Source organism: Arthrobacter sp. E3 (assembly GCF_017353415.1).
In the GTDB taxonomy this organism is placed as follows: domain Bacteria; phylum Actinomycetota; class Actinomycetes; order Actinomycetales; family Micrococcaceae; genus Specibacter.
Genome location: NZ_JAFMPX010000006.1, coordinates 57,672 through 115,342 on the forward strand (window position 1 = coordinate 57,672; position 57,671 = coordinate 115,342).

Annotated in this window: 52 protein-coding genes and 1 tRNA gene; 41 read left to right on the plus strand and 12 right to left on the minus strand. The window is 61.5% G+C overall.

The features are described 5' to 3' along the window. Positions 1-3 precede the first annotated feature (3 nt). Together JMA46_RS17085 and JMA46_RS04465 are read left to right on the plus strand one after the other, a co-directional pair. The gene (locus JMA46_RS17085) at positions 4-273 is read left to right on the plus strand and encodes a hypothetical protein (RefSeq protein ID WP_247647042.1); all 270 of its coding nucleotides are present in this window, start codon (positions 4-6) and stop codon (positions 271-273) included. A 181-nt stretch (positions 274-454) separates the two neighbouring features. Then, positions 455-2,419 (plus strand): HNH endonuclease signature motif containing protein, encoded by a 1,965-nt coding sequence (locus JMA46_RS04465; protein WP_207344090.1) that lies wholly within the window; start codon positions 455-457, stop codon positions 2,417-2,419. Positions 2,420-2,448: 29 nt separating this feature from the next. Here the strand turns inward: JMA46_RS04465 and JMA46_RS04470 are convergent, their stop codons facing one another. The 4 genes from JMA46_RS04470 to JMA46_RS04485 all read right to left on the minus strand — a co-directional run bounded on the left by JMA46_RS04470 (position 2,449) and on the right by JMA46_RS04485 (position 5,827). Next, positions 2,449-3,093 carry a class I SAM-dependent methyltransferase gene (locus JMA46_RS04470; protein ID WP_207344091.1) on the minus strand — a complete coding sequence of 215 codons (645 nt, stop codon included), beginning with the start codon at positions 3,091-3,093 and terminating at the stop codon, positions 2,449-2,451. A gap of 218 nt (positions 3,094-3,311) precedes the next feature. After that, positions 3,312-3,767: a carboxymuconolactone decarboxylase family protein gene (locus tag JMA46_RS04475; protein WP_207344092.1), complete on the minus strand. Its 456-nt coding sequence runs from the start codon at positions 3,765-3,767 to the stop codon at positions 3,312-3,314. A 131-nt stretch (positions 3,768-3,898) separates the two neighbouring features. Then, a complete protein-coding gene (locus JMA46_RS04480; protein WP_348770058.1) occupies positions 3,899-5,344 on the minus strand; it encodes a GH1 family beta-glucosidase in 1,446 nt (481 codons plus the stop codon). A 410-nt stretch (positions 5,345-5,754) separates the two neighbouring features. After that, positions 5,755-5,827, minus strand: a tRNA-Arg gene (locus JMA46_RS04485). A gap of 180 nt (positions 5,828-6,007) precedes the next feature. Between JMA46_RS04485 and JMA46_RS04490 the strand changes: the two genes are divergently transcribed. The 10 genes from JMA46_RS04490 (at position 6,008) to JMA46_RS04535 (ending at position 19,747) form a co-directional block, all read left to right on the plus strand. Continuing rightward, positions 6,008-7,324 carry an MFS transporter gene (locus tag JMA46_RS04490; RefSeq protein ID WP_207344093.1) on the plus strand — a complete coding sequence of 439 codons (1,317 nt, stop codon included), beginning with the start codon at positions 6,008-6,010 and terminating at the stop codon, positions 7,322-7,324. An 85-nt stretch (positions 7,325-7,409) separates the two neighbouring features. Continuing rightward, positions 7,410-9,062 carry an arginine--tRNA ligase gene (argS, locus tag JMA46_RS04495; RefSeq protein WP_207344094.1) on the plus strand — a complete coding sequence of 551 codons (1,653 nt, stop codon included), beginning with the start codon at positions 7,410-7,412 and terminating at the stop codon, positions 9,060-9,062. Positions 9,063-9,064: 2 nt separating this feature from the next. Continuing rightward, positions 9,065-10,522, plus strand: a complete 1,458-nt coding sequence (gene lysA / locus JMA46_RS04500; protein WP_207344095.1) for a diaminopimelate decarboxylase — start codon at positions 9,065-9,067, stop codon at positions 10,520-10,522. A gap of 47 nt (positions 10,523-10,569) precedes the next feature. Then, positions 10,570-11,913 carry a homoserine dehydrogenase gene (locus JMA46_RS04505; RefSeq protein WP_207344161.1) on the plus strand — a complete coding sequence of 448 codons (1,344 nt, stop codon included), beginning with the start codon at positions 10,570-10,572 and terminating at the stop codon, positions 11,911-11,913. Then, complete coding sequence (gene thrC, locus JMA46_RS04510; RefSeq protein WP_207344096.1) at positions 11,913-13,016, plus strand: threonine synthase; 1,104 nt, start codon at positions 11,913-11,915, stop codon at positions 13,014-13,016. Before JMA46_RS04505 ends, thrC begins: the two co-directional genes overlap by 1 nt. Before the next feature lie 27 nt (positions 13,017-13,043). Then, positions 13,044-14,036 carry a homoserine kinase gene (gene thrB, locus JMA46_RS04515; RefSeq protein WP_247647044.1) on the plus strand — a complete coding sequence of 331 codons (993 nt, stop codon included), beginning with the start codon at positions 13,044-13,046 and terminating at the stop codon, positions 14,034-14,036. Positions 14,037-14,375: 339 nt separating this feature from the next. Next, positions 14,376-16,772 carry a transcription termination factor Rho gene (gene rho, locus JMA46_RS04520; RefSeq protein ID WP_207344098.1) on the plus strand — a complete coding sequence of 799 codons (2,397 nt, stop codon included), beginning with the start codon at positions 14,376-14,378 and terminating at the stop codon, positions 16,770-16,772. Positions 16,773-16,938: 166 nt separating this feature from the next. Next, positions 16,939-18,012: a peptide chain release factor 1 gene (prfA, locus tag JMA46_RS04525; RefSeq protein WP_207344099.1), complete on the plus strand. Its 1,074-nt coding sequence runs from the start codon at positions 16,939-16,941 to the stop codon at positions 18,010-18,012. Then, the gene (gene prmC, locus JMA46_RS04530) at positions 17,978-18,871 is read left to right on the plus strand and encodes a peptide chain release factor N(5)-glutamine methyltransferase (RefSeq protein WP_247647045.1); all 894 of its coding nucleotides are present in this window, start codon (positions 17,978-17,980) and stop codon (positions 18,869-18,871) included. Before prfA ends, prmC begins: the two co-directional genes overlap by 35 nt. 75 nt (positions 18,872-18,946) lie before the next feature. Further along, on the plus strand, positions 18,947-19,747 hold the full coding sequence (locus JMA46_RS04535) for an L-threonylcarbamoyladenylate synthase (protein WP_207344100.1): 801 nt from the start codon (positions 18,947-18,949) through the stop codon (positions 19,745-19,747). Positions 19,748-19,839: 92 nt separating this feature from the next. Here JMA46_RS04535 and JMA46_RS04540 read toward each other — a convergent pair whose 3' ends face one another. From JMA46_RS04540 to JMA46_RS04550, 3 genes are read right to left on the minus strand one after another with little or no spacing between them, the layout of a single operon-like run. After that, complete coding sequence (locus tag JMA46_RS04540; RefSeq protein WP_207344101.1) at positions 19,840-20,826, minus strand: NAD-dependent epimerase/dehydratase family protein; 987 nt, start codon at positions 20,824-20,826, stop codon at positions 19,840-19,842. Next, the gene (locus tag JMA46_RS04545) at positions 20,816-21,814 is read right to left on the minus strand and encodes a glycosyltransferase (protein ID WP_207344102.1); all 999 of its coding nucleotides are present in this window, start codon (positions 21,812-21,814) and stop codon (positions 20,816-20,818) included. Before JMA46_RS04545 ends, JMA46_RS04540 begins: the two co-directional genes overlap by 11 nt. Then, positions 21,811-22,710 carry a glycosyltransferase family 2 protein gene (locus JMA46_RS04550; RefSeq protein WP_207344103.1) on the minus strand — a complete coding sequence of 300 codons (900 nt, stop codon included), beginning with the start codon at positions 22,708-22,710 and terminating at the stop codon, positions 21,811-21,813. Before JMA46_RS04550 ends, JMA46_RS04545 begins: the two co-directional genes overlap by 4 nt. 320 nt (positions 22,711-23,030) lie before the next feature. Here JMA46_RS04550 and JMA46_RS04555 point away from each other — a divergent pair, with 320 nt between their 5' ends. The 15 genes from JMA46_RS04555 (at position 23,031) to JMA46_RS17590 (ending at position 38,354) form a co-directional block, all read left to right on the plus strand. Then, a complete protein-coding gene (locus JMA46_RS04555) occupies positions 23,031-24,800 on the plus strand; it encodes a nucleoside-diphosphate sugar epimerase/dehydratase (protein WP_348770057.1) in 1,770 nt (589 codons plus the stop codon). Beyond that, positions 24,800-25,879, plus strand: a complete 1,080-nt coding sequence (locus tag JMA46_RS04560) for a glycosyltransferase family 4 protein (RefSeq protein ID WP_207344105.1) — start codon at positions 24,800-24,802, stop codon at positions 25,877-25,879. Before JMA46_RS04555 ends, JMA46_RS04560 begins: the two co-directional genes overlap by 1 nt. Positions 25,880-25,998: 119 nt before the next feature. Next, positions 25,999-26,496, plus strand: coding sequence for an ATP synthase subunit I (locus tag JMA46_RS04565; RefSeq protein ID WP_207344106.1), 498 nt, complete (start codon positions 25,999-26,001; stop codon positions 26,494-26,496). Next, positions 26,493-26,744: a hypothetical protein gene (locus JMA46_RS04570; protein ID WP_207344107.1), complete on the plus strand. Its 252-nt coding sequence runs from the start codon at positions 26,493-26,495 to the stop codon at positions 26,742-26,744. Before JMA46_RS04565 ends, JMA46_RS04570 begins: the two co-directional genes overlap by 4 nt. 94 nt (positions 26,745-26,838) lie before the next feature. Then, positions 26,839-27,651 carry a F0F1 ATP synthase subunit A gene (atpB, locus tag JMA46_RS04575; RefSeq protein ID WP_247647046.1) on the plus strand — a complete coding sequence of 271 codons (813 nt, stop codon included), beginning with the start codon at positions 26,839-26,841 and terminating at the stop codon, positions 27,649-27,651. Positions 27,652-27,746: 95 nt separating this feature from the next. Beyond that, positions 27,747-27,956 carry a F0F1 ATP synthase subunit C gene (locus JMA46_RS04580; protein WP_207344108.1) on the plus strand — a complete coding sequence of 70 codons (210 nt, stop codon included), beginning with the start codon at positions 27,747-27,749 and terminating at the stop codon, positions 27,954-27,956. A 76-nt stretch (positions 27,957-28,032) separates the two neighbouring features. Next, the gene (locus JMA46_RS04585; protein WP_207344109.1) at positions 28,033-28,587 is read left to right on the plus strand and encodes a F0F1 ATP synthase subunit B; all 555 of its coding nucleotides are present in this window, start codon (positions 28,033-28,035) and stop codon (positions 28,585-28,587) included. After that, positions 28,587-29,402, plus strand: a complete 816-nt coding sequence (locus JMA46_RS04590; protein ID WP_207344110.1) for a F0F1 ATP synthase subunit delta — start codon at positions 28,587-28,589, stop codon at positions 29,400-29,402. Before JMA46_RS04585 ends, JMA46_RS04590 begins: the two co-directional genes overlap by 1 nt. 115 nt (positions 29,403-29,517) lie before the next feature. Next, positions 29,518-31,155, plus strand: a complete 1,638-nt coding sequence (gene atpA, locus JMA46_RS04595; RefSeq protein WP_207344111.1) for a F0F1 ATP synthase subunit alpha — start codon at positions 29,518-29,520, stop codon at positions 31,153-31,155. A 71-nt stretch (positions 31,156-31,226) separates the two neighbouring features. Then, positions 31,227-32,120: a F0F1 ATP synthase subunit gamma gene (locus JMA46_RS04600; RefSeq protein WP_207344112.1), complete on the plus strand. Its 894-nt coding sequence runs from the start codon at positions 31,227-31,229 to the stop codon at positions 32,118-32,120. Positions 32,121-32,171: 51 nt separating this feature from the next. After that, positions 32,172-33,629, plus strand: coding sequence for a F0F1 ATP synthase subunit beta (gene atpD, locus JMA46_RS04605; RefSeq protein WP_207344113.1), 1,458 nt, complete (start codon positions 32,172-32,174; stop codon positions 33,627-33,629). Between the two features lie 2 nt (positions 33,630-33,631). Then, positions 33,632-33,922, plus strand: coding sequence for a F0F1 ATP synthase subunit epsilon (locus JMA46_RS04610; protein ID WP_207344114.1), 291 nt, complete (start codon positions 33,632-33,634; stop codon positions 33,920-33,922). A gap of 11 nt (positions 33,923-33,933) precedes the next feature. Further along, entirely contained in the window at positions 33,934-34,365 is a 432-nt protein-coding gene (locus JMA46_RS04615) for a DUF2550 domain-containing protein (protein ID WP_207344115.1), read from the plus strand. Between the two features lie 123 nt (positions 34,366-34,488). Next, positions 34,489-35,856, plus strand: coding sequence for an alpha/beta hydrolase-fold protein (locus tag JMA46_RS17585; RefSeq protein ID WP_207344116.1), 1,368 nt, complete (start codon positions 34,489-34,491; stop codon positions 35,854-35,856). A gap of 14 nt (positions 35,857-35,870) precedes the next feature. Continuing rightward, the gene (locus JMA46_RS17590) at positions 35,871-38,354 is read left to right on the plus strand and encodes a DUF2156 domain-containing protein (RefSeq protein WP_207344117.1); all 2,484 of its coding nucleotides are present in this window, start codon (positions 35,871-35,873) and stop codon (positions 38,352-38,354) included. Positions 38,355-38,448: 94 nt separating this feature from the next. Here JMA46_RS17590 and JMA46_RS04630 read toward each other — a convergent pair whose 3' ends face one another. Together JMA46_RS04630 and nucS are read right to left on the minus strand one after the other, a co-directional pair. Continuing rightward, on the minus strand, positions 38,449-39,693 hold the full coding sequence (locus JMA46_RS04630; protein WP_207344118.1) for an amidohydrolase family protein: 1,245 nt from the start codon (positions 39,691-39,693) through the stop codon (positions 38,449-38,451). Positions 39,694-39,740: 47 nt separating this feature from the next. Beyond that, positions 39,741-40,436: an endonuclease NucS gene (gene nucS, locus JMA46_RS04635; protein ID WP_207344119.1), complete on the minus strand. Its 696-nt coding sequence runs from the start codon at positions 40,434-40,436 to the stop codon at positions 39,741-39,743. Between the two features lie 70 nt (positions 40,437-40,506). On the opposite strand from nucS, the gene JMA46_RS04640 reads away from it, so the two are divergent. Together JMA46_RS04640 and JMA46_RS04645 are read left to right on the plus strand one after the other, a co-directional pair. After that, complete coding sequence (locus tag JMA46_RS04640) at positions 40,507-40,851, plus strand: ATP/GTP-binding protein (RefSeq protein ID WP_207344120.1); 345 nt, start codon at positions 40,507-40,509, stop codon at positions 40,849-40,851. A 34-nt stretch (positions 40,852-40,885) separates the two neighbouring features. After that, positions 40,886-41,677 (plus strand): alpha/beta hydrolase, encoded by a 792-nt coding sequence (locus JMA46_RS04645; RefSeq protein ID WP_207344121.1) that lies wholly within the window; start codon positions 40,886-40,888, stop codon positions 41,675-41,677. 36 nt (positions 41,678-41,713) lie between these two features. Here JMA46_RS04645 and JMA46_RS04650 read toward each other — a convergent pair whose 3' ends face one another. Then, complete coding sequence (locus tag JMA46_RS04650; protein ID WP_247647057.1) at positions 41,714-42,865, minus strand: AI-2E family transporter; 1,152 nt, start codon at positions 42,863-42,865, stop codon at positions 41,714-41,716. Positions 42,866-43,321: 456 nt separating this feature from the next. Here JMA46_RS04650 and JMA46_RS04655 point away from each other — a divergent pair, with 456 nt between their 5' ends. From JMA46_RS04655 to JMA46_RS04685, 7 genes are all read left to right on the plus strand, one after another. Next, a complete protein-coding gene (locus tag JMA46_RS04655) occupies positions 43,322-45,247 on the plus strand; it encodes a hypothetical protein (protein WP_207344123.1) in 1,926 nt (641 codons plus the stop codon). Between the two features lie 142 nt (positions 45,248-45,389). Then, entirely contained in the window at positions 45,390-46,334 is a 945-nt protein-coding gene (locus JMA46_RS04660) for a tetratricopeptide repeat protein (RefSeq protein ID WP_207344124.1), read from the plus strand. A gap of 140 nt (positions 46,335-46,474) precedes the next feature. Next, positions 46,475-47,269: an ABC transporter ATP-binding protein gene (locus tag JMA46_RS04665; RefSeq protein ID WP_207344125.1), complete on the plus strand. Its 795-nt coding sequence runs from the start codon at positions 46,475-46,477 to the stop codon at positions 47,267-47,269. After that, positions 47,251-48,834: a transporter gene (locus JMA46_RS04670; RefSeq protein ID WP_207344126.1), complete on the plus strand. Its 1,584-nt coding sequence runs from the start codon at positions 47,251-47,253 to the stop codon at positions 48,832-48,834. The genes JMA46_RS04665 and JMA46_RS04670 overlap by 19 nt, the downstream gene beginning before the upstream one ends. A 100-nt stretch (positions 48,835-48,934) precedes the next feature. Continuing rightward, positions 48,935-49,717 carry a glucosamine-6-phosphate deaminase gene (gene nagB, locus JMA46_RS04675; protein ID WP_207344127.1) on the plus strand — a complete coding sequence of 261 codons (783 nt, stop codon included), beginning with the start codon at positions 48,935-48,937 and terminating at the stop codon, positions 49,715-49,717. A gap of 113 nt (positions 49,718-49,830) precedes the next feature. Continuing rightward, positions 49,831-50,154: a DUF3039 domain-containing protein gene (locus JMA46_RS04680; protein ID WP_207344128.1), complete on the plus strand. Its 324-nt coding sequence runs from the start codon at positions 49,831-49,833 to the stop codon at positions 50,152-50,154. A 110-nt stretch (positions 50,155-50,264) separates the two neighbouring features. After that, complete coding sequence (locus tag JMA46_RS04685) at positions 50,265-52,037, plus strand: DEAD/DEAH box helicase family protein (protein ID WP_207344129.1); 1,773 nt, start codon at positions 50,265-50,267, stop codon at positions 52,035-52,037. A gap of 101 nt (positions 52,038-52,138) precedes the next feature. Here JMA46_RS04685 and JMA46_RS04690 read toward each other — a convergent pair whose 3' ends face one another. Both JMA46_RS04690 and JMA46_RS04695 read right to left on the minus strand, forming a co-directional pair. Further along, complete coding sequence (locus JMA46_RS04690) at positions 52,139-52,756, minus strand: isochorismatase family protein (protein WP_207344130.1); 618 nt, start codon at positions 52,754-52,756, stop codon at positions 52,139-52,141. 15 nt (positions 52,757-52,771) lie between these two features. Continuing rightward, positions 52,772-54,112: a nicotinate phosphoribosyltransferase gene (locus JMA46_RS04695; protein WP_207344131.1), complete on the minus strand. Its 1,341-nt coding sequence runs from the start codon at positions 54,110-54,112 to the stop codon at positions 52,772-52,774. Between the two features lie 37 nt (positions 54,113-54,149). Here JMA46_RS04695 and clpS point away from each other — a divergent pair, with 37 nt between their 5' ends. The 5 genes from clpS (at position 54,150) to JMA46_RS04720 (ending at position 57,586) form a co-directional block, all read left to right on the plus strand. Continuing rightward, positions 54,150-54,455, plus strand: a complete 306-nt coding sequence (clpS, locus tag JMA46_RS04700; RefSeq protein ID WP_207344132.1) for an ATP-dependent Clp protease adapter ClpS — start codon at positions 54,150-54,152, stop codon at positions 54,453-54,455. Then, entirely contained in the window at positions 54,448-55,014 is a 567-nt protein-coding gene (locus JMA46_RS04705) for a DUF2017 family protein (RefSeq protein ID WP_207344164.1), read from the plus strand. Before clpS ends, JMA46_RS04705 begins: the two co-directional genes overlap by 8 nt. A gap of 124 nt (positions 55,015-55,138) precedes the next feature. After that, positions 55,139-56,113, plus strand: coding sequence for a glutamate racemase (gene murI / locus JMA46_RS04710; RefSeq protein WP_247647058.1), 975 nt, complete (start codon positions 55,139-55,141; stop codon positions 56,111-56,113). Continuing rightward, on the plus strand, positions 56,110-56,907 hold the full coding sequence (locus JMA46_RS04715) for an MBL fold metallo-hydrolase (protein ID WP_207344134.1): 798 nt from the start codon (positions 56,110-56,112) through the stop codon (positions 56,905-56,907). The genes murI and JMA46_RS04715 overlap by 4 nt, the downstream gene beginning before the upstream one ends. A 139-nt stretch (positions 56,908-57,046) precedes the next feature. Beyond that, positions 57,047-57,586: a hypothetical protein gene (locus tag JMA46_RS04720; protein ID WP_207344135.1), complete on the plus strand. Its 540-nt coding sequence runs from the start codon at positions 57,047-57,049 to the stop codon at positions 57,584-57,586. The last annotated feature ends 85 nt before the right edge of the window (positions 57,587-57,671 follow it).

Sequence of the window (57,671 nt, forward strand, 5' to 3'; positions counted from 1 at the left end):
ACATTGGAAACCTTCGCGCTCGCAGGCCGGAAATTTCAGCTCTGGAAAGCGGTTGAGTCCAGTGCCCTCGAAGACCGGCCCCCTTACGACGCGGCGCATCGGGCTATTGACGTGGATCCTGCACATTTGCTGTGTGTGGTGGACGATCCTGACGGTGCCGTGGTGGCAACAATGCAGCTCACGAGCGACAACTCACGCACCGACGCAAACAGCTTCTACGAATGCCTCGGGTTTAGCCGCTCTCACGCCGGATTCAAGCTGCAACTGGGGTAGAGCTTGGCGCATGTGGATGCGGAAAATAGTTATCCACAATTTGGCTGCGGGGCCTGTTTTCCAGGTTGAATGTCCGTGGTGTTTCATAGAATGGGAGTATCAAAGGATGTTGGAGTAACCGTACAAAGTTTCTCTTTTGGTTACCGGGAACTCTCGCTGGATGGACAGGGAGGTGGGAGGCATGGCAGCACGGGAATGGTTCTTTACCAGCTCCAGTGATGCGTCCGGTGCCAACGGAGCGCCCCGAGGGGAGACTGCTGTGCAAGCGAACGGCGGTGCTGCTGTGGTTCCGTGTGAGTCTTTGTTGGTGGCGGGTGCCAGCGCACTGGAACAGTGCCAGAACTTTTTCAACCCAGTGGTCTTGGCGCAGCTTGATGCGGCCCTGGCGAGTGAACTTGCCCAACAAGCCCGGAACCAGGCGGAAGAATCCGCCGGTGCGGTGGAGCAGGCAATCCGAGAGGGGCGCAGCACCGCAGGATTGATCCATTTTGCCCGGAAGTCGTCTAGAGATAAGTCGGCCGCCACGAAGGCAGATGCACGGGCATCCCTTGCCGCAACCGTCGTCACGTCCTTGGGCGGAACTGTCGCGGAAAGTGGATTCGACCCTTCTGTGGTGGACCAGGTCAACGGCGCCGCCCCGATTGATGTGATCGAGCGCCTTGAACAAGTGAAAAACGCCATGTCGGCTGTGCAGGCGTACGCCCAAACAATGTTCGTCGCCCAGCAGCGTCTTTCCCAGGCCAGGCTGGGGGTGCCCAAGGAAAAGCTGGGCACCGGGGTTGCTGCACAAGTGGCGCTGGCTCGGCACGAATCCGCACACCGCGGACGGCAGCTGTGTGAACTTGCCGAAGTCCTGGTGCGGGAGATGCCCTGCAGCATGCACGCCTTCGCGACTGGAAAGATCAACGAGTACCGGGCGTCACTGGTAGCCAGGGAAACCGTGTTTCTGTCCTTGGCGGACCGTGCGCGCGTTGACCAGGTTGTCTGCGGCGACCCGGACGCCGCTGCGCTCCTGGGCAGCCGTGAATTGGCTGCGGCCAGTAGGAATACCGCCTATGGGCTTGATCCGGAGGCGTTCGTGAAGCGTCATGAAAAGGCGGTTGGCGACCGTTATGTCTCACTTCGTCCGGCGGCAGGCGGCATGACGTTTTTGACGGCATTGATCCCGCTGAAACAGGGGGTGCGGATTCTCGCCACACTGACGCGGGTTGCGGACAGCGCCAAAGCCTCGGGCGACCAGCGCGGGAAGGGCCAACTCATGGCCGATGCACTCATGCATCGACTCATCCAGCACGCCCCCTGTGATGAAGGGGCGGGAACGCTCAGCGGTCACCGAGGCATGCCAGTGGGAACCGGGAATGGAGCGGGGGCAGGGAATAGAGCGGGTGGAGAGCGCGCGGATGGATCGCGTGCGGGCGGTGGAGAGAGTAGCGGCGAAGCCTCAGACACCTCCAAGACTGCGGCCGCTGCAGCGGCCGCAGAAGGTCACCGAGAGCCGGTTCAGGATGGCCGCACCGGGGCTTCGCGGGAGCCGTGGTGCACCACGGTGAACGAGCCGGACATTGCCCTTGAGTTGGTCATGACCGACCGTTCCCTGTTCGGCAGCGAAAACGATCCGGCAGTGCTTGTGGGATATGAAGCCATCCCGGCGCCGTTGGCCCGCGAGATGATTCTTGGCGGCGGCGGCGGCAATGGCAGTGGGCATGGCAGCGCTGATTGTCGTGGAGACGCCAACAAATCTCGAGTATGGCTGAAAAGATTGTTCACTCATCCGGAGAGTAATTCGCTTCTGGCCATGGACTCGAGAGGAAGACTCTTCCCGGAGGGAATGAAGGAATTCCTTCGGGTACGGGACCAGCGCTGCCAAACTCCCTACTGCGACGCTCCCATCAGGGAGTATGACCACATCAAGGCCTATGCGGCGGGCGGACCCACGATGACTGACAATGGGCAAGGGCTGTGCACTGCCTGCAACCAGGCGAAGGAAGCTCCCGGCTGGTCTTCGCAACGGGACAGCCACCCCAGCACGGGCTTGCCGAGCACTGACGTGGGCACACCAACAGGTCATCGCTACATTTCCACCGCACCGCCCCTGCCTGGACACTCCGGCCGTAAACCCAGTCGCAGGGCCAACAGGCGGTGCTGAAGTGTAATTCATTCATGTGCAATTCTCGGCTATGCCAAGCGGACTGCCCGCATGACCTCGTCATGGACGGTGATGGAGGCGCCGTCGTGTCCCTTGTCCAGTCTGGGCCGGGATTCGGCAACTTCAACCCTCCACCGGGCGGGTTCCAGCTTGGCGGCGGCTTCACTGGCCGTGAAGAAGAGCTCTGGATTGTCGGGGCGGTGGGCTCCAGCCAGGGCGTCCGATGCCGAGTGCCCCACAATCAGCAGGGTGCCGTCGAGCGCAACAGCTGCCGCAAGGTGGTGGTACACGCGCTCGCGGTCGTTCCAGGGTAGGTGCATGAATTGGGCGTTGACGAGGTCAAAGGAAGATGCCTGGGGAGTCCACAGCAAAAGGTCATGGTGCTCCCAAGCAATGGAACCGGCCAGCGGCAGTGTAGCGGCATGGTCGCGGGCCCGACGCAGGGCAACACTCGAAATGTCGACGCCGGTCACCTGCCATCCCTGCTCAGCCAGCCACACGGAGTCGGCACCTTCTCCGCAGCCAACGTCAAGCGCGCTCTTTCGCGCAGCGGTGGAGGTTATGTTCAGCCTTGCGATCTCGGCCACCAGCTGCGGGTTGGGGTTCCCGCTCCATACGGAGCCCTTGCCGCCGTAGCGTTCATCCCAAAACTCTTCATCAAAAGCCCGTGTCATGAGTACAGGCTATACCGGCGCAATATTTCCATAGGGCTGCCACAGGCGGGGTCCGTTGCTGAATTTCAGCCCAGTACTCCATGATTTCCCGCAGTCCGAGCCTGGCCAATACCCGGGTGACTGCGTTTTGGCCTTAGTCTCACTCAAATAGAGTTCGGCACCTATCTTCGGGGTGCTGCCGGTGACCGGGCTGCTGCCGCAACGAATTTGGGTTGCCGTCACGCGGGCATATCCGGCAGGGCCTGGTGCGTGGCAACGGCGAGCCGGTTCCACACGTTGATGGCCGCAATGGCCATCAAGAGCATCGGCATTTCCTTCTCTTGGAAGTGTGCGATGGCGGCCTTCCAGACATCGTCCGGGACGCCGTCGGCACTGATCAGTGTGACGGCTTCGGTGAGGGCAATGGCAGCCTGTTCACGTTCGGTATACAGGGCGGTGGCTTCACGCCAGCCAGCCAAGACGTCCAACTTGCGCTGGTCGACGTTGGCAGCCCGCGCTTCCTTGGCGTGCATGTCAAGACAGTAGGCGCAGCCGTTGATTTGGGAGGCCCGAATCTTCACCAATGCCAGCAAGTCTTCCCCGAGGGGGCCGCCGTGGATGTACTTTTCCATGGCGAACATGGGCTGGTATGCGTGGGGGTCGACCTGTTGGATGTTCATGCGCTCGGTGGTCATGATGCTGCCTCTTCTATATTCCTGGCGAACCCTGTCGAATTTCCTGTGAAATGTTTCCCATAGGTTCCATTTCAGCTTCTCGCTCTTGGGATATTTGCGCAAGGTGTGGGCATTGAGGACTGCCGATCAGGTCACTGGTCCTTCGTGTGCTTGATCAGTTCCTTGTACCAGTAGTAGGAATCCTTGGGTGTGCGCTTTTGGGTTTCGTAATTCACATGTACCAGCCCGAAGCGTTGGGAGAAGCCTGCGGCCCACTCAAAGTTGTCCATGAGTGACCAGTGGAAGTAGCCGCGAACGTCCACGCCGGCATCCATGGCGGCCTTGAGTGCGCGGAGATGGGAATCGGTGTAGTCGACCCTGCGCTGGTCCCGCACCCGTCCGTCGTTGTCCGGGCCGTCATTGAAGGCGGCTCCGTTCTCAGTGATGTAGATAGGCGGAAGTTTGTCCCCGTAGCGTTCCTTGAAGCCCACGAGCAGTTCCGTGAACGCTTCGGGAACCACAGGCCAGTCAAAGTCCGTGCGCGGGTACCCAACAAGTTCCCGCAGTGAGAACGGCAGGGAGGCATCGAGTTCGTGGCCGTCGACGAGCGCGGCCTCCACGGAGGTAGGAGCGCCAACGAGCGTGGGATTGTAGGAATTGATCCCGTACCAGTCGAGGGGTGTGGAGATGGTGACCATGTCCGACTCCGGCACGGTCGGCAGGAAAGGTGCCAGCTCCGGGGGATAGGCTCCTGTAAGGATGGGGTCGGCGAAGATCCAGTTGGTGATGTTGTCGTATAGGCCTGCAGCTTGCAGGTCTTCCATGCTGTTGCTCGCCGGCCACGTCACGGCATGGTTGTTGGCGATGCCTATATTGGAGGCCCCACTGGAGCGCAGGGCCTGGACGCCGAGTCCGTGGGCGAGCAGCAGGTTGTGGGCCGCAGGAAGAGCATCAAAACCCAATTCAAGCCCTGGGGCGTGGATCCCTGCACCGTAACCAAGCATGGTGACGACGACTGGTTCGTTGATGGTGATCCAGCGCGGGATCCGGTCGGCAAAATGCTCGCCGACGATCCGCGCATACTGGCCAAAGCGCTCGGCAGTGTCCCGGTTCAGCCAGCCACCGGCCTGTTCCAGTTCCAGCGGGGTGTCCCAGTGGAACAACGTAGGGCTGGGGGCGATGCCAGCTTCGAGCAGGCCGTCAACGAGCCTGTCGTAGAAGCCGAGCCCTGCCGGGTTCACGGGCCCCGTGCCACCGGGTTGGATGCGCGGCCAAGCGAAACTGAAGCGGTAGGAATCAACGCCCAGCTCCTCCATGAGGTGGATGTCTTCCGGATAGCGGTGGTAGTGGTCGCAGGCGATGTCCCCCGTGTCCCCACCCAGCACCCGTCCGGGCTCGGCCACAAATGCATCCCAACTGGAGGGGCCCCTGCCATCCTCAGCAACGGCTCCTTCGATCTGGTAGGAGGCGGTGGAGACGCCCCATGCAAAGTCGGATGGAAAACGGGGGAATGCCGGCTTGTCCATGGAGGCCTTTCGTAGAAGCATCGCACACGGTTCATTGACTTCCTTGGCCACGAGCTTCACGGATGGGGTCACGGAAGTCAAGGGACGCCGTCGGTGCCTTAGTCTGCCGGACACCGGATTCTCGCCACTGAGGCGGGCGAGTCGCGAGTATTCGAACAAACCCTTACCCTGCGGCCTGACATCGAAGTCGTTGGCCTCGGCATGTCCGGAACCAGCTACTGCATCGCGTCGGCATCGGAACCGTGTACAAGGACCGGTTGCTGGACACCGGTCACTTCCTGCGAGCACCGGCGGGTGCGTGCTGTGCTCACGCAACGCGAAGCATGGCGGCCATGAGAAATCCCATACACCGGTCACGCTGCCCTAGCTGTTCGTGCCATCACGCGAGCCACTTGCGGAGGTCGCTGAAACGTAGTGGAGCAGGAACAAAAATGGTGCCCGGCCCAGCGAACTGATTCGCAAAGCCGGACACCATCACAATGTGCCCTCGATAGGATTCGAACCTACGACCTTCCGCTCCGGAGGCGGACGCTCTATCCCCTGAGCTACGAAGGCTAAGGCAACCGTGGTTGCCGAAGGGAACGAGAAAGAGCTTAGCAGGTGCGGGGCGCCGGATGTAAAACCGCCGCTCAACGAGCCCCGCAGGAGTTGAATAATTCAGCATGACCACCAGCATTTCTCGCCTGAGAGCCTTGAAGTAGCGGGTAACGTTGGTGCAATGGTGAGAACATGGGCATGAAAAAGCAGCAACAGGTGTGGCTTTTCGCTGCCGCCATCGTTCTGACCGCATTGACGCTGCGCGGCGCCGTGACGGTGGTGCCTCCGCTGATCTCAACCATCAATCAGGACCTGCCGCTCACGGCCACCACGATCGGCATCCTGGGCATGCTCCCGACGGCCGCGTTTGGTGTTTTTGGGTTCCTGACCCCCTACGTGCTGCGCCTCGCATCGCTGGAAAAACTCATCGTCGCCTCCATTTTGTTGGGCATTGTGGGACAAGTTGTCCGGGTGATGGTTCCCACCACGCCCCTGTTCCTGGTCTTTACCGTCGTGGCCTTCGGCGGACTCGGTGCCGGAAATGTGTTGCTTCCGCCGCTGGTTAAGAAGCATTTCCCCACCAAGATTGGCCTCATGACCGCCGTCTACGTCACGGCGATTTCGATCGGTACGGCGCTCCCGGCCCAGCTCTCCGTCCCTGTCGCGGACGCCACGAGCTGGCAATTTTCCCTTGCCTCCTGGGCGGGGCTTTCCACCGTTGCCTTGATTCCGTGGTTTGTGGCCCTGATTTCACCAAAAACATGGTTTTCATCAGGACCGCCGTCTCCCCCGCGAACGACGCCGGCTCCCACCACCGCAGGCGTCTCACCGACTGCGGCTGCCGTCGGGCAGGGCGATCCGGGGGCGCTGTCCATTCATTCATCGACGCCCGCAGCCCCTTTGCCTCCTGCCAAGATGAATTTGTGGCGCTCACCCACCGCTTGGGGGCTGACGTTGATGTTTGGCTGCACATCGCTGAACACCTATGCACTGTTCGCGTGGCTGCCGGAGATTCTCACCCAGGCGGGGCTGGACAGGGGACATGCCGGTTCCATGTTGGCGCTGTTTGGGGCGCTTGGCCTGCCCTTGAGCTTGTGTATTCCCTTGATTGCCGCGAAGATGCGCAACCCGTTCCCGGCCGTGCTGGTCATGTTGGGCTGCTTCGTTACCGGCTACCCTGGTTTGCTGCTCTCTCCGGCGAACGGCACGTGGCTTTGGGTGTCATTTACCGGGTTGGGACCCGGTACGTTCCCGTTGGCGCTGCTGCTGATCAACCACCGCACGCGCACCCATGTGGGGGCAGGGGCGCTCTCCGGATTTGGCCAGGGCATGGGCTACACGCTGGCTTGCACGGGGCCGCTGTTCTTTGGGTTGTTGCGCCAGTGGACGGGGTCGTGGACCGCGCCGTTCATGTTCTTGTTCGCCACACTGCTGCTGTTGGGTTTCGGTGCGTACATTATTTGCCGCCCGCGGATGCTTGAAGACGACTTCGCTCCCCGCCCCGTCGGCTCCTGAGCCCACGAAACGCGCACGCTCCACATTTTGGGCACAACTGGCGAGGATTGGGGGAGGGTGCGGCCTGAACCGTACACTTGGACATGTGACTCCTGAAGAACTTTCTGCCGCCATTACCGCCTGCCTAAAAGATGCCGTCGACGCCGGTGAACTCAGCGTCCCTGCCGAAGCCCTGCCGAAGGAAGTCCGGGTGGAGCGCCCCAAGAGCCGCGAACACGGGGATTGGGCCACCAACATTGCCCTGCAGCTGGCCAAGCCGGCAGGTGTCGCACCGCGCAAGATCGCCGAAGTTCTCAGCAACCGGCTGGCGGAAATCCCCGGCGTCACCAAGGTGGACATTGCCGGACCCGGTTTCTTGAACATCACTCTCGACGCAGCGGCAGCGGGGGAATTGGCCAAGGCGATCGTGGAGGCCGGTGCAGGCTACGGCCTCAACACGGCGATGGCCGGAACGAAGATCAACTTGGAATTCGTCTCCGCCAACCCCACCGGCCCCATCCACTTGGGCGGCACCCGCTGGGCGGCGGTAGGCGACTCCCTGGCCCGGATCTTCCAGGCTCAGGGCGCGGACGTCACCCGCGAGTACTACTTCAACGACCACGGCAACCAGATTGACAAGTTTGCCCGCTCCCTGCTCGCCAGCGCCAAGGGCGAGCCGGCCCCCGAAGACGGTTACGGCGGAGCATACATTGAGGACATCGCCGCCGAGGTTGTGGCAATGAACCCGGGCGTTCTCGAGAGTGCCGATCCCCAGGAAGAGTTCCGCGCTCAGGGCGTGGAACTGATGTTCGCCGCGATCCGTGCATCGCTGCATGAGTTCGGCGTCGACTTTGACGTCTACTTCCATGAAAACTCGCTGTTTGAAGACGGTGCCGTTGACAAGCTGCTCACACAGCTCAAGGGCTCTGGCAACATGTATCTGAAGGACGGCGCCTGGTGGTTGAACTCCACCGACTACGGCGATGACAAGGACCGCGTGGTCATTAAGAGTGACGGCAACGCAGCCTATATTGCCGGTGACATTGCCTACTTCAAGAACAAGCGCGACCGCGGTTTTGACCTGTGCATCTTCATGCTCGGCGCCGACCACCACGGCTACGTGGCCCGGCTCAAGGCCGCAGCGGCAGCCATGGGCGATGACGCCAACCGCGTCGAGGTGCTCATCGGTCAGATGGTGAACCTGGTCCAGGACGGCAAGCCCGTGCGCATGTCCAAGCGAGCCGGAACAGTCGTCACCATGGAGGACCTCGTGGAGGTGGTCGGCACGGACGCCGCCCGCTACTCGCTGGCTCGCTTCTCCTCTGACTCCAACATCGACATCGACTTGGACGTGCTGACGAAGAAGTCCAACGAGAACCCCGTGTTCTACGTCCAGTACGCTCATGCCCGTACTTGCGCCGTGGCCCGCAACGCAGCAGCCGCGGGTGTTGAGCGCACCGTCTTTGACGCCGCGGCACTGACCCATGCCACCGAGTCGGAGCTGCTGGCGGTGCTGGGACAGTACCCGGGCGTGCTCAGCCAGGCTGCCTCCTTCCGCGAACCGCACCGCGTGGCCCGCCATCTGGAAGTCATCGCCGGCGCCTACCACCGCTGGTACGACGCCTGCCGCGTCACACCCATGGGTGATGACGCCGTCACGGACACCAACCGCACGCGCCTCTGGCTCAACGACGCCGTGGGCCAGGTCCTGGCCAACGGGTTGTCCCTGCTGGGTGTCACAGCCCCGGAACGGATGTAAACATGACTGACACAACACAGCAAGTGGCCGGCGCGCAGCTGGCCCCTGCATGGCTGCCTGCCGCCGGCGACCCCAATGAGCTGGTCCCCGCCATGTGGGCGCACGACGTCGAACGCGGCGGACACGGTGAGCTCACCGTCAGCGGTGTGCCGGTCAGCGAGCTCAAGGCACAGTTCGGCACGCCCTTGTTCGTCATGAGCGAGGACGACTTCCGCGCTAGGGCACGGATGTTCAAGGACGCGTTCGACAATGCATTCGCAGATATTTGCGGCGGCGTGGACGTCTACTATGCGGGCAAGGCATTCCTTTGCACGGAGGTGGCCCGCTGGGTCGACTCCGAAGGGCTGCGCCTTGACACCTGCTCAGGCGGCGAGTTGGCAGTGGCCAAGCGGGCCGGGCTGTTGGGTGAAAACCTTGGGCTGCACGGCAACAACAAGTCCGACGCCGAGATCAACCGCGCACTGGAGATGAACTTGGGCCGCATTGTGGTGGACAGCCTGCACGAGCTCAAGCGCGTGGCTGCACTGGCGGCGGCCCGGAACGCCACGGCCAATGTGATGCTGCGCGTGACCCCCGGCGTGCACGCCCATACTCATGAGTCGATCGCCACGGCCCACGAAGACCAGAAGTTCGGGCTTTCGCTCATCTCCGAGGACCCGGATGCTCCCGGCATGGCTGCAGCGGAAGCTGCCTCCCAGCTGGCCGTGGAAGCGGAGAGCATTAACTTCCTTGGCTTCCACGCGCACATCGGCTCGCAGATCTTCGAAGCGGAAGGCTTTGGCATTGCCGCCCGCAAGCTGCTGGGCTTCACCCATGAAATCCAGACGAGGCACGGCATCACGCTGCCCGAGCTTGACCTCGGCGGCGGGTACGGGATCGCCTACACGGCCGTTGACACCCCGCGACCGGCGGCCGAAGTCGCTGCGGCGATGGCCGACGTCGTGCGTGAGACGTGTGCTGAGCTGGGCATGACGTGCCCGCGGATCTCCATTGAGCCCGGCCGCGCCATCGTTGGCAGCACCACGTTCACGCTGTATGAGACGGGCACACTGAAAACCGTGCAGGTCGAGGTTGGCGGCCAGCCGGATGTGACGGCACCGCGCCGTTATGTGTCGGTAGATGGCGGCATGAGCGACAACGCCCGCCCGGTGCTTTACGAAGCGGATTATTCGGCCGTAGTGGCCAACCGCGCCTCAGCCGCAGCTCCCGCATTGTCCCGAGTGGTGGGCAAACATTGCGAGAGTGGTGACATTGTTGTTAGAGATGTATATCTGCCCAACGATGTGACGGCCGGCGACCTGCTTGCGGTTCCCGGAACAGGCGCGTACTGCTGGGCACTGGCCAGCAACTACAACTATGTGCCCCGGCCGCCCGTGGTGGCACTAAAGAACGGAGCCGCGCGCTTGATAGTGCGCGGTGAAACAGAAGACGATTTGCTGGCACGCGATTTAGGGGCCTAGAGACCTTGACAGAGCGCAACACCGTGGACACCAACGTGTCCGCAAACATTAAAACCCTGAAAGTGGCGCTCCTTGGAGCCGGAAATGTGGGCTCGCAGGTTGCCCGCATTCTGCTCGAGGACGCCGACGCACTGGCTGCCCGTACGGGTGCCCGGCTTCAGCTGGTGGGCATTGCCGTGCGCAATGTCGACGCCCCGCGCGAAGTCAATGCACCGCGTGAGCTGTACACCACGGATGCCTCGGCACTGGTGCGCAGCGCTGACATTGTCATCGAGCTCATGGGCGGCATGGAGCCGGCGCGCACGCTGATCCTTGAAGCCATCGAGCACGGGGCCACTGTTGTCACGGGTAACAAGGCGCTATTGGCCGTTGACGGACCCACTTTGTACGAGAAGGCTGATGCCGCAGGCGTGCAGCTTTCCTACGAGGCCGCCGTGGCCGGGGCGATCCCGATCCTGCGCCCCATCACCGACAGCCTGGCCGGGGACAAGATCACCCGTGTCATGGGAATTGTCAACGGCACCACCAACTACATCCTCGACGCCATGGATTCCACCGGCGCCCAATTCGCCGATGCGCTGGCCGACGCCACCCGCCTGGGCTATGCCGAAGCTGACCCCACCGCGGATATCGAGGGGCATGACGCCGCAGCCAAGGGTGCCATCCTTGCCTCACTGGCGTTCCACACACGTTTTGCGCTGTCGGATGTGCACTGCCAAGGCATTACCGGCGTCACGGCCGAGGACATTGCCGCAGCCAAGGACGCTGGCTACGTCATCAAGCTGCTGGCCATCGCCGAAACGCTGCCGAACCCTGCTGCCGGCAAGACGGACGACGGCGCACCGGCCTTGGGCGTGAGCGTGCGGGTGCACCCGACGCTGCTGCCGCGCGAACACCCGCTGGCTGCCGTGCGTGGAGCGTACAACGCCGTGTTTGTGGAAGCCGAGTCCGCCGGGGAGCTTATGTTCTACGGCCGCGGTGCCGGGGGAACGCCCACCGCGTCGGCCGTCATGGGCGACGTTGTTTCCGCCGCCCGCCGTCTGGTGCTGGGCGGCCCGGGCCGCACGGATTCCAGCATTGAGGTACTGCCTGTGCTGCCCATCGAGGCAGTGGCCACACGGTACTACATTGGCATGGACGCCGCAGACCAACCGGGCGTGTTGTCGAAGATTTCCACACTGTTTGCCGAGCACGGCGTCTCCATCGAGACGATGCGGCAGACGGTGCACCGTGAGCGTGAGGAAACCGAGAATGCGGGGCCCGGTTCCGCCGAGCTGCGCATTGTCACGCACCGCGCCAGCGAAGCTGCCTTGGCAGCAACCGTTGAGGCCATCAAGGGTCTTGACGTTATTAATTCAGTGACGAGTGTCTTGAGGGTGGAGGGAGTCTAATGGCTCACCAGTGGCGCGGAGTGGTCCGCGAATATGCAGAGCGTTTGCCGGTAACGGCAGAAACCAAGATCATCACGCTGGGGGAGGGCGGTACACCTTTGGTGTACGCGCGGCACCTTTCCGAATTGACTGGCTCAAAGGTCTACTTGAAGGTCGAGGGCATGAACCCCACCGGCTCCTTCAAGGACCGCGGCATGACCATGGCCATGACGGCGGCAGTCGCCGCCGGTGCCAAGGCCGTGGTGTGCGCCTCGACCGGGAACACCTCTGCCTCGGCTGCAGCCTACGCCCAGGCCGCTGGCCTGACGTGCGCCGTGCTGGTGCCTGAAGGCAAGATCTCCATGGGCAAGCTCAGCCAGGCGGTGGCCCACGGCGCCACCCTCCTACAGGTTGACGGCAACTTTGACAACTGCCTGGACGTGGCACGCAAGCTGGCCGACTCCTACCCTGTGTTCCTTGTGAACTCGGTGAACCCGGCTCGCATCGAGGGCCAGAAGACCGGTGCTTTCGAGGTGGTCGACGCCCTGGGCGACGCACCTGATTACCATGTGCTGCCTGTCGGCAATGCCGGCAACATCAGCGCCTACTGGCGCGGGTACAAGGAATACTGCGCACCGTACGAGTCCGTGGAAAATGGCACTTTGGCCCCGGTTTCCACCCACACGCCCATCATGTGGGGCTTCCAGGCTGCAGGTGCGGCCCCGTTCGTGGCCGGGCACCCCATCACCGAACCGGACACCATTGCCACGGCCATCCGCATTGGCAACCCGGCCTCGTGGGATATGGCGATTGCGGCAAGGGACGAATCCGGCGGTCTTATCGAAGCTGTCACGGATGAGGAAATCCTCGCCGCGCACCGGTGGCTCTCCGCCAAGGAAGGCGTCTTTGTTGAGCCCGGCTCCGCAGCAGGCGTTGCCGGTCTGATCAAGAAGCACGCAGCCGGCGAAGTCCCCACCGGAAAGACCTTCGTCATCACCGTCACCGGCCATGGCTTGAAGGATCCCGACTGGGCCTTGAAGAACGCCGACGGCTCTTCCGTCACACCCACCTCCGTGCCCTTTGACGTGGTCACGGTTGCCAACGCACTGGGTCTGACGGACTAGCAGCGCACCATCATGACAGGGTCCACCATGACATCCCCGCTTTTGAAAACACCCCTTGCCGGGGTCACCGCCACAGTGCGCGTCCCCGGCACCAGCGCCAACCTTGGCCCGGGATTTGATTCCCTGGGCCTGGCGGTCTCGCTCTACGACACGTTGAGCATCACCACGTTGGACACGCTGGAACTGGAGTTCGACCTGAGTGGGGAAGGTGTGGCGGAGCTTCCCCGGGATGCCAGCCACCTGGTGGTGAAGACCCTTGACCTTGCCTTGGCACGACTGGGCTACATCCGTGGGGGATTGCGCGTTGCCGCCGTCAACGTGCTCCCACACGGCCGCGGCCTGGGCTCCTCGGCGTCAGCCATCGTCGCGGCCATCATGGCCGCCAACGCTTTGGTTGATACTGCAGACAGGCAGGATCTGGCCTGGGTCCTGCAACTCGCCTCCGAGCTGGAAGGCCATCCGGACAACGTGGCCCCGGCCATCTTTGGCGCGGTAGCCGTCTCATGGCAGGAAGGCGAGGGCTACGCCAGTGCCAAGGTCACGCCGTCGGACGTGGTTGTTCCGGTGGTGGCCATTCCCGATGTTGAATTGAAAACCGAACGTGCCCGCGGTATGCTCCCAGCCACGGTGCCACACGCAGATGCGGCCGCGAACTCAGGCCGTGCCGCACTGCTGATGCACGCTTTGACGGCGGATCCCTCCCTGCTGCTGGCCGGTACGCGCGACTATCTGCACCAGGACTACCGTGCAGCAGCCATGCCCGAAAGTGCGGCCCTGGTTGCCGGGCTGCGTGCTGAAGGCTTTGCCGCCTTCATTTCCGGTGCGGGGCCCACCGTTATGGTGCTGGCCAATGGCGGCGCTGAAGCAGACACGATTGTTCAGCGCATCACTGATCTGGATGCAAATGCACGGACAAATGCACAAGCAAACGTACAAAGAGGTGCAGAACACGGCGTGTCTTGGCGGGTTTTGCGGCTGCAACTGGACCTTGAAGGTGCTAAAGTAGAAGTGCATCCGTAGCTTGTAAACACTTTCCACTGACCCGCGCAGGCGTGGCCGTTGGATATGTTCAATGCTTATAGAACTCTTGATGCCGCTCTTGCGGTCCGTGCCATCTTGCTTGCACAGTGACTGCTGGATCAATGAAGGGCAGCCGCCGCATTGATCCTCGGATCATTCCCATGTGAGAAAAGATTCAAAGAGTGAATTACACCATTCCTTGCGCTCCTTCGGGTGGCATCAGGGAAGGGAACCTCAGATATTTCCCTTGGCCAGCCAGTGCGGCTGCACTTGGGGAGTCTGACACTAATCATCGCGGCCCCAATTATTGGGCCCGCCATCGAGGGGGAAGGATCCTTCGTGACCGAAACCGTAATTTCAGCCGCTGATTCCCAAGCAGCTGATGTGGACACCACAGCAAAGTCGGCACCTGCCAAATCAGCCGGCCTGGCCGGATTGAAATTGGCGCAGTTGCAGGTTCTGGCCGGCCAGCTGGGCATCACCGGCGGCTCCAGGATGCGCAAGGGTGACCTTGTTGACGCAATTTCCGCCCATCAGCGGGGCTCTTCCGTGGCAGACCGCCCGGCTCGCTCAGCGGCCAAGACCGCCGAGCCCGCTGCTGAGAAGCCTGCTGACAGCGATTCAGCTCCCGCCGCGCGCAGCAACTCCCGCAGGGGTGCAGCAAGTAAGACCGTAGCCGAGTCCGGCGATGCCACTTCGAACGCAGCTACCTCGAACGAGGTAAAGTCCAGTGACGGCGCAGCGACCACAGAAACCGGCACTGCCGGTGAACGCCCGGCTCGCGGCCGTGGCCGCAGCCGCCGCGCCGGCAGCAGCGACGGTGTCATCACCACCGGAGCAGGCACTGCTGCGCAGGAGTCCGGCACTGCTGCGCAGGAGTCCGGCACTCAAGCAGCCGCGCAGGATTCAACGGTTGTCATCGAGTCGAGCGACAACGCTTCCACCGGGGAGAACGACGGCGACAACCGCCGCCAGAGCCGCACCCGGAACCGTCGTGCTCAAGGCGGCGGGCGCCAGCAGGATGCTGCAACAGGTGGTGCTTCGAACAACGAATCTGCCCCGGCAGAGTCGAGCGAAGCTGCCCAGTCCTCCTCCGAGCCGTCCTCGTCCGAGCAGTCTTCAGCCGGGCAGTCTTCATCCGGTCAGGGTGCGGCAAACCAGGGCGACAACGCTGATGGCAACAACCAACGCAACCAGCGCAGCAACAACCAGCGCAACCAGCGTGGCAACGAGCGCAACAGCAATGACCGTTCAAACACTGACCGCTCTAATAACGACCGCTCGAACACGGATCGTTCAAACACGGATCGTTCAAACACTGACCGCTCAAACACTGATCGCTCAGGCAGCGACCGCAGCCACGACGATCGCAATGACGACGATGGTTCGCGCAACAACCGCAACCGCCGCAACCGTCGTGACCGCAGCGGAAACGAGTCGAATGACCGCAACGACCGCAGCACAAATACCAACCGCAACGATCGCACTGACCGTTTCAGGGACCGCAATGAACGCCGCCGCGGCCGCAGCCAGGGCCCGGACTTTGATGACACGGAGCTGACCGAGGACGACGTACTGTTGCCCGTGGCCGGCATCCTGGACATCTTGGAGAACTACGCGTTTGTACGCACCTCCGGCTACCTGCCTGGTTCCAACGATGTTTACGTTTCACTTGCCCAGGTGAAGAAGTACAACCTGCGCAAGGGCGACGCCGTCGTAGGTGCCATCCGTGCACCCCGCGAAGGCGAAGACCGCAGCCAGGCACAGAGCGCACGCCAGAAGTTCAACGCCCTTGTTCGCGTCACGAGCGTCAATGGCAAGAACCCGGATGACCTCAAAAACCGTATTGAGTTCGCCAAATTGGTGCCGCTCTACCCCTCGGAGCGCCTGCGTCTGGAAACCGACCCCAAGGTCATTGGCACCCGTGTCATCGACTTGGTGGCACCGATCGGCAAGGGCCAGCGCGGCTTGATCGTTTCCCCGCCCAAGGCTGGCAAGACGTTGATCCTGCAGGCGATTGCCAACGCAATCACGATCAACAACCCTGAGGTTCACCTCATGATGGTCCTTGTTGACGAACGCCCTGAAGAAGTCACCGACATGCAGCGCACCGTCAAGGGTGAGGTTATTGCCTCAACCTTCGACCGCCCCGCAGACGACCATACCCAGGTTGCTGAACTGTCCATTGAACGCGCCAAGCGTCTGGTGGAAATGGGCATGGACGTTGTTGTGCTGTTGGACTCCATGACCCGATTGGGCCGTGCCTACAACAACTCCGCACCGTCATCCGGACGTATTCTCTCCGGTGGTGTCGATTCGGCAGCCCTCTACCCGCCCAAGCGTTTCTTCGGTGCTGCACGCAACATCGAAAACGGCGGCTCGCTGACCATTTTGGCCACGGCACTGGTGGAAACCGGTTCCAAGGCTGATGAGGTCATCTTTGAGGAGTTCAAGGGCACCGGCAACATGGAGCTCCGCCTGTCCCGCCAGCTGGCGGACAAGCGCATCTTCCCGGCTGTTGACGTCAACGGCTCCGGCACCCGGCGCGAGGAAAACCTGCTTTCACCCGACGAGGTCAAGATCATGTGGCGCCTGCGCCGCGTCCTCTCCGGTCTGGAAATGCAGCAGTCCCTTGAGTTGCTCACCTCCAAGCTCCGGGAGACAGGCTCCAACGTCGAGTTCCTCATGCAAATCCAGAAGACCACTCTGGGGTCCAAGGCTGAGCACGACAAATAGCTGTTGACACTAATCCGCCTTCGTAGTGAGGGGGCCCGCCCGCTTCGCGGACGCCCGAAGCCGCTCCCGGCCCCCTCACTACTTGGCGGATTAGTGCGTTAACCCTCGGGCAGCCGCGGGAACTATGAAGTAATTAGACTTGACATACGTCGAGAGAGGTTTTGAAATGTTTGAATCCATCCACGGGCTCCTTGATGAGCACGCAGAATTGCAGATGCGCCTCAGCGAGCCGGAGGTGCATGCCGACCAAGGGTTGGCTCGCAAGCTTGGTCGCCGTTATGCGGAATTGAGCAACGTGGTGGAGGGCTACCATCAGGTGGAGTCGCTCGGCGACGACCTTGAAGCAGCCCGTGAAATGGCAACTGAAGACGCCGATTTTGCTGCCGAGGTGCCGGTGCTGGAAGAACAGTTGGCCGCCGCACAGGAAAAGTTGCGCCGTTTGTTGATCCCGCGAGATCCCGATGACGCCCGTGACGTGATCCTTGAGGTCAAGGCTGGTGAAGGCGGTGACGAGGCCGCGCTCTTTGCTGCAGACTTGGTGCGAATGTACACCCGCTATGCCGACTCGCGTGGTTGGAAAACTGAAGTCATCTCCGCCACGGAATCGGATTTGGGCGGCTACAAGGATATTTCCATTGCAGTGAAGGGCCGCTCCAACGATCCAGCCGAAGGTGTGTTTGCACGGCTGAAGTTTGAAGGCGGGGTGCACCGTGTGCAGCGCGTGCCGGCGACGGAGTCGCAGGGACGCATCCACACTTCGGCTGCCGGAGTACTGGTCCTGCCTGAAGTGGATGAGCCCGAAGAAGTGGAGATCAGCCAGAACGACCTCAAGATCGACGTTTACCGTTCCTCCGGTCCGGGTGGACAGTCTGTGAATACCACCGACTCCGCTGTGCGAATCACCCACCTTCCCACGGGCATCGTGGTGGCCATGCAGAACGAAAAGTCGCAGTTGCAGAACCGTGAAGCAGGCATGCGTGTGTTGCGTGCCCGCATCCTTGCTCACCAGCAGGCCATTGTGGACGCGGAGAACTCTGCCGTGCGCAAGTCACAGATCCGCACCATGGACCGTTCCGAACGGATCCGGACGTACAACTACCCAGAAAACAGGATTGCTGACCACCGCACCGGTTACAAGGCGTACAACCTTGATGCTGTGATGAACGGCGACCTTGAGCCCGTAGTGCAATCTGCCATTGAAATGGATGAACAGACACGTCTCGATGCGCTGGGTGACTGACATGCCGCTGGCTGATGCGGTGCGGGATGCCACAGCAGAACTTGCTGCTGCTGGAGTTCCATCACCAGCTGTGGATGCACAGCTTTTGGCCGCCCACCTGCTGGGCGTAAGCCGTGGCGAACTTGCTGCCATGTTATTTGGTACAGCTGTAGCACCAAATGGTTATGCGGACGTGGTGGCACGGCGTGCCTCTCGTGAACCGTTGCAGCACATCACTGGTGTGGCTTATTTCCGGCACCTTGAGCTGGCTGTGGGCAAGGGTGTTTTTGTACCCAGGCCGGAAACAGAGAGCGTGGTTCAGCTGGGAATTGACGTTTTAACACAGCTGCACCAGCAGCGGGGGGAAGGGGCGACGGTTGTGGCCGCCGATCTTGGCACAGGCTCCGGAGCCATCGCAGCAGCCATGGCCACGGAAGTTCCAAACTGCCGGGTTTATGCGGTGGAACTCAGCGAGGATGCCTACCCGTGGGCTGCCAAGAACCTTGCCGGCACCGGTGTGGTTCTTATCCAAGGGGACATGCGTGATGCCTTTTCAGAGTTGGATGGCACGGTCGACGTAGTGGTCTCAAACCCGCCGTACATTCCATCAGACGCCATTCCACGAGACGTGGAAGTGGCGCTGCATGATCCGCATATGGCGCTGTACGGCGGGGGAGCGGACGGCATGGAAATACCGAAGGCGGCCACTGCCACAGCCGCTAGGCTGCTGCGCCCGGGCGGATTCTTTGTCATGGAACACGCCGAAGTGCAGGCAGCACAAATGGCAGAACTCCTGCAAGGCACCGGACATTGGGAGACGATCCGCACTCATCGTGACCTCACCGGACGGGAACGGGCCACCAGCGGCATCCGGTGCTAGAAAAGTTGCACCTATATTTCTTAGCCAAGCCAAAAGCGTTCAACACCATGGGCGCAGTGATGAAAGAATGAACTCGTGAGTACCACGTCTTATAACTGCACCAATGAAGCCCAGCGCGTCGAGGGCTTGGCCGAGGCTAAAAAGGCCATTGACGCCAAGCAGCTTATCGTCATGCCAACCGACACTGTCTACGGCATTGCGGCCGATGCGTTCTCACCGCGGGCAGTTGCCACATTGCTGGCAGCCAAGGGCCGCGGCCGTAACATGCCGCCCCCCGTGCTGATCCCGCGCATCGGCACCATGGAAGGTCTGGCCACGGACATTCCAGATGACGCGCGAAAGCTTGCGGAAAAGTACTGGCCGGGCCCGCTGACCATCATTTTCCATTCCCAGCCGTCCCTGACCTGGGATCTCGGTGAGACGCAGGGGACTGTAGGACTGCGTGTTCCCGACGACCAGCTGGCCCTGGATCTGTTGACCCTGACCGGACCATTGGCGGTTTCCAGCGCCAACCGCACCGGGCAGCCGGCAGCACAAACTGCTTCAGGTGCCCGTGAACAACTGGCCGAATCCGTTGAAGTGTATCTGGAAGGCGGCTTTCGACCCCTGGAAGGCACCGAGCCGGAACCCTCCACTATTGTCGACGCCACAGGACTGCGTCTTCGCGTGGTGCGTGAAGGCGCCATCTCGCTGGCCGATATTCAGCGGATCGTACCCAGCGCCTTGGGCGCGGATATGGAACCCGAAATGTGGTCCCCGCCGAGCCTGGCAAAAGCCGAGCCTGCCCTTGACTTGGTCAAGGAAGAGCCGGCTGCGGAAGAACCTGCCGGCGCCGAGACTGCCGTTGACTTGGTGAAGCACGACGCCACCGAATAACCGGTTCGCCGAACAATTGGCTCGCCGAGTAACTGGAGCCGGTGTCGCATGCCGACCACGCCACTGGCGATGAGTCGCCGAAGGCAGGGCGGTTAGCTGCTGCTGCGTGCTTGTTCGAGGACAGTGCGCACTGCGGCGGCGGGCAACAGGCCTTCGGATTCGGCCCAGCCCGGAGCCTGGGCCTGGCCAAACCACATCAGTTCAACTCTGCGTATGGGTCCATGCAGCCTTTCCCCCAACAGCCGCGACACCAAATATCCGCCGCTTAAGACGGTGTGGCATAGCCACCCGGGGAGTTTGTGCGGGGTGTGTCCGCCGGCGGCAGCCAGCACCTCGGTGACCGACAGGCCCTCCCATGGTTGCAGGACGCATGCAGGCACCTCCGACGCATGCAGCCCTGCCTCCGCGACAAACCACGCGAGGGCGTTAATGGAACTAACGGGTGTGGCTGCGCTTCCTGGTGAGGCCACCGAAGCCAGCGGGGACCCGGCAATCTTGGCCAGGGCCAAGGTGGTGGGGCGGTTGGGCCCCTGCACCGAGGTGGCCCGGACGGTCAGCAAGCTGGGTGGGTTGGAATCAGCCCACAAGGAATCGGCGGCCAAAAGTTCAAGGACTTCCTCACCCAAGGCCTTGGAGCGGGAGTAGGGTGAAAATGGTGCCCGGTCGGAGCTTTCATCAATGACCCGGCGGTGTCCCTGCACTGAGGCACTGCTGAGGTGGACGACGCGCCGAACCCCGGCGCTGTGGGCTGTCCAAGCCACCACGGCTGGCAGCAGGGCATTGGCACCAGTCAAATCAGCCGACTCGGCCCCTCCGGGGGTGGCCAGACCAGCCGCATTGACAACGACGTCGGCACCCGAGAAGGCCTCCAAGAGACCGCCGCTTCCCCGGGCTGGGGATCCCGCCCTGGATTCTTCCAACAGTGCGTGTGCGCTCGAAGCCGTGCTGCGCAACCGCGGCGCCGCCAGGGGCAGAACCTCAATGCCGCGGCACCTGAGCTCGGCCACCACTGCGCTGCCCACAAATCCGGAGGCGCCCAGCACAACCCATAACCCGCGTGCCCGGTCGTCAGTTCCCATCAGTGGGTTCCTGCCTGCAGGGGCCGCGGCCAAGTGGGGGCATGGGCTCAAAGTCGGTGGCTGCCATGATGCGGCGGGACTCACGCCAGCCTGCCAGGAGCCGGCCAGTGCCCCGCAACGTTCGTTCCACACCCGCGAGCCGCAAAAGTTCCTTGGTCGCAGTCAACGCCGTGCCCAAGGCAAAACCTACGGCGTTGAACTTGCCGTGAATGCGCAGGTAGTGGACCAGCAGGCCACGGTTGCGCATGACGTAGTAGCGGCTGAGGTCTGAGGAGTCGTTGAGGTGCCGGATGCCCAAGTCAACGCTGCGCTGTGACCGGGCCTTGTGCAACACAAACTCATTCACGTAGCGAACAGGCCGCTGCAGTGAAACGAGCCAGCCGTAAGTGGTGTCGTCCCAGTTCAGGAAGAAACGCGGATCCGGCAATCCAACTGCACGGACGGCGTCCTCATGCAGCAACATGCCCTCAAAACAGCCCACATTCGTGGCAAATTCATTGGAATGGGCAAAAACATCCCCGCGCACCGGCATGGGGAAGCCAAGAAAAGTGCTGAACTTATTTTGCCAGTAGAACGGCTGGCCTGCTGCATCGTAACGTCGGCCAACGAGTGCGTCGTATTTGTCCATCCAGGGGCCAAAGGCGCCGATTGCCCCGGGAACGGCCGTGACGTCGTCGTCCATCAGCCACATCCATTGGGCGCCTTCCGCCAAGGCGCGTTCAACGCCGGAGCAGAAGCCTCCCGCACCACCGGAATTCTTCGCCAGCTCGTGCTCAATGACAGGGACGGGGACAGGGAGGGCGGCCAGCTGCTCCCGGGCGCGGCCAATCACGGCTGGGGTCGAGTCGGTGCTGGCATTGTTGACCACAATGACGCCGTCGGGGGCAGGGTCCAACGCGGCAACGGACTGCATGAGCTCGCGCAGGTAGCCGGCGCGGTTGTAAGTGGTGATGACGATGAAGAACCGCCCGCGCCGTTGCAAACTCAAAACTTCTGATCCTTCATGGGCCCAAACTTTGCCCCGCGCAGGCCCGCCCCGTAGGTGTCGGCCCACTTGGCCAGGCCCTTGACGTCTCCCTTTTTTAGGAAGTACAGGGGATAGCCGACGGCGTCTGCCACCAGGGAGCGCACGCGGCGGTGTTTGCGCGTGAGGTAGCCGCGGTTGCGGTAGTAGTAAAAACGCTTGAAGGGCGTCTCCGGAACGAGGACGTGCAGACGGTCGCCGAGCACTTCCTGCACTTCGGCCCAACCAGCCGGGTGGGTCAGGGCTACCGAGGTCACGGTGCCAAACTTAACCTTGGCCTCACGCAGGCGAAGCATGAAGTCTGTTTCGTCGCCGCGGATGAAAAGGCGGAGATCCGGCAGTCCCACCTTGAAGAAGACATCGCTGCGGATCAGTGCACCGTTAAAGAACTGCCCCACATTGTCAATGAAACCCAGCGGCTCCACCACACTGCGCTCATGCGTGAGGTGACCGCCAATGCGGAACGGGAAGGACAGCTTTTCGGGGGAGCCGGGGGCCACAATCAACGGCACCACAACATCGAGCTGGTGTTCCTTGGCGGCCTCCAACAGCGTGGCCAGGCAGGCGGGATCCTCGGGATGTGCGTCGTCGTCCATGATCCACACCCACTGCGCACCGGACGCGATGGCGTTCAAGATGGCCAACGAGAAGCCGCCGGCACCGCCCAAGTTGGCCAAAGAGCGCACGTAGCTCACGTCCAGCGGGGCTTCAGCGGCAATGGCCGCCACGGATTCCTGCCCGGAATCCACCAGGGCAACGGCGTGCGGGGCGTGGGTTTGCTGCGACAGAGCCCCCAACAAAGTGCGTACATCCTCGGGGCGGTCAAAGGTGACGGCAGCGACGGCTACGGTATCAGTCAAGGAGGTCCTCTCGGGAGCTGCCCACGGTATTGCCAGCAGTATTGTGGCATCCGGCACGGCTAAACAGCGGGTAATCCCGATAATAAGGATTACTATTCATGTGTAGCCCCCACTTTAGTACAGCCACCCCACAGCGGATTGTTGTGCCGTGGACACCGGAGCCTTAGCGGGCAATCACTTGGCAGAATACGGAAATACGAATTACGTTGAATACCATCAGCACGCCGCCAGAGCGAAAATTGTCAAGCACTTCTGGGGACAATGAGCGCAAACCTCGGCTATGGCTTTGGTCACAAGCGATTCTTGATTCACTGGCGTGGGTGGTGGCCCTGTCCCTGGCGGTGCTGCTGCGTTACGAGCTTGATGTCCATCTCATCAACTTCGCTGGGCTGGTCTTGCTACTGGTCGTGGCGATTGCCACCCAGTTGATTGCTGGCTGGTACATGGCCTTGTACCGGGGGCGCTACACGTTCGGCAGCATCCAGGAAGCACGCGTCCTGATTGCCGTGACGCTGGTGGTGGGCGTTGCGACGAGTATTTTCCTGTCCATTTTCATCAATGAGCTCCATGTTGCCCGCTCCGTTGCTGTCATAGCTTTTCCCTTTGCTGCCTTGACCATGGCGGCCATGCGCTACGCCAAGCGGCTCTACGTTGAGGGCAAGCCGATATTTGGTGAAGAAGCCCAAAAAACGTTGATCTACGGTGCCGGTTTCCTGGGAAATTCCCTGGTGACCCGCATGGTTCAGGACCCGGAGTCCCCGTATGTTCCCATGGGCTTGATCGACGACGACTACTCCAAGAAGCACCTCCGGCTCAGCTCCGTGGGCGTGCTGGGTGGCGGAGATGAACTCACCGACATCATCAAGCGCACCAAGTCCACCGTGCTGGTCCTGGCCATTGCCCACCTCAGCGCCAAGCGGATCCGCGAGATTTCAGACAGCGTTTCCGGCCTGGGCGTGAAGGTGCTGGTGCTGCCACCGCTGCAGGAAATGCTCAGCCCGGACAAAAACCGGGGCATAACGGGCGGCTTGACCGACTTCCGCGAAATTGACGTCGCGGACCTCATCGGCCGCACACCTGTGGAGACCCAAGTCGAGGAAATAGCGGGCTATGTGCGGGACAAGCGGGTGCTCGTCACAGGTGCCGGCGGCTCGATCGGATCCGAGCTGTGCCGCCAGTTGCACGGTTTCGACCCGGCTCAACTCATCATGCTTGACCGCGATGAATCCGGGCTTCAGCACACACAACTTTCCATCGTGGGCCACGGCCTGCTGGATGACGCGAACATTGTGCTGGCGGACATCAGGGATGCGCAGGCGCTGCACCAGGTCTTTGCCTCGCACCGCCCGGAAGTCGTTTTCCACGCCGCCGCCCTCAAACACGCACCGCTGCTGCAGATGTACCCCCAGGAAGGGTGGAAGACCAACGTGGTCGGCTCCCTGAACGTGCTGCAGGCCGCACGCAGCGTTGACGTAGAGACCTTTGTCAACGTCTCCACAGACAAGGCAGCCAGCCCCACCACTGCCCTGGGCCACTCCAAGCGGGCGGCTGAAAAACTGACGTCCTGGATGGCGGGGGAGACGGGCAGGCGCTACGTCTCAGTTCGCTTTGGCAATGTCATTGGCAGCCGCGGCTCCATGCTTCCGCTGTTCACCGACCAGATCAACCACGGCGGACCGGTCACTGTGACCCACCCCGACGTGACGCGTTTCTTCATGACCATTCCCGAAGCCTGCCAACTCGTCATCCAGGCCGGCGCCATTGGCCACGGCGGTGACGTCCTGATCCTGGACATGGGTGAGCCCGTGCGCATCATGGATGTTGCCGAGCGCATGATCGCCATGTCCGGCAAGGATATTGAGATTAAGATCACTGGCCTGCGCCCGTCCGAGAAGCTGCACGAACAGCTCACCGGCGAAGACGAAATCCAGGCCTCCGACGGCCATGCCAAAATTTCCCACACGCACGCCCGGCCACTGAGCCCGGCAGAGCTGAACCTGGACCTGTGGCTGCAACGGTGCCGCGATGAGGCCGGGCCCAATGCCCCTTCCATCGATGAATCCGACGGCGACGTCGCGGCAGGCGCCTGATGGAACTCTGGGCACAACTCACCGTAGGCGCTGTGGCGCTTGTCCTGGCCCTGTCACTGCCCCTGGTGGTGCGACCGTTGCTGGCCCGTGCCGGGGTTCTCGATGTCCCCAACGCACGGTCCTCCCACACCGTCCCCACCATCCGCGGCATGGGAATTACGACGGCGGTTGCCATCAGCGCTGCCGTGGCGGTAGCCATCTTTTTGCCCCAGTCGGGAACGGCACTGCATGGGGTTCTGACGCTGGTGGTGATTCTCGCCGTCGTACTTGCCGCTTCCACGATCGGCTGGCTGGAGGACATTCGCGGACTGTCGGTGAAGGTGCGGGCAGGTGTGCAGCTCCTGATCGGCGCGCTGGCGACGGCTTCAGTGGCCATCATTGACCCGGGCCAACAACAGTTGTGGCTGATTCCCGTAGGAGCGCTGGCTGTGGCAGCCTACGTCAATGTTGCCAACTTCATGGACGGCATCAATGGCATTTCAGGCACGCACGGACTGCTGGTCGGCGGCTTTTACGCCTATGCCGGGCTGATCACCGGGCATGCGTGGCTGGTTTACGCAGGAATTGCCATTGCGCTGGCCTTTGCCGGCTTCCTGCCGTGGAACTTGAGCCGCAACCGAGTGTTCCTGGGGGATGTGGGCAGTTATTTGCTGGGAGCTTCAATCTCCGTCACGGCCATGTCCGCGTTCTTGGTGGGAGTGCCGGTGGAGTACATCTTCTCACCCGTGCTGATTTACCTCACAGACACGTTTGTGACGTTCCTGCGCAGGCTCCTGGCTGGTGAGCGTTGGTACGTGGCCCACCGTCAGCACGTGTACCAGCGCTTGGTGATCGTGGGTCTGAGCCATGTGCAAGCCACGGCAGTGGTGTGTGTGGCGACCCTTGTGGTGAGCCTGCTGGGCATCGTTGCCGTCCAAGGTGGAGAGGTCATCCAGATAGTGGCCACGGCAGTGGGATTCGCCGTGGTACTAATCTATTTGCGCACTCCAACGCTGTTTCAAGGCTTTCTGCGCAAGCGGGGCCTGATGACTGGCGCGGGCGAATCCACTAGCGGAACTGCGCAGGAGCAGCAGAGCTAATGCAATGCTTCTTGGCTGAGCGTAAACATGAACTTCTATCTCGTGTAGAATTCCCTGTGGTGACGTTCACCTCCTCCGGCCTCAGCATGAGACCGGCCTCCTAAGATGACGGAGTTCCCATGAAGGACAAAAGCACCCACCCCGGTGCTGCGCCCGGCCATGTGGCCGCCGCGGGTCCCTCTGCCAGTCCCAGCTGGAACATCCTTAAAAAGTGTCTTCTGGTTGACGGCATTGCCGTTGTCATCTTGGCGGTGTTGGCATTCGTTTTCACGAATGCCGACGGTGTGCTCAGCGTATTGTTTGGTTCCCTGCTCGTCATGGCATTCTTCGGGCTGAGCTTGCTGGTTGGACATATTTTCAGCAAGCGAAAGCCACGTGCAGTCATCTCCATCTTTTTCATGACCTATTTTGTGAAAGTGGTGGGCTTTGCCGCCGTGCTTTTCGCGCTTGGCACACCGCCTTGGCTTAACAAGCCGTGGTTTCTGGCTGGTGCGGTGGTTTGTGTCCTTGTATGGCAGGGCACCGAAGTGGTCATTTTCAGCAAACAGCGTTTCCTGCTGTTTGACGATCCCGCCGAACCCAGTGACGGGAAGAAGCCGAAGGATACTTCCCCATGACGAACAAGTCGCCCGACGCCAACCAGCCCGATCATGTGGTGGTACCGCCCAAGGCCAATGCCGGAAAGCTGGACTACACATACATTATTGGCGGAATCCTGCTCTGGGGTTTGATAGGGTGGGGACTGGATAATTTGTTGCATTCTGGTTGGATTCTGTTCGCCTCCCTGCCCGTTGGGGCGGTTAGCGGGTATTTTCTGGCCCGGCACCATCAACGGCACAGTCGCCCTGATGATGCGGCGCAGTAATGATCTCCACCATCAGACTTTCTCACGGTGCTGACCATCTCTTGATGGGCCGCCACACTTGCCCTATGACCGAAACTGCAGAGAGGACAGCGCGTTGACCGCGTTTGCGCTTCCGATGGCCTCGAATGACGGTGGCTTCGTTCCACCGACGATTAGCGACACCCACCTCCCAGACATCTTCCCCTGGATGGCCGACTACGGCACTGGGTTTGGCAAGCAGATGGTCATGATCATCTTGTCGGTGATTTTGATCGTCTGGTTCTTCAAGGCCGCTATCCGAAATCCGAAACTGGTTCCAGGCCGGGTCCAGTTCTTTGCGGAAGGCTTCTATGCCTTCGCCCGCAACACCGTTGGCCGCGACATCATGGGTGAGAAGAATTTCCGCCCGTGGGTGCCGCTGCTGTTCTCGGTATTCCTGTTTGTGCTGTTGAACAACCTCTTTGGTGCTATTCCGTTCCTGCAGCTTCCCTCCTTCTCCCACGCAGGCAGCGCATATGCCATTGCCTTGATCATCTACTTCACGTGGATTTCAGTGGGCGTAAAGAAGTACGGCATCCGCTACTTCAAGCTGGCAGTAGTTCCAACGGGCGTGCCCGGCTGGATCCTTCCGCTGCTTGTGCCCTTGGAAATCATCTCCAACTTCATTGTTCGCCCGCTGACGCACTCCTTGCGTCTGATGGCAACAATGCTGGCCGGCCACATGATCGTGGCACTGGCAGGCAGTGGTGCCGCGTACTTGATCACGGAACAGGACAGCATTTTGCTCAACGCCACCGGCGTCGCAGTGATTGCCGGTTCCGTGGCCATGTACGGCTTGGAACTGTTGATCATGGTCCTGCAGGCATTTGTGTTCACGCTGCTGACCGCGATCTACATCCAGGGCAGCCTGGAAGCTGACGCGCACTAAACAGCTGTTCCCCGCAACACCCACAATTTTTCTCCACAAAAGAACCACCTCACAACCTGCCGGCACAACGCCGGTATCTTGAAAGGAACGAAATAATGCACGGCTCCCTTAATATGATTGGCTACGGCCTGGCAACAATCGGCTCGGCAATTGGCGTGGGCATGATCTTTGCTGCATACATCAACGGTGTGGCACGTCAGCCGGAAGCCCAGCGCATCCTGCAGCCCATCGCCCTGCTTGGCTTCGCCCTTGCAGAAGCACTGGCCATCCTGGCCCTGGTCTTCGCCTTCGTCGTCGGCGTCTAGTCCAAGGACTTTCTTGGCTCCGCCCTGCGGGGCTGAAATGTTCACGGACAAATATCAGATTAAGGATAAGTGAGAAATGATTACCGCAGAAGTAATCCTCGCTGCTAGTGAGGGTGCGAACCCGCTGATTCCCAACTGGTGGGAAATTCTAGTCACGGCTGTCGCTTTCGCTGTCCTGCTCTTTGTGGTGAAGAAATTCGTCGCACCAACCTTCGAGAAGTCATACACGGATCGTGTTGAAGCCATCGAGGGTGGGATCGAGAAGGCAGAAGAGGCTCAGGCCGAAGCTAATGCCCTCTTGGAGCAGTACAAGGCGCAACTGATGGACGCCCGCACGGAAGCCAATGGCATCCGCGAGGCCGCCCGTTCAGAAGGCGCAAACATCCTGGCCGACCTGAAGGCGAAGGCTGCAGAGGAATCTGCGCGCATCACCGCACAGGCGCAGGTTCAGATCGAAGCCGAGCGCGTAGCCGCAGTGAACTCCCTCCGCAACGAGGTTGGCACTTTGGCAACATCGCTGGCAAGCAAAATCGTGGGCGAAGCCCTCGACAACGATGCGCGTTCCAACCGCGTCGTTGACCGCTTCCTGGCAGATCTGGAAAACCAGGCGAACGCGGGTGTAACGAAGTAATGGCAGGTGTATCGAGCAAGTCATTGGAAGCGGCATTGGTGTCGTTGGAACCCAAGCTCGCAACAGCGACGACCGCATTGGCCCGGGACCTCTTTTCCATCTTGGAGCTTCTGGACAGCAACGCCGGGCTGCGCCGTGCTCTGACCGATCCCACTCGCGAGAGTGCGGCCAAGGCAGTCTTGGCGAGCCAGCTACTGACGGGAAAGGTCAGTGCGCAGGCACAGGCTATTTTCTTGGAGTTGGTTGCCGGGCGATGGGGCTCGGCACGTGACCTGGGCGATGCACTGGAAGTTTTGGCAGCAACATCGGCCATCGCAGTTGCTGAAGGTCAAGGTGGCGGCTCCGCCAACCTGGACAAGCTTGAAGAAGAACTCTTCGCGTTTATCCGGGTTGTTGGATCCAGCCACGATCTCCAGCGTGCTTTCGACGATCCACAGGCGTCGGCAGCAGCCAAGGGCGCTTTGGCGCAGAAGGTTGTTCCCGGAGCGAGTGAAGTCGGCGCACTGTTGGTCCGCCAAGCCGTTGCAGCCCCCCGTGGGCTCAAACCCACGGCCTTGGTGCAACGTTTCGTGGAGTTGGTTGCCAAACGCCAGCAGCGCTGGATTGCCTACGTCAGTGTCACTCGTGAACTGAGCGCAGAGCAACTCACCCGCCTGCAGGCCGGCCTGAACAATCTCTATGGTCGCGAATTGAAGATCAATGTCAGCATTGACCCGACATTAGTTGGCGGAATCAAGGTAGTTGTGGGAGACGAGGTTGTTGACGCAACCGCCGCCACCCGGCTGTCCGATCTTCGCCGCCGGTTGGCAGTGTAGGGAAACACTTAACGTTTCCTTACCCGCCAGTCCACAACAGACTGAATCAAACATTTCGGTTGCCGCACACACTTAGTGCGTACGGCACCACAACTTAGGAGAGCAGGGACTGCAGATGGCCGACTTGACCATCAATGCCGACGACGTCCGCAATGCCTTGAATGAGTTCGCAGCGTCCTATGAACCGGGCAACGCGGAGCGCGTCGAGGTTGGCCGCGTCACGGCGGCGAGTGACGGCATTGCCAAGGTGGAGGGTCTTCCCTCCGTCATGGCCAACGAACTTCTTCGTTTCGAAGATGGCACACTGGGCTTGGCCCAGAACCTGGACACTCGCGAGATCGGTGTGGTTGTCCTTGGCGACTTCGGCGGCATCGCTGAGGGCCAGCAGGTTCACCGCACAGGGGAGATCCTCTCCGTGCCGGTGGGCGACAACTTCCTTGGCCGTGTCGTTGACCCGCTGGGTCAGCCGATTGACGACCTGGGCGAGATCGAAGCCGAAGGCCGCCGTGCCCTGGAAACCCAGGCCCCGGGCGTCACCGAACGCAAGTCGGTTCACGAACCGCTGCAGACCGGTATGAAGGCCATCGACGCCATGATCCCGATCGGCCGCGGCCAGCGTCAGCTGATCATTGGTGACCGCCAAACGGGCAAGACCGCCCTGGCCGTGGATGCCATCATCAACCAGAAGGCCAACTGGGCTTCAGGGGATGTCAAAAAGCAGGTTCGTTGCGTGTACGTGGCAATCGGCCAGAAGGCATCCACCATTGCTGCCGTCCGCCAGACTTTGGCAGATCACGGCGCATTGGAATACACCACCATTGTGGCTTCCCCGGCGTCTGACCCGGCTGGCTTCAAGTACCTGGCTCCCTACGCAGGTTCGGCCATCGGCCAGCACTGGATGTACGGTGGCAAGCACGTTTTGATCGTGTTTGATGACCTGTCCAAGCAGGCTGAAGCATACCGTGCCGTTTCATTGCTGCTGCGCCGCCCGCCGGGCCGCGAGGCATACCCCGGTGACGTGTTCTACTTGCACTCGCGCCTGCTGGAACGTTGTGCGAAGCTCTCCGACGAACTCGGTGCTGGTTCAATGACTGGTCTGCCGATCATTGAAACCAAAGCCAATGACGTCTCAGCGTTCATTCCGACCAACGTCATCTCCATCACTGACGGCCAGATCTTCTTGCAGTCGGACCTCTTCAACGCCAACCAGCGCCCCGCCGTTGATGTCGGTGTCTCGGTTTCCCGTGTTGGTGGTGCTGCGCAGGTCAAGTCCATGAAGAAGGTTGCCGGTACCTTGAAGCTGGAATTGGCCCAGTACCGCGACATGCAGGCTTTTGCCATGTTTGCCTCGGACCTCGATGCCGCCTCCAAGCAGCAGCTGACCCGTGGTGCACGATTGATGGAACTGCTCAAGCAGGGACAGTACGCTCCTTTCCCGGTCGAGAACCAGGTTGTTTCAATCTGGATGGGCACCAACGGCTACCTGGACAACGTCCCGGTAGAAGACGTTCGCCGCTTTGAGACCGAGTTCCTTGAGCACTTGCGCATGCGCACGTCGGTTCTGACCACACTGGCTGAAACCAACAAGCTCGAAGACTCGACCGTGGAAGCGCTGAAGACCAACATTGTTGACTTCAAGCAGGGCTTCTTCGCGGAAGGCGATGACCGTTTGGTTGGCGCCGGACACGAAGAATTCGACGCGCTTGCCGCTGAAGATGTTGACCAGGAAAAGATCGTCAAGCAGAAACGCTGACACCATCCCTGAGACGGGTTGTTGGCCCGTAAAGGGCCAACAACCCGAACAAGGATAAGGAAAGGACAAACATGGGAGCCCAGATTCGGGTCTACCGCCAGAAGATCGCCTCGACCACGTCGATGCAAAAGATCTTCAAGGCGATGGAACTGATCGCTACGTCCCGTATTGGAAAGGCACGCCAGCGTGTCGCGGCATCCTTGCCGTACTCCAATGCGATCACCCGTGCCGTTTCTGCCGTCGCGTCTCAGTCCGAGGTCAACCACCCGCTGACAACCGAACCGGATAACATCCGTCGGGCTGCAGTATTGGTGATGACTTCCGACCGTGGTCTCGCCGGAGCCTACTCCGCCAGCGTTTTGAAGCAGGCAGAGCACCTTATTGAATTGCTGCACGGAGAAGGAAAAGACGTCACGACCTACTTGGTCGGCCGCAAGGCGCAGGCGTACTTTGATTTCCGCGGCCGCGATTACGCGAAGGTATGGACCGGTGGAACTGACGCGCCGGAATTTGAAACTGCACGTGAACTTCGGAAGACTTTGCTGGCGGATTTTGCAACCGACTTTGACGAGGGCGGCGTGGATGAAATCCACGTTGTATACACCCAGTTCAAGTCGATGGTTGTCCAGGAGCCTGCTGTCATTCGTCTGCTGCCGCTGGAAGTTGTTGAGGAAGAAGTTGAATCTTCATCCGATCTGCTTCCGCTGTATGACTTCGAGCCGAAGCCTGAGGACGTCCTGGACGCCCTGCTGCCGCGGTACATCGAAGCACGCATCTTTGCCGCTCTGTTGCAGGCCGCTGCTTCTGAGCTCGCTGCACGCCAGCGGGCCATGAAGTCGGCAGGGGACAACGCCAACGATTTGATCAAGAAGTACACGCGTCTTCGTAATAATGCCCGGCAGGCTGAAATTACGCAGGAGCTCTCCGAGATTGTTGCGGGCGCTGACGCTCTCAATGCCTCTTAGCAGCCCAATTCATACTTATTCAATGCCATCCACACAAGTGAAGTGAGAGAGATGACTGCCCAACTCAACGAGCAGGGAACCGCAGCGAAGGTCGGTGCCGTAGGTCGCATCGCGCGCGTTATCGGCCCGGTTGTCGACGTCGAATTCCCGGCTGACGGCCTTCCCGCCATGTACAATGCACTCACCACCGAGGTAACCCTCAACGGTGAGACCAAAACCATCACCTTCGAAACCAGCCAGCACCTCGGTGACGGCCTGGTCCGTGCCATCTCGCTGCAGGCAACCGACGGACTTGTCCGCGGCACTGCCGTGCAGGACCTCGGTGCACCCATCACCGTACCTGTGGGCGATGGCGTCAAGGGCCACATCTTCAACGTTCTGGGCCAGCCCCTCGACGTGACGGAAGCGGAACTGGACTACTCAGAGCGCTGGTCGATCCACCGCAAACCCCCGGCATTTGCCAGCCTTGAGGGCTCCACGGAGATGCTCGAGACCGGTATCAAGTCCATTGACTTGCTGACCCCCTACATCAAGGGTGGAAAGATCGGCCTGTTCGGTGGCGCCGGTGTGGGCAAGACGGTGCTGATTCAGGAAATGATCACCCGTGTGGCCCGCAACTTCGGTGGTACCTCGGTATTCGCCGGTGTTGGCGAGCGTACCCGTGAAGGTAACGACCTTTGGGTTGAAATGGAAGAGGCCGGTGTTCTCAAGGACACCGCACTAGTCTTCGGCCAGATGGATGAGCCGCCGGGAACGCGTCTGCGCGTTGCCTTGTCAGCTTTGACCATGGCAGAGTACTTCCGCGACGTGCAGAACCAGGACGTGTTGCTCTTCATCGACAACATCTTCCGTTTCACACAGGCCGGTTCCGAGGTTTCCACACTGTTGGGCCGTATGCCTTCAGCCGTGGGTTACCAGCCCAACCTCGCCGATGAGATGGGTCTCCTCCAGGAGCGCATCACCTCGACCAAGGGTCACTCGATCACCTCGATGCAGGCCGTCTATGTACCTGCTGATGACTACACCGACCCGGCCCCGGCAGCGACCTTCGCCCACTTGGATGCGACCACGGAACTTTCCCGTGAAATCGCTTCACGTGGCCTTTACCCGGCCATCGATCCGTTGACGTCCACCTCACGCATCCTCGACCCGCAGTACGTCGGTCAGGCGCACTACGACACCGCTGTGCGTGTGAAGCAGATCCTGCAGAAGAACAAGGAACTGCAGGACATCATCGCCATTCTCGGCATCGACGAACTTGCTGAAGAGGACAAGGTCGTTGTGTCGCGTGCTCGCCGCATCCAGCAGTTCCTGTCGCAGAATACCTACACGGCCAAGCAGTTCACCGGCCTCGACGGTTCAACGGTTTCCATCGCGGACACCATTGAGGGCTTCAATGCGATCTGCGACGGCGACGTGGACCACATTGCCGAGCAGGCGTTCTTCAACATTGGTGGCTTGGATGATGTTGAGCGCCAGTGGGCCAAGATCCAGGAATCGACGAAGTAAGCATGGCTAACCTCGAAGTTGAAATCGTAGCGGCGGACCATTTTGTTTGGTCCGGTGCAGCGACCCTTGTCAAGGGTTTCACCAGCGAGGGTGAGATCGGCATTCTGCCCGGTCACACCCCGTTGCTCGCGGTTTTGGCGCCGGGCTTGCTGGAGATTGCCCCCGTGGACGGATCCCGCTTCTTTGTTGAAGTGGACGGTGGCTTCTTCTCGGTTGACAGCAACCGCGTCGTGATCGTTGCTGACAATGCGCAGTTGAAGGACGGCGCAACGTCTGGCGCTGGGATTAGCTAGAAGTTATTTTGATGAACGATCTCAATGTGCCGTTCATCGTGCTTGCAGGTGCTTTCCTGCTGGTTGTTATTGCACTGTGCTTGTTCGGGGTGCGCCGCCTGATGTTGCGGCGCGCCCTGGGCACGGTGGATGCTTCCATTTCAACAGCGAACAACCGCTGGGCCATGGGGGTTTGTCGTTATCAGGAGTCTGACCTTGAATGGGTCAGGCTCCTTTCCTTAAGCCCCTTGCCCACGAAAACCATGCGGCGGAGCAAGATCGAGTTGGTGGGTCGACGCGAGCCGACGGAAGCTGAACGGGTCCGTGTTCCGCCCGGTGTGGTCATCGTGATGCTGACCTATGAGGGCCGTGACGTCCTCTTGGCCATGAAGTTTGGTGCCTATGCCGGGCTTTCCTCCTGGCTTGAGGCAGGCCCACCCATCGGCGTGGGCACTTGGCGTTGACACTCCCCGGTCAGCCCGGCTGACTCCCTGCCGGTTCCCTGCTGAGTCCCAGCGGGCAGCGTTATTATCACTGTGCCCGGGCCGCTTCGCGCCAAGGTTTCCTTCCAAGAGTGCGGCAACTGCGTGAACTGGATCCATGACCTGAACCTTCTCAACGGGCCGCTGCCCATCACGTTCGGACTGTTGGGCGCCGTGTCGCTCGCCTACCTGCTGGTGCGCCGCTCGCGGCGGTGGTGGCTGTTTGCCGCTGTCAGTGCCGTTGCGTCGCTGCTCATCAGCTACGCAGCGAGCTGGGCTGTCATCCACGTGCTGTTCTGGTGGCCGGAGGACCTGCCCTCCGCCGTCTTTCTGAACGTGGCGCTGATTCTGTGGGCGCTGTCATTGGGAGGCACGACGGCGCTGGCGGGATTGCGCCACCGCGGCGGCCCGGCCTCGGGCTCCAGGGCAGAGACGGGCCGGAGCAACAGGTCTCGCACAAGCAGGCGCCGCCGCCTCCTCGCCGTGCCAACCGCTGCCGCGATTTTGGCCGTGGCGGGGCTGCAGGTCAACGCCGCCTTCGGCGAGTTTCCCACGGTGGGCAGCCTGCTGGCCCCTCCATCGGCGGTTTCCACCGCCCCGCCTCCAGTTGAGCAGCTGGCGGCAGCCGAGCGCTTCATGATCACCCCGGTTTCGCAGCGATGGCATGCCCGTGCAGGCCAGCCGGAGAAGGGCACCGTGCTCTCAGTTCCCATTCCAGGGAAGAAGTCGGGCTTCAAGGCACGTGACGCAATTGTGTATTTGCCACCTGCCTACCATTCGGCCGCACGACCGGTACTTCCAGTTCTTGTTCTGGTCAGCGGTCAGCCTGGTTCGCCAGAGTCCTGGTTGCGTTCCACAGCACTGGTGGCCGACCTTAATGCCTACGCGGCAGCCCATCAGGGCCTGGCTCCGCTGGTGGTAATCCCCGACCCCAATGGCAGCGAACAGGGCAACACCATGTGTATGGATACAAGCCTGGGCCGCGCTGATACGTATATGGCCACGGATGTCCCGGCTTGGATTAAAACGAACCTGGATGCCGACACGAACCCTGCGCACTGGGCAGTGGGTGGCTTCTCCTTTGGCGGGACCTGCTCCCTGCAAATGGTCACACGCCACCCCGACACCTTCGAGACGTTCATGGCCATCTCCCCTGAGCGTGAACCTGCTCTGGCCAGCAAGCGTTCCGTGACGGTGGAACGTGCATTCCACGGCGATGCTGCTGCGTTCGATGCGCTGGTGCCACTGACGTTGCTGGCGCAGAAATCATACCCGCACATTCATGGCTGGTTTGCCTCTGGAAGCGGGGATGCAACGTATTCTGCCAACGTGAAAGTCCTGCAGCAAGCGGCTCGTAAAGCGGGCATGACGACGCAGAGCGTGGAGTTCCCGGGCGGGCACTCCTGGTCCGTGGCCAGTGCCGCAATGCCGCGGGGATTTAACTTTATGTTTCCCAGATTGGGCTTGCCATGACAATGGGCTCTGCCGTGTCAACCGAGGCAGCGAAGCCGTCCGCTGCTGCAACCTCGATGCGGGTGATTGGTGCCTGGCTGCGCCGTGCGCCATTTAGTGCCACCCTTATGGCGGCGAGCCTTGCTGTGCACATCGTGGCCAGCGGGCTTTTAGGGCGTCTGCCAAGGGACGCGGCCGGGCGGTGGGGATTCCAGTCCACGGACTTGCTGGACGGTCACTGGTGGAATGTGTTCACAACTGTGTTCATGAGCACCAACACCGCCTCCATGCTCCTCGGCGTGGCCGTGCTGGGAGCCGTTTTGGGTTTGGCAGAATCTACTGTCGGAACAATACGCACGGCCGTACTTTTCAGCGTAATCCAGGGTGGCGCCGTCGTACTTTATACAGTGGTGCTTGGCCTCGGAAACTGGGCGGGAGTCGACTGGCCCACCGGCATGGGGCAGGCCACCTTGTTGGGGCCCTTTGCCGCGTCCGCGGGGACATTGATGGCCGCCAGCCAGGCCATCAGCTTGCTGTGGCGCCGGCGTTTGCGCGTGTTGGTGCTTGCCGCCTCGATCATGCTGACCATGTATGTGGGCCACGCCCAGCACTTATTCATTTTGCTGGCCGCCGTTGTGGGCCTATTCCTTGGCCTCGCACTGATCAAGTCAGTGGGGCCCGGGATGACCGGGCGGTCCACAAGCAAGGAAGTGCGCACCATTCTGGCGATCGTGGTGGCCGTCTTTGCGGTGGGCCCGTTCGCTGCAGCAGTGGCACACGTGGCGGTGGGTCCGCTGGCCGTCATGCGGGCCTGGATCACGAACCAGGATCCGACCCTGGCACAATGGGAGGGCAGCTGCACGGCGAACGCTGCCGCCTGCCACACGATGGTCCACAACCTTGGCCTGATGGGTCCGGGCGGGCACCTGCTGGCGCTCATGCCGATGGTGTTGCTGCTGGTCTGCGCCGAGGGGCTGCGCCGGGGCAACAGGCTCGCGTTGTGGGCTGCGGTGTACATCCATGTGGTGATTGGCGTGGTCTCGGCATTTTATTTTCAAGTGTTTTCCGGGATCGGCCTGCCCTTGCGCCGCGGGCACCGTATCTTGAGCATCAACGAATCCGTGGGGGAGCTGTTACCCGTGGTGTTGGCGCCGTTGTTGATAGCCACACTGTTGGTGGTTTTCCGGCGGCACTTCAGAATTGACCCGGACCCGGTGCTGCGGCGCCGTTCACTCGTTTTCCTGCCGTTGCTGCTGGTGGCCTTTGTGGCGCTGTACGCCGTGGCGTGGCTGGCAGGCGGAAACGCACAAAATCCGCTGGGATGGGCTGAGCTGGTTGCGGGGATTCCCAGGATCGTACTGCCGTTTCCGTTTCCCTTCAGCTATGCTGCCAACGTCTATCCGCATGGCTTTGCTGCCGAACTGCTCTTTAGCTTCGGTGGGCCTGTCCTGTGGGCGCTCAGCGCGGCCAGCATTTTGGCCGTATTTCTCTCCCGCCGCCAGATCAGTGGGGCAGACCGTCGGGACAAGGCGCTGTCGCTGGTCCGGTTGGGCGGGGATTCCTTGTCATGGATGGCCGGCTGGGCCAACAACCAGTACTGGTTCAACGCGGCAGGCACGGCCGGGGTGGCGTACCAAATTCACAACGGCGTGGCTGTCACAGTGGGTGGACCGGTAGGTCTGCCAGAGGAGCAAGAGGCGGCCGTCAACGGATTCGTGGATTTCTGCACTGATGAATCGTTGACGCCCTGCTTCTATTCGGTGGGCGAGCAAACTGCCAGGTGCTTGGAACCGCATGGCTGGCGTCGCATTGCGGTGGCTGCTGAAACGCTGCTGGATGTGCAGACCATGGATTTCAAGGGTCGCAACTGGCAAAACGTGCGCACCGCAGTGAACAAGGCAAAAAAACTGGGTGTAACGGCACTCTGGTGCAGCTACGAGGAGTTGACCATCGGTCAGCGCACGCAGGTCAACGAAATTTCCGAAGACTGGGTTTCCGGACAGGCACTGCCGGAGCTCGGCTTTACCCTGGGAGGTCTGGCTGAGCTCAAAGATAACAACGTCCAGCTATGCCTGGCCATTGACGAGGACGGGCGCATCCATGCCGTGACAAGCTGGCTTCCGGTGTTTTCCAACGGTGAAGTGGTCAGCTGGACCCTCGATTTCATGCGCCGCAATTCGGGGGCGTTCAGCGGGGTGATGGAGTATCTCATTGCCCAGGCCGTCCTGCACTTTGCCGCCACGGTTGAGTGTATTTCACTCTCGGGTTCCCCACTGGCCGCAGGCGCCGAAGCGGAGGGCCCGTTGGGGAAGATGCTGGCGCTGTTGGCCCGGACCCTGGAACCGTTGTACGGTTTTTCTTCGCTGGCCAATTTTAAGCAGCGCTTCCAGCCCCGTCACAGCACCCTGTACATGGTGTATCAGGACCCGCTGTCGCTACCTGCCATGGGCCGCGCCATCGCCGAGGCCTACCTGCCCAACATTTCAGTCCACGCGCTGGCCAAACTGCTGCGCAAGTAGCGCAGACAACAGTCAAGGCAACAGGCCCCACGCACCAAGTGTGGGGGCCTGTTGGCAAAACTGCAGGCTTCTGTGCCTGCTTCTCCTTCAGCTGCTAGCTCAGCCAGACTCCGGAACGCATGACGCGCTGGAGGGCAAGGTCGGCGTCGACAATGAGGACGTCCGCCCGCAGGCCGCGACGCAGCGCACCGACCTCATCCGTCAGTCCAAGGACAGCGGCTGGGACCGCGGTGGCGGACTTCAAGGCGTCGGCGAACTTCACGCCGGCGGCCGTGGTGCGACGAAGCACGTCAAGCAACGTGGCCGTCCCGCCGGCAATTGATCCGGTGGCGTCGAGTGTGGCAACGCCGTTGGAGACCGTGACGGGGGAGGGCCCCAGCATGTACTGGCCATCTGCCAGACCCGCGGCAGCCATGGAGTCGGTGACCAGAACGATGTTCTCCGCCCCAACGAGCTCAAAAACGGTTTTCACCGTTTCCGGGTCAAGGTGGGTGTTGTCAGCCACAAGCTCGACGGCGGCGTGTCCGGCGCTGGCGATGCGAAGGCAAGCGGCTACGGGGCCGGGGGAACGGTGGTGCATCGGCGGCATGCCGTTGAACAGGTGCGTGACTGTGGGGCGGCCGGAAGTGCCGCCGAACCCGGTGGAATCCAGACCCTCCCGTGCTTGTTCCAAGGACTCTGCAGCGGTGACGGTGTCGCAGTTCGTGTGGCCCACCGAGGGGGTGATGCCGTGAGCGGTGAGCAGGTCGACCAGCTCCGCCGCGCCGGGCAGTTCGGGAGCATACGTCATGGTGGTGATGGTGCCGCGGCCTGCCTCGATGAGTGTGGACGTCAACTCGAGATCCGGTTCCAGCAGGAAGGCCGGGTTTTGCGCCCCGCACCGGGCGTGCGACAGGAACGGTCCCTCCAGGTGGATGCCTGCAACCAAGCCCTCGTCCGCCAACTCGGCGAAAACGTCTATGCCCTTGAGCAGGTCAGCTGGTGCGGCGGTCACCATGCTGGCAAGCAGCGTGGTGGTGCCTGCGCGGTGCAGGAAGTCAATGGCCGTGCGGGCTGAAGCCTCATCACCACTGGGGAAATCCCCGCCATTGCCGCCGTGGGTGTGGATGTCCACAAGTCCGGGCAGGATACGCTGACCGGCAGGAAGGGAGATGATATTGGCGGCATCGACATCGCCCTGCTCAAAACCAGGTTCATCAAAGTGGTCGGCACGTCCCGCATACACAATCCTGTCACCGTCAATAGCGAGCAGGCCGCCCTCGACCACGCCGTGGTCAGTGGCAATGGCGCCGTGGAGAAGGAACTTTGTGGACACGGGGGCGGGGCTTGGATCAGTCATGCAGCAAGTCTAGCCAAGAAGCATCCTCGGATGCTTGGCATGGCTGCCTAGAACAGTCGTGAGGCGCTGTCATCCACTCCGCGCATGGCGTCGTAGTCGAGAGTTTTGCACTCAATGCCGCGGTCTGCGGCAAGTGTCTTGGCCTGTGGCTTGATCTGCTGGGCGGCAAAAATACCGCGCACAGGTGCCAAGAGCGGGTCGCGGTTGAGTAACTCCAAGTACCGCGTGAGCTGTTCGACGCCGTCAATGTCGCCGCGGCGTTTGAGTTCAATGGCCACGGTGGCGCCAACTGCGTCGCGGGCCAGGATGTCAACGGGGCCAATGGCGGTGAAGTATTCGCGCCGGATCAAGGTGAAGCCCGAGCCCAGCAGTTCGATCTGGGCGGCCAGGAGGCGTTGGAGGTCGGCCTCGACGCCGTCCTTGATGAGGCCCGGATCGGTGCCAAGGTCATGGCTGGCATCGCTGATGCGTTCGTAGATGTTGATGATCAACTTGTCGTCCTGTTTGGTGGACTGCACCACCCATTGCTCCACCACCCCGTCCTCGAGCTCGGTGTCCGCGGCAGCCACAGTGCGCAGCGTGGCGGGTGGGCTCATCCAGTTCAACGGCTTGTAGGAGCCGCCGTCGGAGTGCACCAAAACTGAACCGTCGGCCTTGACCAGCAGCAGCCTGACGGCGAGGGGAAGATGGGCTTTGAGGCGTCCGACGTAGTCGACGGAGCACTTGGCTATCACTAAACGCACGCCCTCCACTCTAGCCGTTTGCGTTCTCGGCTGCGCCGCACCACCTGCGCGTGTGCGGCACAATAGAGGAATGCCCCGCTCCAACCGCCCACGCCGCAGCCATGGCTCTGCAGCCCGCAACTCCAAATGGACGCGGGGAACTGCACAGAACGACGACGACGATCTGAACCGGACGCGTATGGGCATCCCCACCACCGAGGCGGCTCCCGACGGTGTGTGGGCGGTGCGAAGCATCAGTGCCGGGAACGCCCAAAAGGTGTACAGCTGTCCGGGGTGCAACCATCAGGTCATGCCCGGCGTAGCGCACCTTGTGGTCTGGCAGGAGGACGCACTTTTCGGTAAAGAGGCTGGTTTGCGTGAGCGGCGGCACTGGCACACTAATTGTTGGCAGGGACGCCGCTATCGTTACAAATAGCTTGGCAGCCCAGACCCCCGGTAGTCTTGAAACCATGGTTTTTGATCCTTCCTCTCTTGACTACGTTGACGACGGCGCCCCGGTTGCCGTCCGTGCCGCGACCATCCTGCCTGCAGTGCGGGAGAACGTTGAGCTGCGGACCTCCGACGGCCTGACCCTGGTGGGGGAACTGGCCATGCCCGCCGACGGGGTGGTTCGGGCCACGTTGATCACGTTCCACCCATTGCCCACCCATGGCGGTTTCATGGACTCGCACGTGTACAAGAAGGCGTCCTACCGTCTGCCTGCCCTGGCCGGCATTGCCGTGCTGCGCTTCAACACCCGCGGCACCAGCTCTCCCCGTGGGACAAGCGAAGGCACCTTTGAAAATGGGGTGGGGGAGCGTCTGGACGTGGAAGCTGCAGTGCAGTTTGCCGTTGACCGTGGGATGCCCAACCGTTGGTTGCTGGGCTGGTCCTTCGGCACCGAACTGGTGCTGAAGTACGGTGCCATCGCTCCTGCTGCTGGCGCCATCGAAGGTGCCGTGCTGCTGTCCCCGCCCCTGCACAGTGCCCAGGATGCCGACTTGGACGCCTGGGCTGCCTATGGCAAGCCCCTGACGGTGCTTGTCCCGGAGTTCGACGACTACCTGCAGCCGGACGCCGCAAGAGCGCGCTTCTCCAGGATCCCGCAGGCCAAGTTGGTGGCCGTTGCCGGGGCAAAGCACCTGTGGGTAGGGGAGAAATACGCGGCTAGGGCGTTGGACGAAATTTCCACCACCGTGCTCGGTACACCTGTAGAACTGCCCACTGAATGGCGCGGCCCGGTGGCAACGCTGCCAGCCTAGTCGTGCTGGTCTAAACTGGCTGGCTCGGGCTGCACATCAGTTTTTGTCTTGGCGGGCTATGTACACTTCCTTGACCAGAAGCATGACGGCGGCTGCCGTGGGAATGGCGATCAGGGCACCCAGGACGCCCAAGAGGCTGCCGCCGGCAATTACTGAGATCACGGCGACGGCACCGGGCACGGCCACTGCCTTTTGCATGATGCGCGGCGAGATGAAGTACGCCTCAAACTGCAGGTAGGCAAAGTAACAGATGGCGTAGATGAGGGCAGTCTGCCATCCGGCCGTCAAGCTGACCGCGATGACCACAATGGCGGCGATCATGCCGCCGACCAGCGGAATAAAGGCCAGCAGTGCCACGACAAAGGCCAGCAGCACGCTGAACGGGACGCCCAAAATGGACATGAGAATGAAGGCAAAGGTGGCATTCAGCACTGCAACGCACACCTGCCCAATCACGTAGTTGCCCACGCCCCGGGTGATTTCCTCGCTGAGTTCCTCGACGCGAGCCCTGCGTGATCGAGGTGCCAGACGATAGCCCCACGCCTTGAGGGATGGGAGCGACGCCAGAAAGTACAGGCTCAGCACAAGGACAATCAGGGTGCCAAAAAGACCATTGGCAATGGTTGAGCCCACACCGAGCACGCCACCAAAGATTCCTCCAACTGCCTGCGCATCCTGGAAGAACTTGGCAACCTGTTCATTGACGGTATCAAGGACGTGGTACTGCCCATCCACCTGCTTGAACAAGTCCGAGTTCAGGAAGTCCTTGATCCAGATGGGGGCATTGGTCGCCAGTTGTGTGGTCTGGGAAATGATGGTGGGGATGAGCGTTGCAAAGAAGATTGCCACCACGGCCAACAAAGCCAGCAGCACCAGAACGATGCCCAGCGGGCGCGGAACTTTGCGCTTCTCCAGCCAACGTACCACGGGATCCAAACCGAGCGCGATGAACAGCGCCGTGACTATCCACAGCACCAATGACTGGGTGTTGGCCAGGATGTAGCTTAGAAACAAAGCAATGCCGACACCCACAGTGCCCATGAAGCCTAAATATATGGGGTGGCGGAACATGCTGGCAGCCGTTGCTGGCTCGGAGGCGCCCGGCAGTGTGCTGTCTACAGCTATCCCCGGTTCCTCGGGAATGTCAAAGCGGACGCGCGGCTGGGCTCCTGGAATGGGGTGGGCCAGCTTCTTGAGCGCCCATCCACGCCAGCCCTTGGGCTGGCGGCCGGCTGCGACATGGTCTGTGGCGGTGGCTGTTGTACCGGACGCGTCAGTGCTACGTGCCTTCGAGTCATGCGCTGCGGTATTTGCCGGCGTTGTCCCAGCCGTGTTTTCTGCACTGGAGACAGCGGAAGAACCGGCCTGGAATTCTGGGGAGCCAGGCTGGGCCTCGGGGTCACTGCCAGTTGCACTTTGTTCTGCTGGGGAACTCACGATTTTTTGCTTTCGGTTAAGGGAGGGCATCGGTCGTAGCCTTCAACTCTTAATAGTGAGTCGAGAGTATCAGCGAGGCACGGGCGACACTATGAGCCACGGTTGACTAAACGTGAGAAATGTCAAAGACGAATGACCTATTGATAACGGTTCGGTTACCCTTGAAACATCGACCACAGCAGTGTTCCGCCGATGTTAGGTAGTATCTTGCGTTTAAAAATTGCAATCGTTCTGGCTGTATTAGGCCTTTTGGTGTTGGGAACTGGCATTGGCCAGCGCACCATTTGGCTCCCGCCCGCCACGCTCACGGCCGCCGTTTCCCCTGACGTCAAGGCGGCGCCATTGACAGTTATTGGCTCCGATCTACTGAAGACCCGGGACGGTCGGTTCACACTGACGGTGAAGAACGATGGCCCCATCCAGCTGGCCGTGGCCCGCGCAGATGACATCACTGGATGGATTGCTGATGCCGCCTACACTCGCATTGGCGCGGCGGGTGACGACTTTAAGGCCCTGTCAGCCGAGAGTGTTGCAGGTGCTGAAACAGTGCCCAACCCAAGTGGTTCAGACATGTGGGTCAGCGAGGAAAAGGGTACCGGCGAGCTGACTTACACGTGGCAGGCCCCCGGCCACGGAGATTGGGAACTGCTTCTGTCTTCCGATGGCAAGGCTCCCGCTCCCACCAATATCTCCATCACTGTGGATAACAACGCTGGAACGCCTTGGGCTGTGCCGTTGATGGTTATCGGTTCGGCACTGCTGGCCTTGGCCGCCCTGTTGTTCTTCATGGCACCGCGGAAGTCCAAGGTTGCAGATGCGTCCGGTGGACGACGCGCCGCCGGACGGACCGCAACTGACCCTGCCACCGCTGATGCGAAGCCTGACTCCAAAGATGACTCCGGTGATGATGCAGGCCCACGTGGCGACGACACCCCCTCGAAAAATACCGCAGGCACTGCCTCGAGCCCTGCAAAGGACTCGGCTAAGGCCGCCGAAAAGAAGGACGGCAAGATGAAGTTCGCCGCCGTATCTGCACAATCACCCCGACAAGTACGAACTGTGAGGAATAGCGTGAAGGCCCGATGGGGTGCCGTCTTGGCCACCGCGCTGCTGGCCGGAGGCATGAGCCCGGCTGTCGCCGCCGATACAACCACTCCTGCCCCCACACCCAGCGCCAGTACAGCTGCCACAACCGGCGCAGCTGCCACAACCGACGCAGCAACGCCCAGCGCGATGGCTTCAGCTGCTCCGGCCACGGCCGGGTTCCCGAACCTGCTGGACAGTCAGGTGGAGCACATCGCTGCTGCAGTGGCTGCAGTGGTGGCTTCCGGGGACAACGCCAAGAACGCCAAGGAATTGGCGCCCCGAGTTGCAGGCATGGCGTTGAACGTCCGCACGGCAAACTATAAGATCCGTACCAAGGTGGAAAAGCAAGCCGCCGTTGAGCCGGTGTCTGCAACGAAGCTGTTGGCGCGGGTTGTCACCACCAACCGGACCTGGCCGCGTTCGGCCATGCTCGTCACACAGGGGAAAGACAATTCTCTGCCCCAGCTGCTGACTCTTGTTCAGGCCAGTCCGCGGGAAAACTACAAGCTGATCCACGCGACGCCGCTTTTGCCCGGTCAGACGTTCCCCACGGTGGACAAGGAAGGAACCGAGGCTGTGGCACTTGATTCCGCCACAGACCTGAAAATGAGCCCGAAAGCGGCGATTTCCGCACTGAGTGACCGGCTGACGAATACTGACAGCAAGTTCAAGGACTCCTTCAACGACAGCGTGTACATCAGCAGTGTCCTTGACCTGCAGAAAAAGGTTGTTGCTGATGCGAAGGACGCCATGAACGTGTTCAGCCACAAGGGAGACCTTGGCTCGGCGTTGGCCATGCGCACTGCCGACGGCGGCGCCATGGTTGTAGTAGGAAACGACTTCGCCATAGGTGCTACGAGCAAGAAAGCAGCCACATTGACAGTCGGTGCGGACGCTGCCGTGTTCACTGGAGGCACGGAAACCACCAAGGGGTTCACACTGCACTACGCAGAACCAGTGGTCATGTACGTCCCACCCACCGGCGGTCCTGCCAAGATCACGGTTCTCTCAGCCACCAGAAGTCTGGTTGGCGGGTCGTTCAAGTAACAGGCAGCTCCTTACCTGGCAGCTAGTGGGGGTCTTGGGGCTCAACGACTTAGTCCACATGATCCCCATCCCTCGCAGTCCCATTGTTTCGCCCGCGGCGAGAAGCCACAACGCCGCGGGCCGGCACAGTTAGAGTGAATTCATGAGTCAAAACAGCCCCCTGCCACCCAACGCATCGCCCGGGATCAACCTGCGCGGCGCCGTCGACCTTTCAGCTTTGAAAAACCGGGCCACCGCACCCCCTTCCAGTACTCCCTCCGGCGGTTCGCCCTATGCCGTGGACGTCAACGAGCAAAGTTTCCAAGAGTTTGTACAGCTCTCACAAAAGGTGCCTGTAGTTGTTGCATTGGGTTCTGGACGTTCGCAACAGTCGGCGCAGGTGAACGCGCTGCTGGAGAAGCTCATGAATGAAAATGGTGGAAAGATTGCACTGGGCCGCGTAGATGTGGATTCCAGCCCGCAGATCGCCCAGGCCTTCGGTGTCACTGCCGTCCCCACCGTCATCGCACTGATCAAGGGCCAGCCCGTCCCCATGTTTGAGGGCGATCTGCCCGAGGACCAGGTACGGGAATTTCTTGTGGAACTGCTGAAGGTCGCTGCCAGCAACGGCGTGACCGGAAATCTGGGAGGTGCACCGGAACCCGAGGCTGCTCCTGAACCGCCGCTGCCACCGCTGCACCAGGCGGCCCTGGACGCCATTGAGAGCGGCGATCTGGACCTGGCAAAGGCCAGCTATGAGAAGGCGCTGGCAGAAAAGCCGAACGACACCGACGCCAAGATCGGGCTGGCCCAAGTGAACCTCATGCGCCGCACGGCGCAGATCAATGTGGCCCAGGCAGAGGAGTTCCGGTCCCGCGCGGCCGCCGATCAGGACGACATTGACGCGGTTCTGGCCGTGGCAGACCTGGACGTCACCGGGGGCCATGTTGAGGATGCGCTTGCACGCTTGGTCAAGTACATCGGCACTCATTTTGGTCCTGAGCGCGACACTGCCAGGATTCGCCTACTTGAACTCTATGACGTGGTCGGTGTAGGCGACCCGCGTGTCTCGGCATCTCGCCAAGCACTGGCACGAGCCTTGTTTTAGGCGAACGCCACCGCAGCAATAAGCCCGGATACAAAAGCCCCATCCTTCCGTGAGACAAGCACGGCCTGGTTGGGGCTTTTGCGCCAAGTTCATCCTTTTGGATGTCCGGCTGTGGCACATCTGCTTGTTAGGGTTTGGCCATGGACAACATTTCAACGTGGCAACCTCCGGCGGCAGGGCTTCCGCCTGCCCTTTCCATCCGCGGTCTGACGAAGCGGTTCGGCCAGAAGCTTGCTGTGGACGGCATTGACCTTGACGTTCCAGCCGGCTCCTTTTACGGTTTGGTGGGCCCCAATGGGGCAGGCAAAACCACCTCCCTGTCCATGGCGAGCGGACTGCTGCGTCCGGATGCCGGGCAGGTCTGGGCCCACGGTGTGGACGTTTGGCAGCAGCCGCTGGAGGCCAAGCGGCTCATGGGTCTGCTGCCCGACGGCGTGCGCCTCTTTGACCGCCTGACGGGCGAACAACTTGTCAGCTACGCAGGGTTGCTGCGCGGCATGGACAAGGACACGGTGGCCAGCCGGGTCACGGACCTGCTGGTCGCCATGGACCTTGTCAAGGACGCCGGAACTCTTGTGGTGGACTACTCAGCCGGAATGACGAAGAAGATCGCACTGGCTGCGGCACTCATTCATGCACCCAGGCTGCTTGTCCTTGACGAGCCCTTCGAATCGGTCGATCCCGTCTCCGCGGCCAATATCCGCGACATCCTGGATGATTACGTCAAGTCCGGTGGCACCGTCATCGTCTCCAGCCACGTCATGGACCTTGTCCAGCGCATGTGCGACCACGTGGCCGTCATCTCCGCTGGTCGCGTGCTCGCAGCCGGCACCGTCGATGAGGTGCGTGGGGACAAAAGCTTGGAAGAGACGTTTGTTGAGCTGGTTGGTGGACGCAACCAGACGGGGGGCCTTTCATGGTTGCGCACCTCGTAAGGCTGAAACTGACGCTGCTGCGCAACTCCCTCAAGCGCAGCCCCTGGCAGTTGGTAGGCATCATTCTTGGCGGCCTGTACGGACTTGGCATGCTGGTCCTGCTCTTGGTGGGGCTGGCCGTGTTGGGCAGCGCTGAGCCGGAGTTCATTGGCACGGCGGTGGTCCTGGCCGGCGCCGCTGTAGTTCTGGGCTGGCTGGTGATACCGGTTGTGCTCAGCGGCCTGGACATGACTCTTGACCCGGCGCGCTTCACCACGTATGCCATCCCCATGAAGTCCATGCTGGCTGGGCTGCTGTTGGGCAGTTTCATTGGCATACCAGGGGCACTGACGCTCTTGGCATCGGTGGGCACTGCGGCATCGTGGTGGAGACATCCCCTGGCTGCCGTGGTGGCCGTGGTCTGTGGTGCCTTGGCTGCTGTGACATGCATAGTGGCGTCCCGTACCATCACGGCTGCAAGCGCCAGCCTGGCCTCGAACCGGCGCTTCAAGGACTTCAGCGGCATTATTGTGCTGGTTCCGCTGATGTTTCTGGGTCCCATCATGAACGGCATCAGCAACGGGGTGAGCGACTTCGGTGCCTATCTTCCGCAGTTGGCCAACAGCATTTCCTGGACACCACTGGGTGCAGTCTGGTCGGTTCCGGCAGACGTCGCCCAAGGTCACCACGGGCCCGCCGCGCTGAAGTTCCTCATCGCTTTGGCCACCATTACAGCCCTTGTCTGGGTGTGGAAGGCGTGCCTGGCCAGAGCGCTGGTCACACCCGCCGCTGCTGGTGGAGCGCGGCGTGGAAGAGGCAAGCTGGGATTCTTTGCCTGGTTCCCAGCCACGCCTTCCGGCGCCGTAGCCGCACGCTGCCTCACGTATTGGTTCAGGGATCCACGCTACAGTGCGGGCTTGCTGATGGCCCCGCTGCTGCCGCTGGTCCTTGTTTTTGCCGGCTCCCAATTTGACGGCGGGGCCGCCACCGGGATTGCACTGGGCTTTGGCTCCGCACTGGCGGCATCTTTGGTGGTCTGGTCCATCAGTGCCGACATCTCCTACGACAACACCGCCTTTGCCCTGCATGTTGCCACCGGTGTCAACGGCCTGGCCGACCGCACGGGCCGGGCTGTGGCAGCCGGGGTGCTGGCGCTGCCGCTGGGACTCCTCTACGCCGTCGTCGGTGCGATCTTTGCCAAAGACGCAGGCCAGCTACTGGGGACGGTGGGACTGGTCATCGGGGTGGTGGGTTCGGGGCTGGGGTTGGCCAGCGTGTTCTCGGCACGATTCACCATGAATGTGCCGCTGCCCGGGGACAGCCCCCTGAAGACGCGTCCGGGGAACGGGCTTGCCTCCGCCATGATCCAGTTCGCGGGATTTGCCGGCATGGGCCTGCTGGTGCTGCCGGAACTGGTTCTTGTCATTGTTGGCATGGTGACCGGGCAGGTGCTGTTCTCGTGGCTGGCACTGCTCGTGGGACTCATTTTGGGGGCGGTGTTCCTAGTGGTGGGCGTCCGGCAGGGTGCCGCACTTTACAACAGGCGGGCTCCGGAACTGCTGTTGTCGGTTTCGCTGGACCGTTAGCTGATGGCTGTCCGCACTGGATAAGGTGGAGGGCAGCAACTTTGCATGAATTTTTTACAATGCCACAGGCACGCTCGTGCCGCGAAAGGAAGCGTGTCATATGGAGGTCATCATCCTCCCCAGCAGCAAGGAAATTGGCGCCCTCGCCGCCGACTCCATCGAGTCGTTGGTGCGTGCCAAGCCCACAGCTGTCATCGGCCTGGCCACAGGGTCCTCTCCGCTGCCCATCTACGATGAGCTGGCACGCCGCCACGAGGAGGAAGGCCTGAGCTTCGCCGAGGTCAGCGGCTTTGCCCTGGATGAGTACGTGGGTCTGCCTGTGGGTCACTTTGAGTCCTACCGTGAAGTGATCCGGCGCGAGTTCACCAATCGCGTTGATGTGGTGGCGGAGAACGTACACGGTCCCGATGGTGCCAGTGAAGACGTGGCGGGCGCCTGCGAGACGTACGAGGCTGCCATTGCGGCCGCCGGCGGCATTGACCTGCAGATCCTCGGTGTCGGCACCAACGGGCACATCGGCTTCAACGAGCCCGGCTCATCCCTTGCCTCACGCACCCGCATCAAGACCCTGGCTGAACAGACACGTCAGGACAACGCACGGTTCTTTGACAGCATCTCCCAGGTCCCGCACCACGTGGTGACGCAGGGGCTGGGCACCATCATGGACGCCCGCCACCTGGTCCTGGTTGCGTTCGGGGCCGGCAAGGCCGACGCCGTGCGTGACTTCGTTGAGGGCCCCGTCTCCGCTGCGTGCCCAGCCTCCATCCTGCAGTTCCACCAACGTGCCACCGTCATTATTGACGAGGCTGCAGCCTCCAAGCTGGAAGGTGCAGCCACGTACCGCAACGCCTTCAACAACAAGCCGGCCTGGCAGGGCCTCTAAGCACAACAGCCTGGGCGCTCCCACGGCGCGAGGCGAGTGAGTTTCCTAACTCGCCTCCCGCCGTCGTTCCTCGCCTCGGTGAGTCGCGAGGCAGAAGACGCTAGAATAGAACCATGAGTTTGCCTCCAGACCCCTTCGAAAACCATCCCACGGGCAACCCCGGCACCGGCGGTGGATCGACCGCCGTGATTGAACGCCAGGAGATGCTCCAGGAAGTCGAGCCCGGCGACAGCGAGCGGTTCTCGCACTACGTCCGCAAGGAAAAGATCATGGAATCGGCCATGACCGGCGACCCCGTAGTGGCCCTGTGCGGCAAGGTGTGGACCCCTGGACGCGATCCGCACAAGTTCCCGGTCTGCCCCGACTGCAAGGCCATCTATGACGGCTTGAAGCCCGAGGGCGGCAAGGGCAAGGGCCCCAAGGAACCTAAAAAGTAGCCTTGGCACATTATTAATTTTGGCAGGCACGCCGGAACGGGCGTTGTCTTTGCTGTGCCCGGTTCCGGGTGCAAAGTGCAGGAAGAAGTGACAAGGATGGCGGGAAATTCGTGACGGAAACATTGTTTGGTGGCCCGTCGCTGCCTCCCGCCTACCCGGAGCGTGCTGCTTGGGGAACGGCGCAGAAACTACGTGCGTGGCAGACCCAAGCCATGGAAAAGTACTTCAGTGAAAATCCGAAGGACTTCATGGCCGTCGCCACCCCCGGTGCCGGCAAGACCACTTTTGCCCTGCACATCGCCACACAGCTCATTGCCCGTGGCACCATCAACAGGGTCACGATCGTCACCCCCACCGACCACCTGAAGCGGCAGTGGGCGGATGCGGCCGCCAAGGTGGGCATTGCCATCGACCCGAACTTCAAAAATGCGGACGGCCGCCATGGCAAGGGATTTACCGGAGTTGCTGTGACGTACGCCCAGGTTGCCAGCAAGCCGTTGCTGCACCGGGCGAAGACCGAGGCTGCACGCACGCTGGTCATCCTGGATGAAATTCACCATGGTGGAGATGCACTGTCATGGGGTGACGGGATCAGGGAAGCGTTTGACCCCGCTGCCCGTCGTCTTGCCCTGACGGGAACGCCCTTCCGCTCCGACACGGCGGCCATTCCCTTCGTGGAATATGCCGAGGACCGGGACGGGATCCGCCGTTCGAAGGCCGACTACACGTACGGCTATGGCGAGGCTTTGCGGGACCACGTGGTGCGCCCCGTCATGTTTATGGCCTACTCCGGCCAAATGCGTTGGCGCACCAGTGCCGGCGAGGAAATGGCCGCCAGACTGGGTGAGGCCGTGACGAAAGATGTCACCTCGCAGGCATGGCGCACAGCCCTGAACCCGGCAGGGGAGTGGATCCCCGCTGTGTTGGCCGCGGCCGACAAGCGTCTGACCGAGGTGCGCCGTGCTGTGCCCGACGCCGGGGCCATGGTCATTGCGACTGACCATGAGGACGCCCGCGCCTACGCAGCGGAGTTGAAGAAAATCACTGGCGAATCGCCCACCGTGATTTTGTCCGACGACTCCAAGGCTTCTGACAAGATTGACAAATTCTCCGCCGGTGACAAGCGCTGGATGGTGGCCGTGCGCATGGTCTCCGAAGGTGTTGACGTGCCGCGCCTGGCCGTTGGCGTCTACGCGACGTCCACTGCTACGCCGTTGTTCTTTGCCCAGGCGGTGGGGCGGTTCGTGCGTGCACGTAGAAGGGGAGAGACGGCGTCGATCTTCCTGCCATCGGTGCCCAACTTGATGGAACTGGCCAACCAGCTGGAGCTTGAAAGGGACCACGCTCTTGACCGCCCGGACAAGGATTCCGACGGCTTCATGGAAGAAGACGCCGAGATGGAGGAGGCCAACCGCGAGGAAAAGGCGTCCGACACCATGGAAAAGTTCAAATTTGAGGCACTGGAATCACAGGCCTCCTTTGACCGGGTGCTCTTCGACGGCGGCGAGTTCGGCACCGGCGGCGCCATCGGCAGCGACGATGAACTCGATTTCCTTGGCATCCCCGGTTTGCTTGACGCGGACCAAATGGGTGTGCTGCTGCGCCAGCATCAGGCCGACCAGCAAACCCGGAAGCGTAGGTCGTCCTCGCCCGTGGCAGAACCGGAGGCTGCACCGCTGGTGGACCATCGCATGCTCATGGACTTGCGTGGAGAGCTCGCGAAGAACGTCTCTGCATGGAGTGCGCGCTCAGGCATGCCCCACGGCATGGTGCACAGCGAACTGCGCCGAATTTGTGGCGGGCCAGCCGTGGCCCAGGCTAATGAATCCCAGCTCCAGACGCGCCTGAAGAAGCTCCAAGACTGGTTCATCGGCCGGAAATAGCGTTTTATTCTGCGCAGGATTCATCCCCCAACCATGCGCCACTGCATAACTGGCGCATGGTTGGCCCTTGAACTCAGCGCATAATAAAACTAGGACCCGGGTTACTTCACTTCCACACCGGCGTCTTCGAGTTCCTCGAGGGTTTCCTCGATCGCATCTTCATCAATTCCGGCAACGAAGTCGCGCAACACGGTGGTGTTGTAGCCGGCGTTGACGGCGTCCAGGGCCGTGGCGCGGACGCAGTGTTCGGTGGCGATGCCCACGATGACGAGGTCATCGATGTCGTTTTCGCGCAGCCAATCGTCCAGGCTGACGGGGGACTCGTTGTTCTCCGTTACAGATTCGTGGGCTTCACGCTCACCCACGGCAACTTCGTCTTCAGGGGCGAGCAATCCGTCGAAACCTGAGTAGCCGGCGTCGTACTTGCCCTTGCGGAAGTAGGCGTCAATGTCCTCGGTGTCCAAATTGCGGTGCAGTGCGGCGCCCTTGGAACCGGCGACGCAGTGCACAGGCCAGCTGGTGCGGAAGTCGGGCGTCTCCGAGAAGTGGCTGCCCGGCTCCACATGCCAGTCCTGGGTGGCTGCAACAAAGTCGAAGTCGGTGGTTTCGGCGAGCATCTCGCTGATTTCCGTGGCCAGTGCGGCGCCCCCGGCGACGGCGAGCGAGCCTCCTTCACAAAAGTCGTTCTGAACATCAACAATAATCAGGGCCTTGGCCATGAAAATCTCCTCTTGCTAAGCGGTGGGTGTGGGTTGTTCGTATTCTGTGGGGATGACGGGCTCCCCGCGCTGCAGGCGCCGGGCGGCCCCAGGCATCTCTGCCATGGAGGCAGTGTGGCGGGCCGCGGCGCGAACCACGCCCTCGGATCCGGTCCAGCCGGGCAGCAGTTCCCCGTCCTTGGCCAACTGTGAGAGCAGGGAGCGGTCATTGCCGTCTCCGGCGGGGCGGTGGCCGATCCCCACAACTTCCGCGGTGGCAATCCCTGCGCCGTTGAGGCGCCGCATCGCGTACTTGCGGCCGCCCATGCTGGCCTTGTTTTTTGCTGCCTTGGCAACGGAGACAAACTCTCCCTCGTCGCCCTCGCGGGAGACGAGCTTGTACACCATGGAGGCTGTGGGGGCCCCTGAACCTGTGACCAGCGACGTGCCCACGCCGTAGGAATCGACGGGGGCCGCAGCCAGGGCGGCGATGGCAAACTCGTCAAGGTCGCTTGTCACGGTGATGCGCGTATTCGTATTGCCCAGGGAATCAAGCAGGGCCCGGACGTCGCGCGCCTGGGCGAGCAGGTCACCGGAATCCAACCGGACGCCGCCTAAGTCCGGCCCGGCGATGGCGACGGCCTTGCGGACTGCTGCTTCGACGTCGTACGTGTCAACCAGCAGCGTGGTCCCGGCGCCCATGGAACCGAGCTGGGCACGGAAGGCGTCCTCCTCGGAGTCGTGCAACAAGGTGAAGGAGTGCGCTGCGGTGCCCTGGGTCAGCACGCCGTAACGCAATCCGCATTCGAGGTTGGAGGTGCTGTGAAAGCCGGCGATGACTGCGGCGCGGGAAGCCGCCACGGCCGACTCCTCATGCGTGCGTCGCGAGCCCATCTCAATGCAGGGGCGGGCGCCAGCGGCACCGATCATGCGGGAGGCGGCGGAGGCGATGGCGGAGTCGTGGTTCAGCACCGAAAGCACGTACGTCTCCAGGATGCAGGCCTCCGCAAACGTGGATTCAATGGTTAAAATGGGCGAATTGGGGAAATAAAGTTCGCCCTCTGCGTAACCGTAAATGTCGCCGGTGAACTTGAAATCGGCCAGCCACGTGAGCGTTTCGTCATTGACAACGTTGTGTGTAGCCAGGAAATTCAGCTCATCCGGGCCAAAGCGAAAGTGCTCCAAGCCTTCCAAGAACCGGCCCGTTCCGCCTACAACCCCGTAGCGGCGGCCGTCCGGAAGGCGGCGTGCGAAGGCCTCAAAAACGCTGCGGCGGTGCGCAGCTCCCGAGTGCAGGGCGGCCTGGAGCATTGTCAGCTCGTAGTGATCTGTAAACAATGATGTGCGGGGGTGGCCCCAGCTTGATGGCGTAGTCACGGAATTTACTTTAGTGCGGCAACACTAGAATGGACACATGAGTGTCAGCACAGCCCCGGAAACAGACCGGGAAGTCGTTACTCGCGAACTCATCTCCCCGGATATTCCGTGGGAATTGATCGTGTGGAATGACCCGGTTAATTTGATGAGCTATGTCAGTTACGTCTTCCAAAGCTACTTCGGGTATTCGGAGACCAAGGCAGCCAAATTGATGATGGAAGTCCATACCGTCGGCAGATCTGCCGTGGCTCATGGAACCAAGGAAAAGATGGAGGCGCACGTGGTGGCGATGCACGGCTTTGGCTTGTGGGCGACCGTGCAGAAGGGCAATGACCGTGGCTAAGGCCTTCTCCGCAGGGCGTCGCGGCATTACCGGTTTCCTCGAGGCCCCGGAGCGCGACCTCCTGCGCAAGCTATTCGTCGACATCATCACCATGCTGGAACCGGAAACACCGGCGTCCACCGATCCGCTAGCGGCCTTGATCGGTCTGGACATGGACGTGAGCGTCCCCACCGACCCTGCCCTGTTGCGGCTGCTGCCGGATGCCGTGAAGAACGACGCCGACTCCGCCCTTGAGTTCCGCCAGCTCACCGAACGCTCGCTGCGGGAAACCAAGATTGGTGCCCTGCGTGCTGCTTCCCTGGGGCTTGAAAGCGACAAACTGGTCCTTGATGCAGAAGCGGCAAAATTCTGGTCCATGGCGTTGAATGACGTCCGCCTGGTACTGGCCGAGCGGCTGGCCATCCGTGACGAAGCCGATGCCGAGCGGGTGCACCAGGTGCAGGACTGGGGTGAGGCAGACGACGTCGAAAGTTATCTGAGCCTGGTCTACAACTTTGTCTCGTGGCTGCAGGAAAGCCTGGTCCAAGCCATGTTGGCGGGACTGCAACGCCGCCCATGAATGTGTTCTTGGGCGCAATTGCGGCTGCACCGGGCGCGAAGGAACTAGTGTTGGAACGACCATGAGCACAACACCCGTAACAGTCCAAGGCCTGAAGGGCCGCACCGAAGGCCAGTCAAGCGACATGGCCGGGCGTGCCATTGGAATTTTCGATTCCGGTGTGGGTGGGTTGACCGTGGCACGGGCCGTCATTGACCAGCTGCCGAACGAGTCAATCCTCTATGTGGGCGACACGGCCAACGGCCCCTACGGTCCGCTACCCATTGCCGAAGTCAGGGCGAACGCCTTGGGTGTCATGGACGAACTGGTCGACTCCGGGGTAAAGCTACTCGTCATCGCCTGCAACTCCGCCTCCGCCGCGGTGCTGCGTGACGCCCGCGAAAGATACACGGCCCGCTACGGGATTCCCGTCATTGAAGTCATCCAACCTGCCGTTCGCCGTGCCGTGGCGGCCACCCGCACCGGGCACGTTGGCGTCATCGGCACCGTGGCCACCGTGGGTTCGCGTGCCTACGAAGATACTTTTGCCGCCGCCCCGAACCTGTCCATCACGTCCGTGGCCTGCCCGGACTTTGTCCGCTTCGTGGAATCCGGCATCACGGCCGGGCCCGAATTGCTGTCCACGGCTGAGGAGTACCTGGCCCCGCTAAAGGCTGCCGCAGTGGACACCCTGGTCCTGGGGTGCACGCACTATCCCTTGCTGACTGGCGTTATTTCCTATGTCATGGGGGATTCGGTGACGCTGGTTTCCAGCGCCGAAGAAACAGCGAAGGACGTCTATAGGGCTCTTGTCAGCCACGACTTGGAAAGGGTTGGCAGCGAAGCGCCCACACACCAGTTCCTTTCCACCGGGGACGCGGAGGGCTTTGGCATCCTGGCCCGGCGTTTTCTCGGTCCGGAAGTGCGGGCAGTGGAGCAGGTCAGTCACGTTTCGGCGCACTACCCCACCGGATCACTGGCTCGCATCACCCCCGACATGCTGGCCGCTGCCCGCGAAAGCAGCGGCGGGACCGGCTCACCCCGAGTCTCCAATTTTGTTTTGGGGGATTCGGTGGGCAGACTTGCTGTTCCGGGAAACGGCGCAGGGGAGCACACATGAAATTGACGATCGTTGGATGCAGCGGGTCCTTTCCCGGCCCGACGTCGCCCGCGTCCTGCTACCTTTTGACAGCGCACGACGGCGTGCGGCCCTGGCGGGTGCTCATTGACTTGGGCAGCGGTGCCCTGGGAGCGGTACAAAAATACATGGACTTGGAAGACATCGACGCGATTTTCCTGAGCCACCTGCACCCGGACCACTGCATGGATTTGTGCGGCCTGCACGTGGCGGTCAAGTGGGGACCGGACGGCTGGGACAGGGGGCGGATCCCCGTGTGGGGCCCGGCTGCAACGGCGGACAGGCTGGCCACCGCCTACGGCCTTGAGCTGGATCCTGGCATGCACGAAGAATTTGACTTCAAGCTGTGGCAGGAACGCGAGCCCGTCGAGGTGGGCCCGTTCAAGGTCATACCGTACACAGTGAACCACCCTGTTCCGGAGGCCTATGCACTGCGCGTGGAAGCCACTGAATACGACGGCACCGGACTGGACCGCACCTCCGTGCTCGCCTACTCCGGGGACACCGACAGCTGCCAGGGATTGGAAGACGCTGCTCGGAATGCCGACTTCTTCCTGTGCGAAGCAGCCTTTGAAGAAGGCCGCGACGACCACATCAAGGACGTGCACCTGACAGGCAAGCGTGCCGGTGAGGCGGCCACGCGTGCCAACGTCAAGCGCCTGCTGCTGACCCACATTCCGGTCTGGACGGACGCCAATACGGTGGTGGCCGAAGCACGGGAGACGTATTCAGGAGAGGTCGCCGCTGCCGTGGCAGGCGTGCACTACATCATTTAGCGCGGTGGCGGCAGCGGTGGTGGCGGGCCTGCAAAGATCCTCCGAAAGGAGCATCGTTTTACCAGTGCACCACGGATAGGCTCGAAGACAGGCAAGGGCGGCAAGCGCCGTCGTACTTGATCTGTAAAGGACAGCCACTATGACTGACATGCCACGCTACAACCCCGCCCCCGACCCATACCGGCAGCCGGCTGCGTCCGTAGTGGCGCCGACGCCCCCACCCATCATGAACACGATTTTTTACATGCTTCTGGCTGCAGCGGCACTGCAGGTCATCGCCGGTATCTTCGGCATCATGCATACCAGTTCCAGTGATTTCCGCGCGCAGACCACCGAACAGTTGAAGAGCCAAAATGCCACCGGAATCACCCCTGAGATGATCGATGTTTCGGTGGTCATTGTGATCGGTACGATTGCCGTCATGAGCGTGCTGGCCGTCATTGGCTACGTCGTTATTGGGCTGTTCATCCGCAAAGGCATGGGCTGGGCCCGTATTCTCGGTGCGATTCTTGCCGTGGTGTGGCTGATTCAGCTCACCGGGCTGACGATGCCCGGCGGGATCGCCACCATCTTGCAGATCTTGCTCGGGTTGACAGCCATGGCGCTGTGCTTCATGCAGCCGGCAGCCGGATTTTTCACGGCGAGGAAGAACTTTCGCCTGGCGAACAAGGTCCGCTAGCGCCCCCGGGCTCCCCAAACTCGCTGCGCTCGCCCGGGGCCCCTCGCCCAGTAGCGCCTCCCGGGCTCCCCAAACTCGCTGCGCT

Bases quoted from the DNA above. Each gene is read 5' to 3' on its own strand.
- JMA46_RS04640 (WP_207344120.1), top strand. From the start codon at position 40,507: ATGCCCCGCTCCAACCGCCCACGCCGCAGCCATGGCTCTGCAGCCCGC.
- thrB (WP_247647044.1), top strand. From the start codon at position 13,044: ATGACATCCCCGCTTTTGAAAACACCCCTTGCCGGGGTCACCGCCACA.
- JMA46_RS04690 (WP_207344130.1), bottom strand. From the start codon at position 52,756: ATGGCCAAGGCCCTGATTATTGTTGATGTTCAGAACGACTTTTGTGAA.
- JMA46_RS04540 (WP_207344101.1), bottom strand. From the start codon at position 20,826: ATGGGAACTGACGACCGGGCACGCGGGTTATGGGTTGTGCTGGGCGCC.
- JMA46_RS04560 (WP_207344105.1), top strand. From the start codon at position 24,800: ATGGAACTCTGGGCACAACTCACCGTAGGCGCTGTGGCGCTTGTCCTG.
- JMA46_RS04615 (WP_207344115.1), top strand. From the start codon at position 33,934: ATGAACGATCTCAATGTGCCGTTCATCGTGCTTGCAGGTGCTTTCCTG.
- prfA (WP_207344099.1), top strand. From the start codon at position 16,939: ATGTTTGAATCCATCCACGGGCTCCTTGATGAGCACGCAGAATTGCAG.
- JMA46_RS04630 (WP_207344118.1), bottom strand. From the start codon at position 39,693: ATGACTGATCCAAGCCCCGCCCCCGTGTCCACAAAGTTCCTTCTCCAC.
- JMA46_RS04580 (WP_207344108.1), top strand. From the start codon at position 27,747: ATGCACGGCTCCCTTAATATGATTGGCTACGGCCTGGCAACAATCGGC.
- JMA46_RS04490 (WP_207344093.1), top strand. From the start codon at position 6,008: ATGAAAAAGCAGCAACAGGTGTGGCTTTTCGCTGCCGCCATCGTTCTG.
- JMA46_RS04680 (WP_207344128.1), top strand. From the start codon at position 49,831: ATGAGTTTGCCTCCAGACCCCTTCGAAAACCATCCCACGGGCAACCCC.
- prmC (WP_247647045.1), top strand. From the start codon at position 17,978: ATGAACAGACACGTCTCGATGCGCTGGGTGACTGACATGCCGCTGGCT.
- JMA46_RS04610 (WP_207344114.1), top strand. From the start codon at position 33,632: ATGGCTAACCTCGAAGTTGAAATCGTAGCGGCGGACCATTTTGTTTGG.
- nagB (WP_207344127.1), top strand. From the start codon at position 48,935: ATGGAGGTCATCATCCTCCCCAGCAGCAAGGAAATTGGCGCCCTCGCC.
- clpS (WP_207344132.1), top strand. From the start codon at position 54,150: ATGAGTGTCAGCACAGCCCCGGAAACAGACCGGGAAGTCGTTACTCGC.
- JMA46_RS04665 (WP_207344125.1), top strand. From the start codon at position 46,475: ATGGACAACATTTCAACGTGGCAACCTCCGGCGGCAGGGCTTCCGCCT.
- JMA46_RS04475 (WP_207344092.1), bottom strand. From the start codon at position 3,767: ATGACCACCGAGCGCATGAACATCCAACAGGTCGACCCCCACGCATAC.
- JMA46_RS04600 (WP_207344112.1), top strand. From the start codon at position 31,227: ATGGGAGCCCAGATTCGGGTCTACCGCCAGAAGATCGCCTCGACCACG.
- thrC (WP_207344096.1), top strand. From the start codon at position 11,913: ATGGCTCACCAGTGGCGCGGAGTGGTCCGCGAATATGCAGAGCGTTTG.
- JMA46_RS04465 (WP_207344090.1), top strand. From the start codon at position 455: ATGGCAGCACGGGAATGGTTCTTTACCAGCTCCAGTGATGCGTCCGGT.
- JMA46_RS04645 (WP_207344121.1), top strand. From the start codon at position 40,886: ATGGTTTTTGATCCTTCCTCTCTTGACTACGTTGACGACGGCGCCCCG.
- JMA46_RS04670 (WP_207344126.1), top strand. From the start codon at position 47,251: ATGGTTGCGCACCTCGTAAGGCTGAAACTGACGCTGCTGCGCAACTCC.
- atpD (WP_207344113.1), top strand. From the start codon at position 32,172: ATGACTGCCCAACTCAACGAGCAGGGAACCGCAGCGAAGGTCGGTGCC.
- JMA46_RS04570 (WP_207344107.1), top strand. From the start codon at position 26,493: ATGACGAACAAGTCGCCCGACGCCAACCAGCCCGATCATGTGGTGGTA.
- atpA (WP_207344111.1), top strand. From the start codon at position 29,518: ATGGCCGACTTGACCATCAATGCCGACGACGTCCGCAATGCCTTGAAT.
- murI (WP_247647058.1), top strand. From the start codon at position 55,139: ATGGCCGGGCGTGCCATTGGAATTTTCGATTCCGGTGTGGGTGGGTTG.
- JMA46_RS04715 (WP_207344134.1), top strand. From the start codon at position 56,110: ATGAAATTGACGATCGTTGGATGCAGCGGGTCCTTTCCCGGCCCGACG.
- JMA46_RS04720 (WP_207344135.1), top strand. From the start codon at position 57,047: ATGACTGACATGCCACGCTACAACCCCGCCCCCGACCCATACCGGCAG.
- JMA46_RS04660 (WP_207344124.1), top strand. From the start codon at position 45,390: ATGAGTCAAAACAGCCCCCTGCCACCCAACGCATCGCCCGGGATCAAC.
- JMA46_RS04565 (WP_207344106.1), top strand. From the start codon at position 25,999: ATGAAGGACAAAAGCACCCACCCCGGTGCTGCGCCCGGCCATGTGGCC.
- JMA46_RS04585 (WP_207344109.1), top strand. From the start codon at position 28,033: ATGATTACCGCAGAAGTAATCCTCGCTGCTAGTGAGGGTGCGAACCCG.
- JMA46_RS04590 (WP_207344110.1), top strand. From the start codon at position 28,587: ATGGCAGGTGTATCGAGCAAGTCATTGGAAGCGGCATTGGTGTCGTTG.
- lysA (WP_207344095.1), top strand. From the start codon at position 9,065: ATGACTGACACAACACAGCAAGTGGCCGGCGCGCAGCTGGCCCCTGCA.
- JMA46_RS04470 (WP_207344091.1), bottom strand. From the start codon at position 3,093: ATGACACGGGCTTTTGATGAAGAGTTTTGGGATGAACGCTACGGCGGC.